Source organism: Candidatus Saccharibacteria bacterium oral taxon 488 (assembly GCA_010202115.1).
In the GTDB taxonomy this organism is placed as follows: Bacteria; Patescibacteriota; Saccharimonadia; order Saccharimonadales; family Saccharimonadaceae; genus Nanosynbacter.
Genome location: CP047917.1, coordinates 692,060 through 748,365, shown reverse-complemented (window position 1 = coordinate 748,365; position 56,306 = coordinate 692,060). Strand labels below are relative to the sequence as shown.

The window sequence follows — 56,306 nt, the reverse complement described above, 5'->3', positions numbered from 1 at the left end:
CGCTTTGGGCATATTTATCGGCTGGAGTTTTATGAGCCAGAGGACATCGCTAAAATCGTAACGCGGAGTGCGGCCATCTTGGAGTCGTCGATTCGGCATGAAGCAGCGAATTTACTATCGACGCGGGCTCGCTTGACGCCGCGCATCGCTAACCGCCTGCTCAAACGCGTACGCGACTATGCCGACGTCAACGGTGATGGCATAATTGATGTGAAAACCACAACGAGTGCCCTGGAAATGTTGGAAGTGGACGAGCTGGGGCTGGATCCGGCTGACCGTAATTTACTACAATCAATTCTGGAAAATTACGGCGATAATCCGGTGGGTCTGACCACCATTGCCGCCCTGACGGGTGACGAAGCGACGACGATTGAGGATTTTTATGAGCCGTATTTACTGCAAATTGGCTTCATCGAGCGCACGCCGCGCGGCCGTCGGGTGACGCCAAAGGCGAAAAAACACATCAATATGCTATAATAACAGATATGAAAAAGAGAGTTTTGGCGATACATACCCCTGATGACGTTGGAAAAAATATTACGGTGGCTGGCTGGGTGCACTCCCGGCGCGATCACGGCGGGCTGATTTTTATTGATTTACGCGATCATACTGGCTTGGTGCAGCTGGTGATCAATCCTGATAAGCCGGAGGCTTTTAAGTTGGCGGAGAGTCTACGCGATGAGTTTGTGATTCGGGCGCACGGCGTGGTGGCGGAACGCGGCGAAGGCTTGAAAAATCCAAATATTGCCAGCGGCAATGTCGAGATTGTTGTGGAGGAGCTGGAAGTTTTGAACCGCGCTGAAACGTTGCCGATTCAGCCGTTTGCCGAGGATAACCAGGCGAATGAGGATTTGCGTTTCAAGTACCGCTACCTCGATCTGCGCCGTCCAAAGATGCAAGAGATGCTGCAAAAACGCGCCGAGATGTATCGCCGGATTCATCAGTACATGGACGAGCGCCAATTCATCGAAATTCAAACGCCGATTTTGGCAAATTCCAGCCCAGAGGGCGCGCGCGATTTTCTGATTCCCAGCCGCTTGCAGGAAGGCAAGTTTTACGCTTTGCCGCAGGCGCCGCAGCAATTCAAGCAGCTGTTGATGGTTGGCGGCGTGCCGCGCTACTACCAGTTGGCGGCGTGTTTCCGCGATGAAGATCCACGAGCTGATCGACTGTACGGCGAGTTTTACCAGCTGGATTTGGAGATGAGTTTTGTTGAAAGCGGCGAGGAAGTTCGTCGGGAAGTTGAGCCGCTGATGCGACAGCTCGCGATCGATTTTGCGGGCAAGAAGTTGCTGGATTTGAGTGGCCTCGCGGTCGGTGACGGCAGTCCAATTCCGCGTATTTCGTACCGCGACGCCATGGAGACCTACGGCTCGGACAAGCCAGACTTGCGTTTTGGCATGGAGCTGATTGAGCTGACCGATGTGTTCGCCAGCACCGAATTTGGCGTGTTTAAAAACGCTGAGTGTATCAAGGCGATCTGCGTCAAAAATGGCACTAGCCTCAGCCGCAAGCAAATTGATCAATTCACTGACATTGCCAAAAGTGAAGGGGCGGGCGGCTTGGCCTACATCAAGTACGTGACAATCAAAAATGCAGACGAGGCGCAGGGTTATACGATCCCGGTTGTTGGTAGTAACTTTTATGGCTATGATGCGATTTCGCCAGTGGCAAAATACTTGTCGGACGAAGAACATAGATTACTTATAGAGAAGATGAATCCTGAGGATGGTGATGTTATATTCTTCGGTGCCGACACTCGCCCAGTTGTCAACGCTGTGCTTGGTCGCTTGCGAAACGAATTTGCTACTCATTTCAACCTTAAAGACCCGAGCGTGGTGGCCTTTGCCTGGATCATCGATTTTCCGTTCTATGAATGGGATGACCGCGGCAAGAAGCTTGACTTTGGCCACAATCCATTTAGTATGCCAAAAGGCGGTTTGCAAGCCTTGGAAGCTGCTGCCACTGATGCTGATAAATTGGCAATTGTCGCCGACCAATTCGACATGGTGATGAACGGTTACGAAATTTGTTCTGGCGGCGTGCGCAACCACAACCCAGCGGTGCTGTACAAAGTATTTGACTTGCTGGGCTTTAGCGAATCCTACGTCGAAGAAAAATTTGGCGCCATGCTGGGCGCCTTCAAATACGGCGCACCGCCGCACGCCGGCTGTGCCTTTGGTGTGGATCGCATCCTTATGGAATTAATCGATGAAACTAATGTTCGCGAAACCCTGGCCTTTCCAAAGAACGGCTCGGGCGTTGATGTGATGATGGACTCGCCGTCAATGGTTGATTCAGCACAATTGCGAGAATTAGGGCTGTAGAATCTACTCAAAAGTAGCTAGCAGAGTGCTCAATTACGGTAATGTAGCTGGGGGCGTAGCTGTGTTAGCGTAGCTGTGTTATCTTACTTTTTAATATCGCTTCTATTGCATCAAGTTCAGACTTTTTCTTTCGTACCATCGCAATCTTTTTGCGCAATATATCGATAGCTGTATCCGGTGTAATCTGTCCGTCATTCCATTCCTTGATGTATTGCTTAATCTCCATCAGTGTAAATCCCGCCGACTTGGCGAGGCGTATTTCCGTGAGGTATTCGAGCGCACTCTCGTCGTAGTCTGAATAACTGCGGCTTCCAGCGGGACGTTGTGTTACCGGTAAAATACCGATTTTTGTATAGTAACGAATGGTGTCGATAGAAACACCAGATTTCTCGGAAAGTTGATGAATTAGCATGGTAAAACCTCCCTCGTTATGGCCTATTGACTATGGAGTATACTCCATAGATTATACTACTATTTATGAGTAGAAAAAAGTATAATTCAAATCATAAAGTAGTGTTAATTACTGGAGCGTCCAGCGGTATCGGAAGAGCGACCGCCGAGCTGCTTTTGCAGAAAGGTTACATAGTGTACGGACTTGCTCGAAATAGTGAGGCGCTTCAAAAAATTAAAGGCCTTCGGCTAATACCGGGTGATATGAAAGATGAAAAATCACTTGAGTCTGCGGTAAAAAAGATTTGTGATGAGCAGGGAAGAATAGATGTACTTATTAATAATGCCGGCTATGGATTACTGGGGGCGGTAGAGGATATTCCAATTGAACAGGCCCGCAGGCAGTTTGAGGTGAATGTATTCGGGCTGGCTAGACTGACGCAGCTTGTGCTGCCTAGTATGAGAGAAGCGGGCTCGGGCTTGATTATTAATATGTCATCGGTTGGAGGTAGAGTGTATTTTCCGCTCGGTGCCTGGTATCATGCTTCAAAGCACGCTATTGAGGGGTTTTCCGATAGCTTGCGGCTAGAGCTGCAGGAATACAACATCAAGCTTGTGGTAATTGAGCCTGGCTTGATCGCTACAAATTTCTACAAATTAGCTGAAGAGCCGCTTACTCGTTATTCGTCAAACGGTGCCTATAGCGGCGTAGCAAAGGCAATATCGCACAACCTATCTCAGTCATACAGGACTATGTCACCGCCTAGCGTGGTCGCGCACAAAGTGGCGACAATTATCGAGAGTAAGCACCCACGACGTCGGTATCTTGTTGGTAAATTAGCGAGAGTTCTCTTCTACACACGGTACCTCTTGGGCGATGGCGTCTTTGAACAAATAGCTAAAAAACAGACGAGGCAGTCGAAGTGATTTGCTGGCTATAGCTCGTGTCTGATATGCTATAAATGGACGTTATAAACGATAATGTCCATCCAAAAAGCAATATAACGAAGGGGGCAAAGATGCTTTGGATGTGGTAATGACAGCGATGCGACTATCGGTGATTGTTGAGGTTTGAGGCTAGTTATCGGTTAATCACCAGTGGTCGTACTAAGCTTTAGGGCGGTCAATTACACGTTAGCCACGCTTTCGGTATTGACCGCATCTTGGTACGATTAAGTTTTGATATATAATGTATGATCGACACGAAGTTAGTGTAAAAGTAGCGCTGTATAGTAGTGATGGTGAGTGTGCGCTAATGATGTATTATCCACGCGATGATGGCTTTGGCTTGCCGGGCGGGCATATTGACGCTGGTGAAACGCCTGACGTGGCATTGAGGCGAGAGCTGCGCGAGGAGCTGGGTATCACAATCGATGCGACTCCAGCTGATTTTTATGTGCGCGATCCGCAGGGCAGTACCGTCAAAGACCATAAAATTATTCTTGGCTACACGGCCACGGTTGACGGTAACATTAAACTACCGGACCGAGCGTGTGATGGCGGTGAGGAACGACCAGTCTGGTTGACGCGGACAGAAGTTGAAGCTACTGACAAGCTTGCGTCGGGTTATCGGGATTTTTTGCTGAAGTGGTGGCCTCGAGGCTACAGCTGAACACCTAGCCACGCTGCCAATATATCGCCCGCAAAGTACGCCAGTCCAGCGGCGACTGCGCCGAGGAGCAGGGTGATGATTGCTTCTCGCCATGGTGACTGCTTGCCGACTTTACCCTTGGTAAAGCCAATTGCTAGGAACGTGACCGCCGTCAGTGCGGAGCTGACGTGAAATAGGGTGGTGCCTGGTGCTTTTGAGCTTGCAATGACGTCGACCAGGTAGGGCAATACCGGTACGCTACCGACTACGACGAAGGCTAAAAAGGTAACCGCACCAATAATTTTTGGAGAGGCTCGCTTTTGAGTATCGCGGGCTGATTCTTCGTGTTCAGCGCTGGCTGCCAGGTAAGCGCTGGAACCCATTGAAAATCCGTCAGCAATTAAATTTGCAATACCCAAAATGAGGATAACTGCGCTGGAAATTCCTGCTCCAGCCGATGCTGCCACGACGGCAAAGGTTGTGACTGTGCCGTCAACTGCACCGTACACAAATTCTGAAATGTATCGTCTAAAAAATATTTTCATAGCCATACCAGTGTACCATACATGGTGCGATAAACAGAATAATTATTCAATATTGCGTACCTGGACATCCTGCCAGTCGCTGTTATGGCGTAGTTCTGCGTCGGCACCAGCAAAGACCATCTTCGCCTTGGCATCATCTGCCAGTGTCCATAGGAACCAGGCGGTCATATATGCATCACCGTATTCTAGCACATCTTTATGACCAACTGACTTACGCCGTGCAATGACTCCTGGCTTGCCCCCTTGTAATGCATCAAAATTATGCTTCAAGTCATCGAGCGGACTGATGGCAATACTATCGCTAGCGCCAGTTCCTGCCATCATGAACACCGCTGTATTGAGGCGTGAGACGTCATAGGTCCATTGATTATTATTAGCAGTGCCACGACTCACGGCGCTAGCGGTGTAAAGCGAAGAATACTTATTGCTATTACTATACTTAGTAGCGGCATTGATCGCTCCTGCGCCACCTTGCGAATGTCCAGCGATCCCAATTTTATTAGTGTTGATTAGCCCGCGCACTGGACTCTCTTGGGTTGTGTTGTACTGCAGAGCGGCATCAAGCGTAGCTGCGGTCGATGCACCAGTACCAGCCCAGCCATCCTCATTGCCGATTACGACGAAGCCCCAGCTGGCGAGGTGCTCGAGAATCGGTGTATAGGTGCTAGCTGGTGTTGCTGTGCCATTTACCATTACAACTAGTGGAAAAGTTTGGTTAGACTTCTGGCGCTCAGGGTAATAGAGACGATAGGCCTTAGAACCATCGGTATTATTTTGAATGTAGTGCGCTACTTTGTAGGGTCCGGTCTTGGTGTAATGTTGTTCGAGGTTGCCACTAGGGCTAAGCTTATCAGCGTAGCCAGTCGCTACACCATCATCTCCGGTAATACTTTGATTGAGATATTGCATGACTAACAGTAGAATCCCAAGGCAGATAATAAGAATGATAGTGATAATTCCGAAAACCTTGAATATTTTTCTCACAATTGCCCTTTCGCTAGGTAAATTATTATAAACAAGGCTTATTATACATCAAGTGTATAGTCACAGCAAACTAGCTATACACTTGGTGTATGTAAGGATAGCAATTCAATCAGGCTGTCGTTCGGACCGATTATGCAATGATAACTAGTTCGAAATTAGGTATACTGGGGAGAATGAATGATAAAGACTCTCGCTTTCAGGCGCTGATCCACCAAAAAGGCCGCGAACTGTACCGGCCGATGCCGTGGCGTGATCAGCCGACCTTGTACTATGTGCTGGTGAGTGAGCTAATGCTGCAGCAAACCCAGGTCGCTCGCGTCTTGACGAAGTTCGGAGAGTTTACTGCGAAATTTCCAGATATTGAGTCACTGGCAGCGGCCGAGCTGACCGAGGTGCTCCGCGCGTGGCAGGGGCTGGGCTATAACCGCCGCGCTCAGTATCTTCACCGGGCGTCACAAGCCATTGTCGCTGGTGCCCCGGTGGCCACGCTAGATGACCTCGTTGAGTTACCAGGCATCGGCATCAATACCGCTGGCGCCATCATGAACTATGCTTATCAAGTGCCAACACCGTTCATTGAGACCAATATTCGTACCGTCTATCTCAATCATTTCTTTGCGGGCCAGACGGCAGTTGCGGATCGTGACATATTGACTGTTGTTGAGCAGACGATGGACCAGGCAAATCCGCGTCAGTGGTTTTGGGCGCTGATGGACTATGGTAGTGAGCTCAAATCTCAGGGAAAGGGCAAATTATCCGCCAGTCGTCATTACACCAAGCAATCACAATTCACCGGTAGTCTCCGCCAGATGCGGGGCGAGATTTTGCGTCGATATGTTGCCGGGCAGCCGCTCGCTGGAATTACCGCTGAGTTGCAGGACGATCCACGATTTGCGGCGGCACTGGATGGTCTGCAACGGGACGGTCTCATTGCTGTAAAGTGACAGAATAGAGCGCTAAGCTATTGACATTTCAAACTGCCTATGCTATCATAGCCACAGTCAATACGACAAACATAAACAGTAACAAAGGAAGGGTATGGAAGACATGCAAACAGTTATTATACTGATGACCGTAGTGATCATTATTCACTCGGTGACGATTATTGTCTTGTTCGGTGTAATAATTTCACTGCTGACGAAGCTCAAGCGCCTCGTCAACCAGGCTGAAGCGGCGGTGTCTAACATCGCGCAAGCAACTGAGTGGCTGTCTCCAGTAAAGTTATTTACTGAAGTCGTGCAACTCTTTCGCAAAAAATAATTATCTGTTCCATATATCAATTTAATAAAAACAAACAAGGAGATATATATGAAAAAAGTATTAACAGTTCTCGGCGCGGCAGCGGCTGGTTTCGCGGCTGGTATTTTGACCGCACCAAAAAGCGGCAAAGAAACTCGCGCTGACATCAAGAAAAAAGCTGGTGAGCTAAAAACTGCCACTGTCAAAACTGCCAAAAAAGCCCAGGCTGCCGCCAAAGATAGCGCTGAAGCAGTCAAGGTCGGCGCTCAAAAAGTTGGCGATGTCGTTACTGGAACCGCTCGTACGGTCAAGGCCGACACCGAGAAACATTTCAAGAAGTCGTAGTAGCAGTTTGACCTAAACGCAAAAACGCGAGATAATAAAAAAGATGAAACATCTTCGTAGTCTCGCGTTTTTTGTGTGCAGTATTGGCTTGGCTGGCGCAACGGTGTGGTCAAGCCTTGCCGTGGCACAGACTGCACCAAGTTCGCCGCCGCTCCATCTGATCCGCAGCCAGTGTCAGTCTATTCGTTCGACATTACAGCGGATTCAGCATAACGACGCCTTGCTGCGGGTTAACGCCGGCCAAGCATACAACACAATCTCGACTAATCTCATCGCCAAACTAAATAGCCGTTTGGCATTGGCGCAGGTTGACAGCTCGCGAATGGTGATGATCGCTCGCGACTACGAAGAGGCGCGCAAGGCGTTTGCTCAGCAATACAATGAGTATGAGTCCAATTTGACGGCGCTGGTCAGGACAGATTGTACCGACAAACCGGGCGAGTTTTATGCACAGCTGATCAAGACGCGCGACGCACGTCGACAGGTTAGTGAATCGGTGACGACGATGAGCAAACTGGCGGCGGATTACCGCGTGGCGGTGGAGCAGCTCAAGGTGAAGCTTTCGGGCGGAGGTGGTCGTGGATAAGCTCAAGCAACTTAGTTGCCGGTTGACCAAGCTGGCTATGCAACACAAATTACTGACGATGGTAATTAGCGTAATTGTGGTGTCGATTGTGCTCGTTGGTATCTCGATGCACTTATACTATTCGTCAGATGCCTTCCGAGTGGATTTAAGCCGACCGGATTATGTGCCGTATCGGGCGCAGATTGATAACTCCAACGATCATAATCGGGATATGTTTGAAGCACAGGGCGAAGTTACGGGCAAGGTATTGAATGATTTCCTGCAAAAATACAAGCAAGAAGAAAAAAAGGCCGACGGTGCGCGGGCGTTTGCTAGCAATGTGTTGAGTGATGATCAGCTGGGCGTCAATGGTAGCGGTAATGGCACGGGTGGTGCGACGACACAGGGTCAAGACGGTTCGTCAGAGTGAGTTATGATTACTTTTTATGCGTTATCGCCGTTGGGATAACAGCTAGCTCGATTTCTTGTTTTTCAAATTCTTTGAGGAGCCGGCGGCGCATCTCTGAGGTAACCGCCCATTGATCTGATGGCTGGACCTTACCAGCAACGATCAATTCGACCGAGCGGCCGGTGATATCGCCGACGGAGACAAATTTTGGCGGTTCAATAATTTTCTTGTCCCAAGACTTTTCCTTGCTCAGTTGCTGACCGGTCTCGTTGATGATATCAGCGGCATGGCTGATGTCGGTACTTGGATCGAGCTGCAAGGTAAAGCGCGACATGCTATACCCCATCGTTTTGTTGATGACATGCTGGATGGTACCATTTGGTAAGTAGTGCACATTACCGTCAGCATCGCGGAGCACGGTTGACCTGGTACCGACGCGCTCGACAGTGCCGCTCGCACCCATGACGTCAACGATGTCGCCGACGCGATATTGATTTTCAGCGATGATAAAGATGCCAGCCAGAAAATCTTTGACAAGTGACTGTGCACCGAATCCGAGTGCCACACCAATGATGCCGGCGCTGGCAAACAGTGGTGACAAGTCAAAGTAGAATAACTTGCTGGCGACCATGGCGGCGATATAGGCAATGATGGTGATACGCCAAAAACTACGAATCAGCTGCGTCAGCGTATTTTCGCGCTTTTCGATATCTTTGCGGTGCCACGAGCGGTGCTTGGCAGTGGAATGGATGGCGTAACGGATCGTCCAGGTGATAAACATGCGGCCAAAATAATAAACGATAACCGCACCGATGACGATGCTGACTGTCTCAACCATCCGCTCGCTCACCAGCCAGCCCAGTCCGTGCTCAATCATCCACTCGTCAACGCGCGACGAATTTAACAGTTGTTTGATAAGCGTATCCATCATGAGTTTAGTATAATGAAAAGTATGAGTTTTGTCGATCCAAATCAATTTGTCATTACCCGGCGACGCAAGAAGTATAAATTTGCATTATTTAACAATTCGCCGCTTTGTTTTGAGTATGATGAGTGGACGCCGCGGCCGATTGACGTACTGGAGATTGGTGCTGGAACGGGACTGTTTAGCGTCGAACTAGCGACGCGCCATCCCGAGCAGCGGTTTTTGGCGGTTGACGTCAAGGCCGATCGATTGCAAAAAGGGGCACGCGCGGCCGAGCGGTGCGGCCTCACGAACATCTGGTTTGTGCGGGCACGAGCAGATCAGCTGGGTGAGCTGTGTGAAGCTGGATCGCTTAGCCAGTTGTGGATCACCTTTCCCGATCCGTTTCCACGCCAGCGCTCCAGCGGCAGGCGCTTAACACACCCACATTTTTTAACGCAGTATGCAAAGTTGCTTGATGAGGGCGGTGAGCTACTGCTCAAGCATGATGATCACGACTTTTTCTGCTGGGGCTTGGAGCAGCTGGTGGTGGCTGGCTGGCAGCTTCGGGGGCTAACGTTTGATCTGCACGAATCGGAGCGATTTGACGAGGAGAGCGATGCCCGGATCATGACAACCTACGAACAGCGCTGGGTTGGCGAGGGGAAAGCGATTGGGTTTGTGGGAGCAGGGAAATCTATTAACCGAGCTTCATAAAACCATGTTGCTTTGAGGCAAGGGAACGGTTTTTATATCGCTTATCTTCACTGACGTCATCACCAAACCACTTTGGTGGTGTGAAGGCATTCGCACGAACCGATGCCTCCGTTTCGCGACCGCTGAATTCAATCTCTGCCGTGACTAGTCCCGATAAGTGTCCCGCATACACATCAAGCTCAATCGTGTGCTGGTTATTGTTACTGTCAGTGAAGGGTATGTAGTATCTAGTTTTTTCAACGCGATTGCCTTCGGTCTGTGGCCAGAGTGCCTTGAACATCTCGCCAGTTATCTTAATGTTTTGCTCGCCGCGGACAACTGTACCGGCAGTCTTGACAGTTAGCTCAAACCGCTCACCATCACCGAAGCTACGAATACGTGTTTCGGATCCATCACCACTAACTGCTAAATATCCTTGCTTAAGATCAGCATGAGGATAGTTTTCTAGACCATCAGGAAGATTATCTGGGTCGATGAGCCACTTTCTTTCAACTTCTTTCAGTTGGTTTGGTCGTTCCGGTATATGAGTTTCTTTTTGTCTTTGACGTTCTTGCTCATACTTATTTTCAAAAAGATAGGCAAGGACGGCGTAGAGTTGTTCAAGCTCAGGGAATTCGTTATGGAACATGTCTCGCCATTTAATGGCTAGCTTATCATGGGAGCTACGAAGCTCGTCAATACTTGCGACGCCGAAGTCTTCTTCGACAACTCGAGTACCCTGACCGGTGATGTCAACGACAGCCGGAAGAAGTTTGTCAACGAGGCGGACAAAACGAGCCTCTGGTGTATCCTGCCTCTCATATGACGCTAACGCTTCGGCTTCAAGTAGCGGTAGTTCCTTTAGTAATTTTTTCAAGGCTATCTGTTCGCGACGTTCTTTCTCGGCTTGTTCATCTGGTGACAGGTTAAATGTTGCGACATCACCGACCTCAATCTCTATCATGTCGTGAACAAGGCTGTAGTGGCGGATACGATCTATATCAAGATTAGGGTAGAGTATTCGTGCTAGATTTGGAGCTAATGTCGCCAGTAGAAAACTGTGTTCTACATCTGTTTCACGATCTCCGTTTTTTCGTCGAGGTATGCGGTCAACGCCTGAAAAGTTATCCACCAAGCAAGAGGATTCAATTGCCAGACTTGACATTTTCAGCAGCAGTGACCATCGCTCCCTATCATATAGAAGTGTGTCGAGAGCCTGACTATTTGATGACTCTATTGATGGATATTTTTCTTGGCGTAGTGCCTCTAGCAATTCCACAGGTTTGATATTATCCACCCTAGCTTGAGTTTGTATTACTTCGCTAGCCATATTTCCTCCTTGATAATAATAGGCATTATAGCACTCATTAATTGTATTTACTTGCCAAGCATAATTCTAGCAAGTATAATTTGACTCAACTATGATTGACCAATTTATCCCCAAACATCACATCCAGAAGCATATCCTTGGCGTGTTAATGCATATGAAATATGCGCGATTTCGGGATATGCGGCTGCCAAAAGTCGATACTAATCTCTATACCTACCACTTAAATCTATTGAAGAAGCGGGGATTTGTCATCAAGACGGATGATGGATACTGTCTGGGGCGGGAAGGGCTATCGTATGTCGATAGAGTTAGTATTAAATCACTCAAAATTCGTACCCAGCCGAAAATTATTACCATGATTGTCATCCAGAATGCTAATGGCGATGTGCTACTCCAGCGACGCACTAAGCAGCCACATATCGACACCTGGACGCTGCCATATGGCAAGCTACACATTGATGACGAGTCGGTCTTGGCCGCTGCTCAGCGGGAGGCACGCGAGAAATTGGCGGTGGATAAGCTACCGCTGACACACGCAGGTGATTGCTATATTCGCGTCCTGATTGAGGGGGAGATATTATCATCGACATTGGCGCACGTATTTTATGGTGAGACCGATGAAGTTGTGGCGGGCGAAGAACTCGTGTGGGCTCGTCCGCATCGATTGGCGGATTATGACTTAGCACCAGCGGTTGAACAAATCGTGGCGCGGACGTTCTTTCACGACCCGTTCTTTTTTGAGGAATTTGTGGCAGAATTAAATGAGGTAATTGAAAGGAGAAATATATGACAATTGATGAGTACGCCAAGAAAGCCATTGCGACGCTGATTGGTACGCATGAATATGGGGACGTTGACGCGCGGCTGATGGCGCAGGTGCTTGGTCTGGTCGGCGAGTCAGGCGAGGTAGCTGAAAAGTTCAAAAAGCTGGTTCGTGACAAGCGGGGAATACTGACAGACGATAACCGCACAGAAATTCTCAAAGAATTAGGTGACGTGTTGTGGTATGTCAATGCGGTGGCGCACCTGCTCGATTCTAGCCTCGAGGAAGTTGCCCAGATGAACAACCAAAAGCTTGCCAGCCGCCAAACCCGCCAGCAGCTGCACGGGCAGGGCGATAATCGCTGACATTTTTCATTGAACTCCCATACAATATGCGCTATACTCAAGCATAAGGGTAATTATGCGCATTTCTGACAGTAGTATTGAGAAGATTTTGCGCCAGGGTGAGGTAATTTCTGAGTCACAGCTGGCTGAGTTAAAGATGGAGGCGGAGCGCACGCACCATTCATTGCAGACGATTATCTTGGAGCGTAAGGTACTGAGCGAGGTACAGCTTGGGCAAAAGATTGGTGAATACATTAATGTGCCATTTGTGACCATTGAGCCAAAGGATATCCCTGACGATGTCCTCAAGCGTATCCCCGAACACATCGCTCGCCAGTACAATGTCGTATTGTTTGCGGTTGATGATAACGGCGTCTTGAGTTTGGCGATGGAAGATCCGGATGATGTGCAGGCGCTGAACTTCATCCAGAAAGAGATTGGCTACAACATCAAGGTGTTCCTGGCGACAAAAAATAACATTCTTGACTGCCTGGAGAATTATCGCGGTAATATCACTGATGAGCTGGATGAGGTGGTGTCAATCCAGAGCGGTGCTGAATCAGATTCACAAAACGTCTCTGAGGAGGAGATTTCCGAGAATTCGCCGATCGCCCAGACGGTTAACTTGCTGCTGGAATATGCTATCAAATCGGGCGCCTCGGACATCCACATTGAGCCGCGCGAGGATTTCGTCCAGGTGCGTTACCGAATTGATGGTGTGCTCAAGGAAGTGAATAAATTGCCGCGCAATGTTCAGGGTGCACTGGTTAGTCGTATTAAGATTTTGTCAAATTTGAAAATTGATGAACGCCGCGTGCCGCAAGATGGTCGCTTCAAGATCAAGGTCTCGGGTAAGCAATACGCGCTGCGTGTGTCGACGCTGCCGATCGCTGATGGCGAGAAAATCGTCATGCGTATTTTGGACGAATCCAACCAGGCGGTCGCCCTGGATAGCCTCGGCTATTGGGGGTTGTCACTGAGTACACTCAAGGACGCTATGGCACAACCAAATGGTATGATCTTGGTGACCGGGCCAACTGGTTCGGGAAAATCAACCTCCCTGTTTAGCGTGCTGTCAGAACTCAACACTCCTGATGTTAATATTTCAACCATCGAAGACCCAGTCGAATATAAAATCCCTGGTGTCAACCAAACCCAGACTAATGCCAAAGCCGGCATGACCTTTGCTTCAGGGCTGCGCGCACTACTCCGTCAAGACCCAAACATCATCATGGTTGGAGAGATCCGTGACGGCGAAACCGCCAACTTAGGCGTGCAGGCAGCGCTGACTGGACACTTAGTGTTCTCGACCCTGCACACCAACAACGCCGCAACTTGTTTGCCGCGTCTCCTTGATATGGGAATTGAGCCGTTCTTGATCGCCTCGACGGTCAAGGCAGTGATTGGTCAGCGCTTGGTGCGGCGGCTATGCATGCACTGTCGTCAGCAGTATGTGCCGGATGCCGAGGAGCTAGCCTATATCGTCCAGATGTTTAATCTCAAGCAGGGCTCGATGCAGCGATTACATGCGCTAGAGCAGCAGGCGGCGGCTGATAAGATTGGCGGTAGTACGCCACTCGGTTCAACTGACGTAACGATTCAGTACTTGTGGCGACCAAATCCTGAGGGCTGCGATGAGTGCGGCCATAATGGCTTCAAGGGGCGTGTTGGTATCTACGAAGTCCTCGGTATTTCGATTCCAATCCAAAAGATGATCACCGCTAATGCTACTAGTAATGAGATCCAGCAGCAGGCGATTACCGAAGGAATGGTGACAATGCAGACAGATGGTTTCATTAAATCGCTGCGCGGCGTGACAACGCTAGAGGAAGTTTTGAGAGCAACAAGGGAGCAATAAATGACAAAATTTAAATACATAGCAACTAAAAATAATAATCAGCCGATTAATGGCGAGCTAGAAGCTAGTAGTCGCGCCAGTGCCATCCAGCTCATTCAAGCCCAGGGTATGAAGCTCGTTGACCTCAAGGAAGCGGGTGATGAGAAGAAGGGCTTTCGCCTTGGGGGTGGTAAGAAGTCAGTACCAACTGAGGAGCTGGTTGGTTTTACCAGGCAGCTCAGTACCATGGTGTCTGCTGGTGTGCCGATCCTCAGGTCGCTCAACTCGATGGCTCAGCACGCTGAGAGTCCGCATTTTCGTGAGATTTTGAACGCAGTGTCCAAGGAAATTGAGAGCGGTACCTCGTTCGCCGATGCACTGAGCAAGCACCCTGAGGCATTCAGTGATGTGTATGTGAACATGGTGCGAGCTGGTGAAACGGGCGGTATTTTGGACGATATTTTGAAGCGTCTGGCTCTGCAGCAGGAAAAGAACTCATCAATGAAAAAGAAGATCAAGAGCGCCATGACCTATCCGACGGTGCTGATCGTCATCACTATCGGGGCGTTCTTTGGCTTGATGATTTTTGTCTTGCCGATGATTGGTAAGACGATTAAGGACCTGGCGGGCGAAGATGCGGAATTGCCAGCATTGACCCAGGTATTGATGAGCATCAGCCAATTTATGGTAAGTTTTTGGTATATTATTTTCCCATTATTATTTGGCGGTGTGTATGTGCTGCTTCGCTATATTAAGTCGCCAAAAGGCAAGATTAAGTTCCATCATTTTATCCTAAAAGCACCAATCATCAGCAAGATTATTCGCAAGGTAGCGGTAGCACGATTTACCCGTACTTTCTCGGCGCTGATTGGCGCGGGTGTGTCGGTGCTGGAGGCGTTAGAGGTGACGGCTCGGGCAGTTGGTAATACGGTGTATCAAGATTCGCTGCTTGACGCTGCCAAGCGCATTAAGAATGGCGAGGTTTTGTCGCGGATTATCAATGAGCGCGAAGACCTCTATCCACCAATCGTTGGCCAGATGCTGGCGGTGGGTGAAGAGACGGGCCAGACGGATAAGGTGCTGGTCAAGGTGGCGGATTTTTATGAGGAAGAGGTCGATGCGGCGATTAGCGGCTTGAGTTCGACGATTGAGCCGGTGATGATCGTCTTTATGGGTGGTATGGTCGGCTTGATCGCGGCGGCGGTGATGATGCCGATTACTGGATTAGCAAATCAAATTAAGGGATAGTTGGTTTTTCAAAATGCTTATGCTATACTTAACAAAAAGAAAAGATGTGGGCAAACGATAGTGGCAAATATTTTCTACAAGTCAAAGCCGATCATCGGGCTTGATATTAACAAGGCCGGCGTTCGGGTAATGTCAGTCGATATGGCACGGATGACGGTGCATGGATACGGCGCGATTGAGCTGGATCCGGCGAAGGACGAGAGCGATGACCGGGCAGAGTATCTCTGCGGCAAGATCAATCAAATGTTTGAAAAGAATATTGTCGGACGGCTTGGCAGTAACCGCGTGGTGCTGGGATTGCCAACGACCAAGACATATGCGCGCACCTTTGCGCTGCCGATCAAGCAGGAGAATAAGATTGAAGAGGCGGTGAATCTCGAGGTCGAGCAGTATGTGCCGATGCCGCTTGATTCGCTCTACGTCGATCATCAGATTATCAAGCGCGGCAAAGAGAATTTATCGGTATTGATGTGCGCAGTGCCACAAAAGATTGTTGACGAGCAGCTGGCAATTGTTGAATCGTGCGGTATTGAGGTGGCGATGATTGAGCCAAGTATCAATGCGGTGGCGCGACTGCTTGAGCGAACCAAAGAGGGGGCGCTGCCAACGGTTATTGTCGATATTGGTCCAGCAACAACTGACATTGCTATTCTTGATGCAGCAATTCGCGTGACCGGTGGTCTAAACATTGGTGGCAATACATTGACGCTTGACATCGCGAAAAAATTGAACGTACCACTTGAGACGGCGCACCAATTCAAGGTGCTTAATGGCCTTAATACCGGCCCTCGCCAGGAAAAAATTACTGAGGCATTACGGCCAAGTTTGCAGCGCATCATTGGTGAAATTCAGAAAGTTATTCGCTACTACACCGATCGCTTCCCGGATGAATCCCGCCTTGAACAGGTACTAATCGTTGGTAGCGGTAGTAGCGTGCCGGGGCTTGGTGAGTACTTTACGGGCGAGCTGACCCTGCCAGCACGAGTGGCTAGTCCGTGGCAGTCGCTGAACTTTAATAATTTAGCACCGCCGGCCAAACAGCTACGACCGCGGTTTATGACAGCAGCTGGCTTATCACTGGTGCGAGCGGAGGAGATTTGGCATGATTAATCTATTACCGCCGAAAGTTAAACGTGAGATTGTCGCCGGCCGGTCAAATGTAATATTGTGGCGCTACTGCGTGGTGTCGTTAATCCTCGGCTTCTTACTCATCGTGGCGACAGTAGGTATTTATTTGATCATGGAGCATGCAAAAACGACTGCTCAACAGACGATTGAGACGGGTAACCGTCGGGCGCTGCAGTATCAAAAAGTCCAGCAGGATTATGACTCGTTTAGTGCAAACCTCAAGATTGCTAAAGCAATCCTTGATAAAGACGTGCGGTACTCAAAGGTAGCACTCAAGATCGCTCAGGCGATGCCATCGGGAACAATTTTGCAAACGTTAACACTGGATAGCAAGAAGCTCGGCACGCCGATGACTATCAACGCACGCGGTAAAACGTATGGCGATGCACTGCGGCTCAAGGACAGTTTTCAGCAGTCAAACCTCTTTAAGGATGTTAATCTCGCCTCGGCGGTGGCCGAAAAAGAAAACAAGGACGGTTACCCGATCAATATTACAATTAATGTGACGATGGTGCCGGAGGTCGCGAAGCAATGAGTGAGAGAAAACGAGAAAAAATGACACCGGCGGTGACCATGCGGATCGTCTTTGCGCTGTCGCTGGTACTGATCTTGGTCGGCATGGGAGGGATCGTTTATTTCGGCTACACCATGCTGCAGGGTACCGCTGGGGAAGTCTCTAAGATTCAGACTGAGGCAAAAGCGGTTGACGCTAAGGTGCAGAATCTAGCGCGGCTGGAAAAGGAGATGGAGAAATATAAGGATAGTGTTGCCAAGGCTCGGCAGCTAGTAGCAGAAACTCAGCAATATCAATATCAGAATCAGATCATCAATGACCTCACTACTTACGCCAATCAATCAGGCGTTGGCATTGCTGGGTTCACCTTCACATCAGGCTCGGCTGGAGCCAAGTCAAACTCGGGTTCATCAGGAACCTCGGGTACGAATAATAGCTCTGGTTCAAACAGCGCTGCCGGGCCAAAAAGCATGAAAGTGTCGGTCCGCCTCAACGAAAAAACAGATTACATGGCGCTGCTTCGATTTATGCATTTGATTGAGCAGAACTTGACGCGGATGCAGATCGCTAGTGTCAGTATGTCCAAGGCTGAGGGGGTAGGCCAAGTGAGTACGCAAACTCTGGACGTGGAGGTATATGTTCGATGAAAAATTCACCTGATATTTCACAAATTGGTACGCTGGTGTCGCGGTTTTTCCATCGCTACCACGTTATCCTCTATACATTGACGGTGGTGGTTGGTGTGTCGGTGGCAATTTTCCTGCTCTACAGTCTACTCGCCTCGTCGAATCCAAAAGAAGATACCATCCAACAACAGACGACGCGATTTGACCAGAAGACGATTGACCAGATCAACAGTTTCCGCACGCGCGATACCGCCAACGCCAATTTTAGTCTGCCGGCGGGGCGGACGAATCTGTTTGCCGAATAGCGTGGATATCGCTATAATGTGAGAAGTATGCTAATTTCTGCTGAACGATTTGATAACGCACCGGTGATGAGCCTGCAGACTGGCTCGGAACTGGCACGGACATCGCGGGCGGTGATCGACCCGCGCAATTTATCGATCGTGGCGTATGAGCTAGAAGGGCCGACGCTTGATCAATCGCCGAGTTTACTGCGGATCGCCGATGTGCGGGAAATTGGGCCGCTGGGTCTGATCATTGATTCGGCGGACGAGCTGATTATGCCGAGCGACGTCCTGAAGATCAAGGAAGTGTATGAGTTTCAGTTCGCACTAGTTGGCAAGCGGGTCATTGATGAAAAAAATCATAAGGTTGGCAAGGTCATCGGCTACACGTTGGAGGCCGGTAATTTTGTCATTCAGCAGCTCCGAGTGCGGCGACCGCTACTCAAGAGTTTTGGCGATACTGAACTGCTGATTCATCGTTCGCAGATCGTTCGTGTGACTGACGAACATATCGTTGTCAAGACGCCAGAGATCCGCCACCAGGAGCCGGTTGTGCAGCCACAGGCAACGTTCGAAAATCCATTCCGAAAGGCGCATCCCGCGGCCGAAGCTGACGGCAGCGATAGCAAATGAACCAAATTATCGCCAGTACCGCAGCGATGCAGCGGCTGGGTCAAGTGATTGGGTGCAGCCTGAAGGGTGGTGAGGTGATTGAGCTGGTCGGGGACATCGGTGCTGGCAAGACGACGCTAACGAAAGGTATTGCCGAGGGGCTCGACATTACTGAACCGGTGCAAAGCCCAACATTTACTATTTCCCGTGTGTACCAGTCGCCGGGCGGCTTGACGCTGGCTCACTATGATTTTTATCGATTGGGTGAGGCGGGTATCATGGCGGAAGAAATTCATGAGGTAACCATGCAACCACAGACCGTAACAGTGGTTGAGTGGGCGGATGCCGTCGAGCAGGTGCTGCCGGCCGATCGACTGACAGTGAGGATTCTAGCAATTGACGAACAGTCGCGGCGTGTCACGTTGAGTGCTGGCGGGCCGACGAGCCAGGCACTCCTCGCGGCAATTAGTGCGGCGGACGAGGAGTCGGCATGATTATTCTGCTCGATACATCAACGATGACGTGCCGTTTAACGATTATTCAGGGTGATACCTGGCGAGAGGTGGCTTGGGAAGCGGGTCGTGGTTTGGCCCGAGGGCTGCTACGATTTTTGGATGAGCAGACCGGCGGCATTCACCACATCAGTGGTATCGGCATCATGCGTGGGCCGGGTAGCTTTACGGGACTGAGGATTGGCTGTGCGGTGGCAAACACGTTGGCGGAGGAACTCGGCATTCCGATCGTTGGCAGTAGTGGCGATCACTGGCGAGATGACTGCCTGGAGCGGCTGAAGCGCGCCGAAAACGACACGATTATTCTCCCCGAATATGGCGGCGAGGCTCACGTCACGGCTCCGCGCAAATAGTGGTATTTTCATTCGCAATATCGTACAATAAAAGTAAGGCGGCTTTAGATTAGTGGCTCGGGCCGTTTTATTGCATCAGTTGAATATGGTCGGTCGTTGATACATTTCTCGGGGTGTATACCCGGGGCGACTGGTCAGAAAAGAAAGGAAATCATATGGTAGGAATAGTTATTGGCGGCTTGGTTGGCGCGGCACTTGGCGTGGGCGGTTTTTACGCCTATCAGCGAACACGGCAAGCTAATGGCAAGTCGCAAATTGAGCGTGACATCGCCGAGGCAAAAAGTAAGGCGAGCGACATTGTCCTGAAAGCTAAGGACGAAGCCTTAAAAATCGAAAATGAGCGCCGCCGCGAGTGGCAAAAGACCGAGAATCGGTTGGCGGATCGCGAGCAGACGCTGGATCGGAAATTGGACGAACTAGACAAGCGGGCGGAGAAGCTGCGCGCACACGAAGATGAGGTTGACAATCTCAAGGAAGAGATTCGCACTATTCGCATGCGTCAGCAGGAGAAGCTCGAGAAGATTGCGGGCCTAAAGAAAAAGGATGCTGCCGACAAGCTCATGCAAATGACCGAGCGCGATATCAAGAATGACCTGGTTGGATTAGTAGCGAAGTTACAACATGAGGCTATGGACGATGCTGAAGAACGGGCGCAGATGATCTTGCTCACGGCGATGGAGCGGATGAGTAGCGAGGTGACGGCTGAGCGGACAGTCACGGCTGTCAAACTGACCGATGATGAGATGAAAGGCCGAATCATCGGTAAAGAGGGTCGCAACATTCAGGCGTTGCAGCGCGAGACCGGCGTTGATATTTTGGTGGATGACACGCCGGGCATGATCGTGTTGTCGAGTTTTGATCCAATTCGCCGGCAAGTGGCTCGCTTGAGCCTTGAGATGTTGATGAAAGATGGCCGCATCCATCCAGCGCGCATTGAAGAAGTCGTCGCCAAGGCGAAAAAACAGATCGATAAAGAAGTCAAGCAGGCTGGCGAGGATGCCATGCGCGAGACGGGCGTCGTCGGCATCCCGAAGGAAATGCAGCGACTGCTCGGTGAGCTGAAATTCCGAACGAGTTACGGGCAGAACGTCCTGAAGCATTCCACCGAGATGGCCCAGATGGCGGGGATGATCGCTGAGGAAATTGGCGCTGATGTGCGCATCACGAAAATCGCGACACTGCTGCATGACGTCGGCAAGGCGGTGACGCACAAGATCGAGGGCAAGCATCACCACATCGGCGCTGAGCTAGCACGTAAATATGGCATGGATGAACGGATCGTCCACGCCATCGAAGCGCACCACGATGATATTGAGGCAACAACTCCTGAGGCGCTGGTTGTGCGGGTGTGCGATGCCGCCAGTGCTGCTCGGCCAGGAGCACGCAATGTCTCGGCCGAGAACTTTGCGGAGCGAATGCGTGATCTGGAAAATGTGGCAACCAGCTTTGCCGGTGTTGATAAAGCCTACGCAATTTCTGCAGGGCGCGAAGTGCGGGTGATTGTCCGGTCAGAGGACATTGATGACCTGAGCGCATTCAAACTGTCGCGCGATATCGCTACTAAAATTGAATCAACCATGCAGTACCCAGGCACCATCAAGGTTAACGTTATCCGCGAAACACGAGCGATCGAGTACGCAAAATGATAAAAAGTGGTTGGTTGCCGCATGAGGAGTGGCTAAAGACGCAGGACACTCGGATCGCCAGTGCTGCACTGCTGATCGAAAATCCCGCGGGTGAGCTGCTCGTGGTCAAGGCGTACTACAAGACACACTGGAGTCTGCCTGGTGGTATGGTTGATGCTGACGAAACGCCGCTACAGGCAGCGCTTCGCGAAACTCAAGAAGAGGTCGGGTTGGTCGTCACCGATGATGAAGTCTCATTTTTTGCGGTAGCCTCACGCTCGAGCGACAAAGGATTGGCACATCAATATATCTTTCGGGCCGTGCTGGATGATGAGCGACTTGGGCAGATCGTCTTGCAACAGTCAGAAATTGACGCCTATCAGTTCCTGGGCCGCGACGCAGTGCTGGCAAGCGATGAAGGATTTGCGTGGTCAATACCGCATTGGGCTCATCGTCGGCCAGGCGGCTATGTCGAGACGCGAATCGTTGACAGCAATGACGAACGTCAAGAGGCGGTTACGCAATTCGTGGGATTTGGTTCGTAGGAAAAACAAACGAAGGAGGAATATGGGAACATTAGTTATCAGTCGACACGGTGAAAGTGAATGGAATCTGCTCGGCAAGTGGACGGGCTGGACTGACGTGGGTCTTACGGAAAAGGGGCGAGCTGACACGGTGCGACTGGGTGCGCTACTCAAAGACATCAGGTTTGATGAGGCGTATACGTCGGCACTACAGCGGACGCACCAAACGCTGGACGCACTGCTTGAAGGGCGTGGTAGGGGTAGCTTACCGACAACACAAGCGGCCGAGCTGAACGAGCGTGACTATGGTGATCTGACCGGTAAAAATAAGTGGGAAGTCAAGGCTGATATCGGCGAGGAAGCGTTCAATGGTATCCGACGCGGCTGGGACTATCCGGTGCCAGGCGGTGAAACGCTCAAGGATGTTCATGCACGGGTTGTACCGTATTTTGAACGAGAGATTCTACCGAAACTACAGGCAGGTGAGAACATTCTATTGGTGGCGCACGGTAATTCTATCCGCGCACTAATGAAATACCTCGACCACGTGCCAGAAGCGGACATGGCGCATGTGGAAATGCCGTTTGGCCAGTTACTGGTTTACACCTTTGAGCCGACGTCTGATCTACCGACGAATAAAGACGTATTGTCGGTGGAGATTGAGGCGGTGAACGCGTAATTTATGTTTAAGGCTTGGCAAAAGGAAACGATTGAAGTTAAGTCACTCGCCCGGCCTTATTTGGTTAAGCGGGGCGTTTGCCAGTTTCTGTTAAGGCTGTCATCTCCCTTAACGGTCAGATTCCGCTCTTGCGAAATGAGCGTAACGAATGGGAGCTGCCGGGAGGAAAATTAGATCTCGGGGAAAGTCCAACAGTGTGCGTACAACGTGAAGTTCATGAAGAACTGAACATTGATATATCAGTTGGGATGAATGTTCACAATTGGGTGTACACAATTTTCCGTATCATCACGTTTTTGTGGTCACATATTTTGCGAAAGCGGTCGAGAGCGCAACGCCGCACTTTAGTCATGAACATAAAGAGTTGGCGCTTGTTTCTCCGGATAGGGTCAATGGCCTCAACATGCCCGAGGGATATAAGGTTGCCATTGGTCGGGCTTTGGAGCTTGGTTTGTTCAAGCAAAAATAGTGTCTGCGCTCCAACGTGCATGAGGGACGTATCGGTCTGTGTGGATGAGTTCGTCGACGCGATCTCGCTCTTCGAGGACGAAGGTGCAGACTTTTAGCAAATCTTGATACTTTTCTTCTAGTAGATCATACTCGCTTTTTGACATTCTCTTGGTAGTGCGCTCCTCGTATGCCAAAGTCATCGCTTTGATGGTTCCAAGCTGCTCGATTAAATGAAAATACAAATCATTCCAAGCATCTCTCCGTTCTTCCATCTCTTTGCGAGTTGTTTCCGATTGCTTTAGCCCTGGAAGCAATTCCGCCGGGAAAGGGTACCGATAGAGCGAGTCATCGAGATTGATATACGGGTATTGAATATCCTCTTCTGGCGAATTTGAATCTTGCCCAACCGCATTATCAGCTGGATTTTTGACCCTCCCGAGTAGGGCACACTTCACCGCTTCGGGGGAAAACTCGGATATCTGCCTGCGCTTTTCCCTCCTGCACCCAAGCAGGCTACCCATTGCTCGTGCCGCCCATCGTGCTAGTCCCGGTGCTTGATCTTGCTGCGCTTCGCAATCTGGCTGTGGTTCTTTTGTTTCTGGTTTTGATCCTTGTTCCATCCCTCTCATCTTGTTTACCATTCAACAAAATGGGATGAGGGTTGTCAATGTTAATCGATAATCCCCAGAGCAATCGTCATCACCCCGAGTACCACATGACTTATCGTTACGCCGATGATATTCGATGACCGCTGATACGCCCGATACCAGAAAAGGCCGACGACGCTCATGATAACAACGGTGAGCATATCGCCGTAGATGATATGTACATAACCGAAAAGGGTGGCTGCTACGCCAAGCTCCAGTACCCGGTGTAGCCGTAGTTCTTGCAGCATACGGCTGAGGATACCGCGAAATAACAGTTCTTGCGCCGGGCACGAGATGAGAATATAACATACATAAAATTCTATTCCTTCAGTTGGTGAGAATCGAGGTTTTTCGAGGAGTAGAAACAACCCGGCCGCGACAATGAGAGCTATAGTTATCGGTAGCACGGTTTTGAGTGAATAGATGGTGCGTTGCCGCGTAATACCGATGTCACTATGCGTATTGCCGAGTATTCGCATCACTATGTACATCGCTACTACGCCGACGACGAGTACCGTGAACTTCATATTCCAAGGAATAATGCCGATGCAAATGAGAATGGGCAACATGAGACACACACAGACAATGGCACAGAGATATATCATTTGTCGGCGGTGAGCTGTGAGGGCAGTGTGCTTAATGCGGGGCATAATTATTCAGAAAATACACTTTATTACCGAGACTTTAACCGTGGTTGGATCTCATGTACACCGTTCCACGAACAACCGCTCTAGTGATTTGCGGATACGAATTTCGTCGCCATTGATCTCGTAGGCTATGTGTGTTCTGTCAAAACATTTCCGCAGGCTCTCGGCGTTGTCTTGTGGATTGCTAAAGCGGCCAACGGTAATATAGTCGCCCATTGGTATACGGGGAATTATTTCAAACACGGTGATAAAGCCAAGTGCGAGGACGCCAATGACGCTGAGTGTGATGACGAAACAGTGTTTCGTGCGAGGTTTATGTGAGGGTGAGGTTGGAGCTTTTGTCATATGTATATTATAGCATGAGCAGCGAGGTGACATTAAAATGTTGCCTGATTTATTGCCCTATACTTACCGCGTAATATGTGATAGAATGGAGCGGAGTGAGTATCGAGATTAGCTTCTCGGGGTGTGGCGCAGTTGGCTAGCGCGCGCGGTTTGGGACCGTGAGGTCGAAGGTTCGAGTCCTTTCACCCCGACCACACTCATCTTGTTCGAACACGCGCCCTCGGAGTTCCGCTCCGGGGGCGTTTTCAGTCTGTCGTGGCTATGATACACGCGTTCCTGTAATCTTACGCTATTAATCAGCCTCTGATATAATCAAATAGTGACTATAATGAAAGGAGCGTAAGGATGAACGGAGGTCATGAGCAAATTTTTGGAAACCTCAATGTCCCGACAGGCGAATCACGCGCCAAACTCATTGAGTTGGACATTTCTGAAGAAGAGCAAGGTCAGCGGCTGAGCCGTGAGGCGGCAGAGAAAGCTTTAGGCAAGGTTGCAGTTGGGGATCAGAAAATAACTGTATGTGAGCATAGAGAGCGCCAAGCGACTGTTCGAGAAATATTACAGGCTAACGGTGGAAGCATGTATTGGTCAGATCTTATAGGCGTAATGACTGAGCCTCCCTACAGCTTTTTTGAAGGAGAAGCTATTATGGCGCTCATCGATAGTTCTAAAGGTTTTGAGGTTGATCATTTTAACCTCATCGTCTCCACTAGCGACCGCTAGGCCGCACTGAGCTTACCGCCCTCGCTCCATCGCCACCCGCTGCGCATGCTCTGCGGTGCGGTCGATGGGCAGTGTGCTGAGCTTATCGGTATAGCCTTTTCGCGTGAGTGCCGCGGTGATCAAAAAATCAGCAAGTCGTGGATTCTTTGGCAAGATCGGCCCGTGCAGGTACGTCGCCACGATATTGTGCAGCCTCGCGCCCTCGATTTGGCCAGTCTCGTCATTACCAGCGCCCCGCACCACGCGCCCGAGCGGCAACACTTCGTCGTCGAGCAGTGTCTGGCCGCTATGATTTTCATAACCGACAATCTGTCCGAATTCCTCGCTCTCGAGCGTGATGTTGCCGATCAGTCGCTCTGTCTTGGCGTATGTCTCTAGCGGTAAAATCCCCGCACCACGAATCACGTGCCCATCATGTGTGGTGAACGCCCGGCCAAATAATTGATACATACCACAGATCATCAACATCGGCACGCCGCTCTCCGCTAAGCGCCGTAGCTCATCCGCTCGCGCCAGCAAATCGTCCTGGATAATTTCTTGCCCGGCATCCTGGCCACCACCGCCGATAAATATATCTCCCGCCATAAAATCAGTCGTATCGCCCGGATTATGATCAATAATACGGACCGTAAAACCGCGCCACTCCAGCCGCTTTTTCAGCGCCAGCGTATTGCCCCAGTCGCCATAGAGATTCATATCGCGCGGATACAATTGAATAATCGTGATCGTCATCGGATGGCCTCCACATCGGTTTTGATTGCTAATAATTTGCGCAGTCGCAGCATCGCCGTGTAGGTGCAGTAAATGTGTTTTGGTCTGCGTGGATGATGGGCCAGTAATTTTTCCAGCGCCGCCGCCAAATCTGGCTCAATTATTTCTGGCGTAATATCGTCGTACTCCAGCCGCAGTGCCATATCATGAGCGCGCACACCACTGACCACCGCCACCTGCTCGAGGCGCGAAACGTTCACGTCCCACAGCCAACTAACGTCGCGCCCGTCGGCATAGTTGTCGTTGATAGCAATCATCGTATCGGCTGTCCCGTCGGCAAATGACAGCAGGCTGAGCCGAAAGCCGCTCGGATTTTTCACGAGAATCAGTTCAATCGGCGTGCCGTCAATCACGATGGTCTCGCCTCGGCCAAATGCTGGCGCTACGTCTGACAGGGCGCCTAGTAGTGTCGTTAACTCGGCTTTCTCTCCCATAATTTGTCGTACCAAACTCAGCGCCGCCGCCGCGTTCAACAGATTATACACGCCATTCAGCCGCATTCGCACCGCGTGCTTGGCATTGTCAATGTGAAAGGTTGCCAGTTGCTTATCAATGTCCGTGAGTAGCACGTCAGCCGGGGCTGTCTGGTTGGCCTGAGCCTGGCCGGTCTTGAGCGCATCGTCAGTCGGCATCAGCTTCAACAGCTGGTCGGTCGTGCCAAAAAACGCTACGTTTGCCGCCGTATTTTGGTGCAGGCGGTAGATGCGTGGGTCGTCGCGGTTGAGCACCACGGTATCGGTGGTTGCCTGCGCGATTTTTGCCAAGAAACCAGCTGCCGTGTCGATCTCGCCAAACCGATCCAGCTGATCGCGCATGACGTTGAGTAGCAGGCTGTAGCGCGGCGGCACTAATTGAACAAACTTGACTGCCCAGGCCTCGTCAAGCTCCAGCACCGCGATGTCGGCATCCAGCCGCCCGCGCATGTCCACCTCGCCGAGCAGTGCTGCCGCCACGCCGCGCGAGAAATTACTGCCTGTGCGATTGGTGAAAACCTTGAGGCCGGCCGCCTCGAGTAGTTCAACGACAATCTTAGTAGTGGTGGTTTTGCCGTTGGTGCCGCTGATAACTACCACGCCGTGCGGTATTTGCGCCAGGGTACGAGCGATAAAGCTCGGGTCGATCTTTTCGATGACCAGCCCCGGGAGCGCCGAGCCGCCACCGCGCAGCCGAGCAGCTTGTTTGACGGTTTTGCCGATGAGTGTGCTGAGAATCTGTCGTGACATATTTCGTATTATACCGCGCCCAAGCAGTGTGCTACAATAGAACTATGTTTTTGGTGGGTATTTTCCAGTGGTGGTATGGTGCAGGCTGGCGGCGGCATATGCAGCGCGTTGGTCTCGGTGTGTTGCGGACAGCTGATTTTTTCTCAATCGGTTTGTTGGTGCGGACGCTGTTCGATCCATTTCGCCAAATTTCTGCAGGACAAGTTCGTGCTCAGGCGCCGCTCGCGGTCAAGATGCAGGCTTTTTTTGACCGGCTGTTCTCACGGGCAGTTGGTGCGGTGGTGCGGCTTTTGGTGCTGTTTGCGGGGCTGGTGGTTATCAGCCTGCGGGCGGTGTGGGCGGTCGGCAGCATCGTGGTGTGGGCACTGCTACCCGTAACACCGGTGATAGGAATTATCTTGTGGCAGATGAGGGTATTGGCATGAACGAGGTGCGGCCGGAGTTTCGCTATCACAGCCTGCGGGCGCAAAAGGCGCGGTTCACGGCGCGGTTTGGTGCGGTCTGGCATGTCTTGGTGGTGCTCGTTGCTGTTGCATTGGGTCTGGGCGGCGTTTGGCTATTGATCAAGCACGGGCCGATTGGCTGGTTGATGATTGGTCTGGTGGGGCCATTGGTGATGCTCAGTGTGTGGTGGCAGGGCGATCTCAAGACGATGGCGGTGAGTGTGCGAGCGGAGACGATTGATGATGTGATGGCAGCGGATGTGCTGGGCCGCCTGAGTCAGCGACCGACGCCAAAAGAGATCGCGCTGGCGGTTGGTCAGTCGCGGGCCGGGCAATTCCTCGGGGTGCGGTTGGGCCTCACACCGAACTTTTTAGCGAATATCGCCTCGGATGATCCCAATAATACGCCGGCCCTGTGGCAATCGGCGCTGCGGATTTGGCGTGACACCAACAGCCCAAAGGTAACGGGTGCGGTGCTGGCGGCGGCGATTGTTGAGCAATTTCCGAACCATGATGCCTTGCTCGCGAATTTGAAAATTGATTTTCGTGATGTATTGGGTGGTATTATGTGGTATGAGCGCCTCAAGTCATTGATCGAGCAGTTCAAGCAAAAGCCGCTTCACACCGGTGGTATCGCTCGCGACTGGTCGTTTGGTTATACGCCGCTATTGAGCCGGTTCGCCCAGAACCTCAGCCTGCAGGTATCGGGCGGGACGATGATTTCGCAGCTGGACGCTCATCAGGCGGCGCTGGATCAATTGATGACAATTTTTGGCTCGAACGGCCGGCAAAATGCAGCGCTGGTCGGGCTTGATGGAGCTGGCAAAAGTACGGTCGTGGCGGCGTTCGCCGAGATGCTCATTGATGGACATAAAACCGTGCCGTCGTCGCTGCTCTATCGGCAGATTTTCCTACTGGACGCCTCATCGCTGATTTCGGCGGCAGCCGGTCGGGGCGAGCTAGAAGGACTGGTGACGCAGATTCTCAACGAAGCATTTTTATCAAAGAATGTGATTCTGTGCCTCGATAATGCCCAGCTGTTTTTTGAAGAAGGCGTCGGTTCGGTTGATCTGAGTAATTTGCTACTGCCAATTTTGGAGGCGGGTAGGCTGCGGATTATCCTCACCATGGATAGCCAGCGCTACTTGCAAATTTCTCAGCGTAATGCCCAGCTGGCGACGGCGCTCAATACCATTGTCATCGAGCCATCGTCACCCGAGGAGACGGTGCGAATTATGCGTGATCAGCTGATCAGCCTCGAACATCGCCACAAAGTGACCTACATGTATCAAGCCATCGCTGAAGCCTACCGCGTCGGCGAGCGGTACGTCCAAGACGTGGCGATGCCGGGTCGGGCGCTCAAGGTGCTGGAGGCGGCAGCTCATTATGCGTCGTCCGGTCTCGTGACGGCCCAGTCGGTTGATAATGCAGTCGAAAAAACCATGGGTATCAAGATTGCGATCGCCTCGACTGACGACGAACGGGAAAAACTCTTGAACCTCGAAGACCTGATTCATCAGCGCATGATCAACCAAACGCGCGCCGTCAGCGTCATCTCTGATGCGATCCGGCGAGCGCGTGCCGGCGTGCGCAATCCTGATCGGCCGATTGGTACGTTTCTGTTCCTTGGCCCAACTGGTGTCGGTAAAACTGAGCTGTCCAAAGCGCTGGCGGATATCTACTTTGGTGGCGAGGGCAACCTAATCCGGCTGGATCTCAACGAGTTTGTGCGGGCCGAGGACGTGGCGCGCTTGATCGCTGATGGGGCGAATGATCCGATGAGCTTGACTGCCCAGGTGCAAAAGCGACCATTCTCGGTGGTGTTGCTCGATGAAATTGAAAAGGCCCACCCGCAGGTACTCACGACGCTTTTGCAGCTACTAGACGAGGGAATTTTACGCGACGAGAAAAACCGCGACATTAGTTTTCGTGATTGCCTAGTCATTGCGACGTCGAATGCTGGCGCTGAGCGGATTCGCGAATACATCGAGCGTGGCTACCAGCTGGAGCAGTTTGAGCAAACATTTATCAACGAGCTGATTAATGCCAATCTGTTTCGTCCGGAGTTTCTCAACCGGTTTGATGAGATTGTGCTATTTCGTCCCTTGGGCAAAGAAGAGCTGCTGCAGGTCGTTGATCTCATTTTGGCTGGTATCAATCGAACGCTGGCGCCACAAAAAATCCAAGTCGCTGTCGAAGAGGCGGGCAAAAAAATATTGGTTGACGCTGGCTATGACCCGCGCCTTGGCGCTCGTCCGATGCGCCGCGTGGTGCAGCGAGCTGTCGAGAATACCGTCGCCAAGCAGCTGCTCGCTGGCTCTGTCGCTCCGGGCTCAACGACGATTATCACGGCGGAGCAGATACGAGCGGTGGTCGGCGAGGCGGCCGACGGCAGTAGTATGGTGCCCCCAGGTCCGGGCGTGCCGCCGATATCACTCGGACAGTAGAGTTGCAAATATATTTATAATGTGGTATAATGAGGGCGTGGTTCAGAGTAATATAGAATTTTCCAGCTACGGAAATGAGGTTAAAGAGCGATCACTCAACCCCAACTCAATTGAAGAGCTCGTGGCGAGTGGTTTTATTGATGAAAGTGGACAACTAACCGAGCGGACACGTCGTGCCATACCGCGAGGGGGCGTCAAGGTATTGGCACCTGTTCAGACACAAAAGGGTGAGGAGCCGACTAATCTAGACCTAGACCTCTTAAATAAGATACAAAAACCCTATCGTGTCGTCGCAGACGGAGTACTTCTGGGAGGGTGCTTGAACTCCATCTGGTATATGCAGACTGATGGTTGCAAGGATCGTATATTTCGAAACTACATTATTATATGTCAAGATCCGACTCTCGTGGATATCGCGGGGCAACTTAATGATGTAACCCAGAAGGATCAACATACTAAATTGACACTGCGAGATATAGGCGCTCTCGGTCTCGGTAGTTTTGTTGCTGGCGGTGGCGCATCGCTGCTCAGTTCCGGTGAGCCACTGCTAACGACGGCTGGGGCTGTTGTGGGTGGTGCAATGGGTGCGGTCGGCGCTCAACTTACAGAGAAAAAATGGTTTGAAGAGCAGGTGACGCGCTTCAGCCAGGCAATATACAACTGTCCTGACAATATTATTATTGACCTTGATCGTATTAATGAGGAGCTGGAAAGGAGAACATTATGGTGGGCTGCCGGTTCGGATTGGTCTTCTCTTATAAGAAAAATCAATCCGAACCACACTGATCTAGATTATTGGGATCTTGACCTACGAAAGATAAATGTCAGAGATATTTGGTTTATGTTTAGTACGCCGCAATATAGTCCTGCTGCGCTTACGTTTGCTGACAAGTACCAAGAATATCAAAAGACATGTGATGCGATACAGTACGAACGGGTGGCGCGAGGAGTGCGCCGTGATATGGGCATGACAACTGACTTCAGCGAGCTAGAAACGCAGCAGGCTCATGCTGATAGATTTTTGTCAACGGCTCTATTGCAGCTCTTTGATGACGTGCGGGAATTAGGACAAAAAGAGCAATCGCGGCGCGAGTTCGATGCCACGATAGAGCGCCTCACGACCGTTACCGAAGAAGAAATTAAGTATCAACCAGCGAAAGTATTTCATGATGAGTTGATGTGGTCTCTGAGCGGAGAAACGCTGATAGGTTTTAGTGGAGGTGAACAAGACGTCTATACACCAGCAATAATATGGGCAATGGACTTCATCCATAAATTACCGCGGATGATAACCCCCAGCCTGTCGGTATATGAGGCATATGATCATTTTCAAGGTGAAATCAAAGTCATGACAGACGGCAAGTTGACATTGCCAACAACTGAGGAATTCCAACAAAAATACCCCGTCATCGACCAGGGTATCGTCTAGTATAGTGGTACCCCGCACAGGAATCGAACCTGCAACCTTTGGTACCGGAAACCAACGCTCTATCCAGTTGAGCTAACGGGGCACACTAACGCGCTGACGGGAAAAGGTCCGGTGGGAAAGCGCGAAATTCAATGGTACACCCGGCAAGATTCGAACTTGCGACCCCTTGGTTCGAAGCCAAGTACTCTAATCCGCTGAGCTACGGGTGCACACGAGGGTATTATACCACGCGCCGCGCCGAAATAGAAATGATATAATGTATCATATGGAGATACGAACAGAGATTCCGTTGCAACAATATACGACGATGTGCCTCGGCGGCACAGCACGCTTTATGGCATCGGCGACGTCGGTGAATGAGGTTAGGGAGCTATATAACAGTGCCAAGGTGCAGGGTATACCGATCTTTGTCCTCGGCGGCGGCAGTAATGTCATCGCTCGCGACGAAGGGTTTGAGGGGGCGGTGTTGCTCAATCGAATCAAGGGGTTTGAAGTACTGACTGACGATGGTCAGACGGCAACGATCAAGATTGGTGCGGGTGAAATATGGGACGATGTAGTCAAGCGTACGGTCGCCATGGATCTGAGCGGCATTGAAGCGATGTCGGCTATCCCCGGTACAGCCGGCGCTGCGCCGGTGCAAAATGTCGGTGCGTATGGTCAGGAAGTTGCTGATGTGCTCACTGAGCTAGAGGCGTACGACTCACTGACTGACCGGGTGGTAACCTTGAGCGCGGCAGAGTGTGGGTTTTCGTATCGGCATAGTATTTTTCGCGGTGAGGCGAGCGGTCGCTACTGCATTCTCTCAATTACCATCAAGCTCCATCACGCAGCGCCAAAACCGCCGTTCTATGCCGGCTTGCAGCGGTATTTGACCAACATGAACATCACGACCTTTACGCCGCAGGTGATTCGTGACGCGGTGATGGCGATTCGGTTTGATAAGCTGCCTGATCCGACCGAGCGACCCAACGCTGGTTCATTCTTCAAGAACGCGCTGATCGAATCATGGCAGCTGAATGAACTTCGTGAACAGTATCCAGATGTCCCGTGCTATGACATGCCGGACGGCCGACACAAGGTACCGACGGGTTGGTTGATCGAGCAGGCTGGGCTCAAGGGGGCGTTGCTTCACGGCATGCGGGTGCACGACAAGAACGCGCTGGTATTGATCAACGAGTCGGCGACCAGCTACCACGATCTGGCGGCGGCACGTGACGCCATTATCCAGGCGGTGTACGATAAGTTCCACATCCAGATCCAGCAAGAACCGTTGGAAATTTGAGCGCCAAAACGCTTGCGCTTATGCATATTTCCGAGTATGATGGGGGTATGAAGGGACGGGGGTTTACGCTAGTCGAGCTGATCATTGCTATTGCTGTCATGGCAATTCTACTGGTGCTCGCAACATTGAGTTTTCGTAATTATCAGGCGGCGGCACGCGATAAGGAGCGTGAGGCCGATGTGCTAGCCTTGCAGAACTATCTCGAGAGCGTCTATCCACGGGAAATTCGTGACAGTGCCGGTAACGTCATCAAGCCCGCTGGCGGCTATCCGGCGTACGTTTCTGGTGCTAGTGGCGCTGGCAAGATGACTGCGGCGCAGTTTGCAGCGGCGTTTGACGAACTGGGTGGTGCCGCCAAGACCGGCCCACTGGATCGAGAACGCCTCATTTCGGCGATTAACGGTACATTCGGTGTCAATCCAATAACTAACATTAGTCAACTGCTTGCCAAAAAAGACGATTACGAAAACACCAAGATCACTAACTATCCAAATGGTGCGTACGTCTACGTTGCCAGCGCTAAGGATGGTGTATGTGATGAGGCGGGCGCGGCCTGTCGACGCTATACGATTTTTTATCATTTAGAAACAAAGGAGCCGGGTAAATGGCAAGTACTCAACAGCAAACGTCTCTAAAGCATGCGGGCGGTTTCACCGTTGTCGAACTGATGATCACCTTGATTATCGCTGGGATCTTTTTGATGAGCGGCTACCAGCTGTACGGGGCGGTATTGGCACGTAATACCGAGGCTCGCCGCACCTCAGAAGCTGCCAATCTCGGCTACGGCATCCTACGTGAACGTGGCTTGTATAAAACAGTATCTGAGGTTTGTGGCAGCGGTGCGGTCAAGACTGAACACGTGACACCACCGACCACGCCAACATTGCCGGATCCAGTACGTGCTCGAGTCGAATATTGTAAAGTGCCAAATAGCATCGCGGTCATTCGTGTTGCGGTAATTATTACTTATGGAACGCCAGCGCAGGAGGTGGTGCATGCGACGTACATTTCGGGCTAATTCTAACCGGCAGTACAGCCAGGGCTTTACGCTGATCGAGATCTTGGCGATTGCGCCAGTCATTATTTTGGTACTGGCGGGTATTATTGGCCTAATCATTAATCTCACTGGTTCGTCAATGGTCACCAGCGCCAAGTCACAATTACAGAGTGATGTGCTAACGGCACTTGATCGAATTGAGGCAGATGTACGGCTCAGTACCACGCTTGAGGGAACAACATCCTCGTATGTGCGCATACATAGTCTCGCTACCAGCGAAAACCCCTATAGTTCGACGCGGCGCCTGATCCAAAAAAGTGATTGCGGCGTGGCGTGGGGAGCGGTTGCTATCGCTGATGCCAAGACCTATACCACTGAGTATTTCCAGAGTGGCTCGGAACTCAAGCGCAAGACGATGTACGATGGCTCATGTCCGAGCGCCACCGACCGTATCTGGCAGTTGGACGGGGCAGTCGAAACGATCATCGATACCAGTACGGTGCTTAATTTCAATGTTTGCAAGATCAATGACGGTACGCTCAAAGTCAGCCTCGGGGTAACCAAGACGGTTGCGGGTCAGAATATCGAATATTCCAGTCAGCGCTTCGTCAAGTCAATCAATGTTCCTGTAAACGGCACTGCCGGCGCCTCGTGTCCATAGCGGGTTCGGGTGGGTCGTGTGGATAACGCCTGTTCCGAGCAGGAAGTGCTTTGAGGTACTACCTCTGTTTTTATGGCCAACGTGAGTCGAATCAGGGAATTATTCATAAAATGCTTGCGCTTTTATAATCGCTTTGCTACAATCAAGTTACAATAATAACTAACTAAAAATAGGGGGCAAATCAGAAATGATTTCTTCAAACAAAACTAAAGGTTTCACATTGGTTGAGCTCTTGATCGTTATCGTGGTCATCGCTATCTTGGCTGCTATTTCGATTGTGGCGTACAATGGTGTGACAAATAAGGCTCGGGATGATGAGCGTGCAACCGATGCGCGTAACATTATTAACGCAGCAGCTGCATATAATTCTGAAAAGGATAAGTGGCCAACGGATACCGAAATCAAGGGATTTGATACGATTAAGCTATCAAAGAATGCGAAGGATAATATAGGCAACACTGCCCCAGGTCCAAACGATAAGGGCAAGTACAAATACGAACTTTGTCAGGACTCAAACAATAACAACACCGGTGCTAAAGTTACCTACTGGAAAGATATTATCGAAGGAAGTGCTCAGCACGAGCAGGTGATTACTACTGGTAGCAACTGCTAGTAAGCTTACTGTAGTATTATTACACTAAAGCCCCGGAATTACCGGGGCTTTTTATACGAGCAGCATAACAGTTTGTTTGTCTCTTTGTTTTAACAACCGCTACCGCTACTGACTATCTTCTCGTGAGCTTCGTGTCCATCAATAGCTTCTTTCCAGTAGGTAACTTTTGCTCCGGTAACGTTTGGAGCAGTTCCGCACAACTCGTATAGATACTTGCTTTTATCGGTTGGACTTGGTGCGGTAGTTCCGAGGCGACTTTTTACCTGGTCAGGTAACCTAATCGTATTAAACGACCCCAGCTCTGCTATCGTCGGCCAGTGGCCTTTTTCCGAGTTGTACACAGCGGCAGCGTTGATGATGTCGCGCGCGCTGGCTAACCTCTCGCTATCCCGAGCCTTATTTGTCACACCATTGTACGCCACAATCGAAATAGCAGCCAAGATAGCGATGACCACGATAACGATCAAGAGCTCAACCAATGTGAAACCTTTAGTTTTGTTTGAAGAAATCATTTCTGATTTGCCCCCCAATTATGTAGTATTAGTTATATGGTAACGGAAAACGCGCCGCAAGGCTAGTGGTTTGTCGCGTAATATTTGCGTATTCTGCTGGGTCTTCTGTGGTGATTGCCGTAATGATCCACTTGGCAATTTGTTTAATTTCTGCCTCGGTCATGCCACGAGTGGTTACCGCTGGCGTACCGAGGCGCAGGCCGCTTGGACGAAATGGCGGCAGGGTGTCGTTGGGTATGGCATTGGCGTTGGCGGTGATGCCGCTGGCCTCCAGTCGCTCCTGAGCGGTTTTACCGTCAATACCAAAGCTGCCATAAACATCTGCTAGCACTAAGTGATTACTGGTGCCGCCTGTTACTAACTTGAGACCGCCGCGTTTCAGCTCATCTGCCAGCACGGTCGCATTCTTTACAATTTGCCTGGCGTATTCTGTGAACTCTGGGCGGAGTGCCTCGCCAAAGGCCACTGCCTTGGCGGCAATGGTGTGCATGTGCGGGCCGCCTTGAGTACCAGGGAAGACTGCCCGGTCGATTAGTGTCGGTAAGTTCTCTAAGGTTTTTTCTGGCCGCTTCAAAGGGTTGCCGACCACGCCTTTTGACAAAATCAAGCCGCCGCGCGGGCCGCGTAAGGTTTTGTGTGTGGTAGTGGTGATAACGTGAAAGCCATAGTCAAATGGGTTGTTGGCTTGATCGCCGACGATCAGTCCGGCGATATGGCTCATGTCTGCCATTAGCATGGCGCCAACCTCGCGCCCGATCTCGGCAAACCTGGCGTAATCCAGCTCTCTCGGATAAGCTGAAAATCCCGCCAAGATAATCTTTGGCCGATGTTTCAGCGCCAAACGGCGAATTTCTTCATAGTCAATTTCACCAGTCTCGACATCCTTGATACCGTAGCGGACGAAGGTATACTCACGGGCTGAGCGGGTGACTGGCGCGCCATGCGTCAGGTGGCCGCCATGCGCCAAATCCATCGCTAGGATAGTATCGCCAGGCTCGCACCATGCATAATACACCGCCTCATTAGCCTGGGCGCCGGAGTGCGGCTGGACATTGGCGTGGTCGGCTCTAAATAGCGTTTTAGCGCGGTCAATCGCCAGCTGCTCAATTTGGTCGGTGTTTTCTTGTCCGCCGTAATAGCGTCGTCCGGGGTAACCCTCAGAATATTTGTTGGTAAAGACGCTGCCCAGCGCCTTGAGTACACTAGTTGAAACGTAATTTTCGCTTGGGATCATTTCGATCCCCAGCTGCTGCCGTTCTATTTCTGCCGCAATTAAATCGGCGACCTGCGTATCTTGCATAACACTCCCTCCTTTTCCTCTATTATAGCACTTTACATTATATATCATGTGTGATATATTGTACGCTATGAGCATGAATAATTATCTCCAAAAAATCGGCGTTATTATCACCGAAAATCGTAATCGTAAAGGCCTCACCCAGACACAGCTAGCTGAGGCCATTGGTACATCACAAAGTGCCATCAACCGTATCGAGAACGGTGGTCAGAATATTAGCGTCGAGATGCTAATGAGGATTAGCGATGTACTCAATTGTGATATCGTGACGCTTAACCACTCAGGCAAGATGAACTTTCGGGTGCATGGTGGCAAAAAACTTTCTGGTGATATATCGGTCAAAACGAGCAAGAATGCAGCCGTGGGGCTGCTCTGCGCTAGCCTGCTCAACAAGGGAAAAACGACGCTGCGTCATGTGGCACGTATCGAGGAGGTTAACCGGATCATTGAGGTGCTCAACTCGATTGGCGTTAAAACCCGTTGGCTGCGAAAGAACGACCTGGAGATTATACCACCGGCGCGGCTGAGGCTGGAGGATATGGATATCACTGCTGCCAAGCGTACGCGCACAGTACTAATGTTTCTTGGCCCACTTCTCCATCAATATGATGATTTTCGGCTACCATTTGCTGGTGGCTGTAACCTTGGCAAGCGTACGGTCGAGCCACACCTGTCGGGGCTAAAGCATTTTGGGATGCAGGTGGACGCTGAGAGCGAATATTATCATGCGCGCGTCGAGCCAACAACGGGCGATCGGACAATTTTATTGACTGAACGCGGTGATACGGTGACAGAAAATGTTATCATGGCGGCGGCACTGTCTCCGGACACCACCATTATTCGCAATGCGAGCCCAAACTATATGGTGCAGGATGTGTGTTTCTTTTTGCAGAAATTGGGCGTGAGCGTTGAGGGTATCGGCACAACGACACTGAAAATCACGGGCCGGTCGCATATCAATACGGTAGTCGATTATTACCCATCTGAAGACCCGATCGAGGCGATGAGCTTTATCGCGGCGGCCGTGGTGACTGATTCAGAAATCACGGTGCGCCGGGCGCCGATTGAGTTTTTGGAAATTGAGCTGGCGACATTGGCTGAAATGAGTTTGCAATATGAGTTAAGTGAGGAATATGCAGCCGATAATGGCCGAACTCGTTTAGTGGACATTACACTGAAACATTCCGAGCTGGTTGCGCCAAAAGACAAGATTCACGCGCTGCCGTTTCCGGGAATTAATATGGATAACCTGCCGTTCTTGGGGCTGATTGCGACCGTCGCTAAAGGCCGGACATTGGTGCACGATTGGAGCTATGAGAATCGAGCGATTTATTTCACCGAGCTGAGTAAATTGAATGCGCAGATTGAACTGGTTGATCCGCATCGGGTGTATATCACTGGCCCGACCAGGTGGAAGCCCGCTGATGTTGTGGCACCGCCAGCGCTGCGGCCGTCGGTTGTGGTACTGCTCGCTATGTTAGCGGCGCCGGGCGTATCAATCCTGCGCGATGTGTATTCAATCAATCGCGGCTACGAAGAACTAGCACAGCGGCTCAATTCACTGGGTGCAGAGATTGAAGTTATCACCGAGTAGCTATGGAGTGTTCTGCCATCGGCTCTATTTGGTTGTGTGGCGGGCGGGAAACAGAAACTTGAGATAATCCTTGAGCATTCGTGCACCTGATATGATCGGTAGATAGGCCGTGAGCTGGCGATGAATGTGCTGCATCAGTAGCTCATCGCTGGCGATAATTTGTGCCGCCCGCCGCATATTAGCGTAGAGCGAGGTGGTTTCGTCCTCTGGACTTACACCGCTCACCTCGAGACAGGCAATTGGTTTAATGTCAGCAACACCACCGTCACTGGTAGAGATGAGCAGCTTGAGATTGGCAATGTCTTTTTCCCATGATGTGCCGCAGGCCTCGAGGCCAATGATCGGCACGTTGATAGCAATGTCTGAGCCAATCGCCAGTGCTCGTCCCAGGGTCTCGTCGTAATCTTGAATGTAGTGGACGCGCTCACGTAGGACAGGGTCGCTATCGACGAGCTTGAGGATGGTCAGGAGCTGCTGATACATATCATGATCGCCCTGATGAACCTTACCGGCGAGGATGTAGTGAGCGTTGCTATCGAGCAAAATCTGCCTGAGTGTCTCTGGGCGCTCAAATGGTAGATGCGGTCGCTTGTAATTGGCGAACCGCCGTTTGAAGTCAAATACCAGCGCGTCTTCGGGCAGGTGAACTGGGTTGTTGTATTGATCCTTGCGCCCCATAAGGACTCGGTTTAGCTCCAGCCGGCCCACGCGTTTGAGCGAGCGAATGGTGCTAGCGGGTAGCGTGGCGATTGCCTCTTGATACTGCTCTGTTGGCAAGCCAAATTTATCAATAATAGTATGCTCACGATAAGTCTGCAGGATCTCCGGCAGCACCCATGTTTCCAGGTCAATGCCGTTGGTGATGGCGTGGAATTTGACTTTGTCGTTGTTGCGGTCGCGGAAATTTGCCACGCGGGCGTGCAGTTTACTGACGCCATTTTTGGCTTCGGTCAACTCAATTGCCAGCAAATTAGGTCGCAAACGGTCGTTACGAAATTGCTCCATCAGCCAGCAGCGCACGGCGTTGCTTTTGAGGTTTGGCAGTACTAATTTTTCAAATTGCGAGCGGTGAAACTCTGGTTCAGCGGCCTGGAGTAGGGTGTGGTTGGTGTAGAGTGTGTGTTTGCGGACGTAAACGATTGCTTCGTACAAGTTCATACCGTTGGCGCATAGCTCGTCCAGCCGAGCCAGTGCCGCAAAAATTGTTGCGGTTTCATTGAGCTGAATGACGGCTGGTTTGATGCCGAGTAGTTTCAGGGCCTTATAGCCGCCAAACCCAAGGGCTACCTCCTGGTACAGCCGGTGATCACCCGAGCCTTCGCCTTCGTACAATTGCCCAAAGTTTGGCTCTGAAATGGTGACAAATTGCGTTGAGCCGAGCGTCTTGCGAAAGACGCTGAGGCTAGCATCGGGAAAGCCGGCGGAGCTGACTGAAACTTCATCAATATAATGAAAGCCATACTCCTGGGGCGAGACTTTTTCGACGTATTCAGTTTGTGCGAGGTCGGTAATTTTTTGATGTGATTCGCTGCGGTAAAATGGCGTCACCACCACAAATGGCACTTCCAGCTTTTCGGCTACCCGCCGCGTGTCTGCTGCCAATACGCCCAGGCCGCCACCACCTTTGATGCCGTTGGCCTTGTCATAAATTTCCATTGTCCAGTAGATGTACGGCCGTGACTTAGACAGTTGATGCGTCAGGCTGCTACGCTCAATTACGTCATAAAATTCGGAGGCGTCTTCGATGTCCTGTGGCTGATATGGTGACGTGTTTGTGTATGAATATGAATCCATGATGCCCTTTTCGCGGATTGAAATTATCTGACATTGGTGCGGGTGGGGAGAATCGAACTCCCATCTCAAGTTTGGAAAACTTGCATACTAGCCGCTGTACTACACCCGCGAGCTTGCACTATTGTACCAGAAAGATGCTATAATGTGAACATGCCCTGATAGCTCAGCTGGATAGAGCAGAGGACTTCTAAGCCTAAGGTCGTAGGTTCGAATCCTACTCGGGGCGCCAGGAATGATCGAAGGAGGGTCGCGTGGATGCTAGTGGTAAACCTCGAATGTCGCGTCGGTTAGTTCAGCGGTTAATGGCGCATCGGCCACGGACGCAGCCGGCGTTTGGTAATACCGGTCGAAGTCGTCGAGTGAGCGACCGCAACTGCGATCGCCAGCGGATCGGGAATTATCAGTCATCAGCGCTGGGTGCGCGTGGTTATATGCCGCCAACGAGCGCTGACGATACACTGGAAGACCATGACACGACTAGTGATGTTCCGCTCTCTAATCGTACCTTTGCGGGTAATTCGCTGCGCCAAGCGGAACCGTCGTTATCATCACAAAATATCCCAGGCAGTGTGCCACCGGGCGGTCCTGCTGATAATATTACTCGTCCGTCGCCATCATCGCCTCGATTTCAAGAGCCGCCTTCACGTGGCCACGATCCATTTTCGTAAGCAGTACGATTTATTATGCATACTAAAACCCCAGAAAACTGGGGTTTAATAATTCCTTGGAGGGCCAGGAGGGGCTCGAACCCTCGACACCCTGCTTAAGAGGCAGGTGCTCTAACCAGCTGAGCTACTGGCCCAATCAGTCCAGATTATAGCATAATGAGTGGTGAAGGTAAACATAGCGTCGCACCTTTTGCTACGGACAATGCTTGGGGCGAATGATGGGGCTCGAACCCACGGCCTCCGGAGCCACAATCCAGCGCTCTAACCAACTGAGCTACATCCGCCAAGCTTCCCGATTATACCACAGGCGGCTACCAACCTCAAGGCGCTCGACGTGCTCATGCTGATTTGCTACAATCAAACAATGAAATCTCTCAATGGTGCAGAACTCGCGTCGTTTATTAAAGAGCGTCAGGCCAAGCAAGTCCGCATGCTCCGTCAAGCGCACCACATCCAGCCACGCCTCGCCATCGTCACCGATTCGGACAATCCGGTCATCACTACCTACATGCGCCTCAAGCAGCGCTACGGTGCAGACATTTTAATTGAGGTAGAAATTTGTCGGGTGGCGACTCGTCACCTACCGGAGACAATCACGGCACTGAACCAACGCGATGACATCCAGGGAATTATCGTCCAGCTACCACTGGCCGAGCCGGAGCAGACCGATCAAATTGTGCGGTTGGTGGCACCGGAAAAAGACGTCGATGGTCTCAATTCTGAGCAAACGCTGTTTGACCCGGCGACACCGATGGCCATCAATTGGCTGTTAGCGGGCTATAGTGTGGAGCTGGCTGGTAAAAGGTTGGCTATTGTTGGGCGTGGGCGGCTGGTCGGTGCGCCGCTCGAGCGGATGTGGCGAGCGTCGGGGCTGGACGTAACGGTATTTAGTCGGGGTGATGATTTATCGCGACTACACGAATATGATGTCATCGTCACGGCAACTGGTGTGGCGGGATTGATTCAGCCGAACATGATCCGACCTGGTGCTGTGGTAGTCGATGCAGGCACCGCCTCGGAGGATGGTAAGATTGTTGGTGACGTGGCACCAGCAAACCGGACGCGTACTGATATCCACCTGACACCAGAAAAAGGCGGCGTCGGCCCGCTGACGGTGAGCGCATTGTTTGATAATGTGATTACCGCGTGCCTACACCGGGTCAATATCCGGTAGAAACTCACGGCTTTGTAATGACTGATTTGACCTGGGCGACGACTTGGCGTGGGGTGAGGTTGGCCTTGACAATGTAGCCTTGGATGCCGAGTGAGCGCATCTCGCGCGGAGCTTCTTCTTCGCCGAGGTTGGTCAGTACGATAACCGGTATGGTCTTGCCCCACGCGTGTGAGCGAATACGTCGCAAGGCCTCGGCTCCATCCATCTCTGGCATCTGGATATCAAGTAAAATGACATCTGGACGAAACGATTCGACGAGTGCCACGCCAATTGTACCATTACTCGCTAGTCGCACGTCAAACCCGTCCGCCTCGAACTTCATTCGGTACATCTGACTGATCGTCGCATCATCTTCAATGATAGCAATTTTAACCATAATTGTATTATAGCAGGCAGTGGTGTATTGTAAAACTAGCACAAAAGAGGTGGGCAAAGTGACAATAAAGCAGCGTAAAAGCATAACTATTCAGCCAGATCGTTATGGCTGGGTTGAGTTGTCAGAGCGCAGGGCGGAACTTGAGCTGAATCAGTGGCGGATTCATCCAGTGCCGATGCGTGACCGATATCAGACGCAATCCCACGAGAAGGTAGTGGTGGAGCTAGAAGAGCTGACTGGTATGGGCTTTCATGGTGATTGTGATCTTAACGCAGCGATTGGGCGCCAGCGAACGAGGATTGATGATACCAATCCAGCGACACACGAGTTGATCGCTCGGGTTCCTGGCGTCGAGAATTGGTTGGAACTGATACCGACGGCGGCGGCACTAGACTTGTTATATGATCCGAGTATTGAGCAATTAGCGAATGGCAAGCCGGTCTCGCCAGTGGTGCGCGACTGGGCCTGTAATATTTTGGATGCGCACGGTATTCGCAGTCGCGGTGAAATTGTTCAGGATATTCTTGCCAGGCACATTATTGATCAAGCGTCTCTGGGCGCCGCAGAGCAGCAGTGGGTCAGTCTGGCTTGCGGCGCTGCTCAGCCGGTTTGTCATGCGCTCCGGCATATCAAAGAGAGCGGCAACCCTACGCCGCGCGTCACACTGGTTGATCTTGATCGGTCGGCGCTCAGGGCCGCGCAAACGTATGCCCAGACAATGGAAGTCGGGCAGTTTACCAACGTTCGCTGTATGAATATTCTGCGCCCTCAGGGTGTAGTCTCGCCTGAGGTAGACATGCAAACCAACGTGGCAGCTCGAGCACTGCGGCGACGGGTTGACCTTGAGGCGGCTGCATATGATGCAGTCGATGCTGTTGGAATTTTGGAGTATGTGCCCGAGGTACTTTCAGATGAAGGTCCGACGGCGCTGCAGGTTGATGCCGCAACCTTCTTGGCTCATGCTGCTCAACTGGTGAAACCTGGCGGGCTGCTGTTAGTTGGCAATATGCGTGATACGCATCCGCAGCTGGGCTTTACGCTCAATGTCGTGCAGTGGCCGCATATCCAGCCTCGGTCAATCGAAACAATGCAGCGGATCGCGGGGGCAGCGGGTCTGGGTGATTGGCGGGTCGATGTATATTGTCCTGATGATGGCGTCTATGCACTGTATGCTATGCGTAGACCAAAGGTTGGTGGTACACTAGAAATATGACGAGGGAGTGGGCATGGAGATAGCGGGGCTGATCATTGCCGGGGTAATGTCGCTGGTGTTTGGCCTCATGGTCGTGGCTCATCAACCACGCCAGCTGGCAACCCGGTTCTTTTTTGTGCTGACGGTTGGCATTGCGCTGTGGGCATTGGGTATCGCGGCGTTTTTAGCGACTAATGTGCTGGCGGCGGCACTGATATACCTGAGGATATATTACATCGGAGCAGCACTGATCGCGGCAGCCATGATCTCAGTGGCAACTCACATTGGTGCACGACGAACAACAAAATACGTGCCAGCCACTGCCTGGGTGTTATTTGGCATTATTGCTTCGATGATTATCGTGCGAGTTGATTGGCTGATAGCGCAGGTGGCGCTGAATGATCATACGGTCGTGATTCATCCGATCGGCTATTTCGTCTATATGGTGTATTTCATACTGCTGTTTTTGGCGGCACTTATCATCCTCGCGCATCAGGCTCGTCGCCGCAGTGCGCTCTTGGTGCGCTCTCAGCTACGACTCATTTCCTATGCCTATGGCATTGCTGGCAGCGTAGGTATGATATTTAATTTACTGCTGCCGGCTGTTGGTCGCTATGACCTCATCTGGATTGGGCCGCTGAGCACCTTTATTTTTATACCGCTGGCATATCTGACGATTGTCAAGCACCGTCTCTTCGGTTTGAAAGATGCGGCGGTGCGAACAATCGCGTACGCCATGCTGCTAAGCTTATTAACAATCGTATACTACACGGCGACCTATAGTATTTCGGCGATCGTCAGTGCGTTCAGCGGTTATGATAGCGGCGGGATGCCAGGATTCTGGGGTGTGCTAGCGGCATTATTGTTAGGGTTTTTGTTTCAACCGACCAAGCAGTTTTTTGATCGCCTGACTGACAAGCTATTTTATCGACAGGGCTATACCATTGAAAGCTTTATCAACGAGATTGGGCAAATTTTGCTACATACGATGGGGCTGCGACTACTGACGACTCGGTTAGCGGTGTGCCTAACACGGCTTATCAAGGCGCGTCAGGTTATTTTTGCCGTGTATGATAATGGTCGCTTTCGGATATTTGGCTCACGTGGACACACTCGTCCGCCGCAGGTAGATCTAGCGGAGCTGGTAATGCAACACCAGCTTGAGCAGCTCGATGACGTGGCGGTTGTCGAATCGCTGCCAGAGCAGTTACGGCGGACGATGAAACTACAAAAGCTGGCTATCGTCATGACATTGTCGCTACAGGAGGATATCGTTGGTTTTGTGCTGATCGGCGAAAGTCAGAAAAATAACTATGTCGAGCGCGATCTCTCGATGCTTCGGGCGGTGCGCGGTGAGCTGGCGATTGCCATTAAAAATGCTCAGTCGATGGAGGAGGTGAATGAGCTGAATGCCGAGCTGCAGCAGCGTGTCGAGGCGGCGACGCAGGAACTGCGGATGAGTAACCAGCAGCTACAGCGACTAGACGAGGCGAAGAATGAGTTTATTTCTATGGCGTCGCATCAGCTGCGGACGCCGCTAACCAGTATCAAGGGCTATCTCGATATGTTGCTCCAGGGTGATCTCGGTCCGGTTTGTCCGACCCAGAAAGCTGTTCTGCGCGAGGCCTTTTCCTCGAGTGAGCGCATGGTACAACTGATCAATGACTTTCTCAGCATCTCTCGTCTGCAGACTGGGACATTCACGATGAATCGTCAACCGGCTAGACTCAGTGATATTGTACGAAGTGAAATGGCTCTGCTGAAGATTGTGGCCAAGCAGCATAACATCACTCTTTCGGTGCATATTGACGACGATGTTCCGACGTTGGCCATTGATGCCGAAAAGCTCCGCCAAGTCATCATGAACATGATTGATAACGCAATCTTTTATTCTAAAGAACAAACGACGGTTAAGGTGTCGCTCTGTTGCGATACGCGGGAAGTGGTGTTTACGGTCGAAGACCAAGGCATCGGTGTGCCAAAAGCTGAGCAGTCTGGCGTGTTTGGTAAATTCTTTCGCGCTTCAAATGCTCGCAAGCGTCGTCCTGACGGTACGGGCGTTGGCTTGTTTTTGGCGCGTAAAGTTGTGTTAGAGCACGGCGGATCAATGATCTTTACGTCAAAAGAAGACAAGGGCAGTACGTTTGGTTTTCGTCTGCCGCTTGATAGGCCGGCCGTGAACAAGAAAAAGGTGACAAGTCGCTAAGAAATATTGATTATCGGAACAGACTAATAATACCCGTGATAATCACAATAACGATGATGACTATTACTACGCCAATGCCGACACCACGCAGTAATTTTTTGCGTTCATATAGCCACTGACCGGCCGACGAGCGACTGACCGCCTGGATGCGCGTGACACTGGGCCGAGTTGTTGCGGCGTCAACGCCAGAGTATTTCTTAGAGCGCTTTTTCTTCTGTTTTGCCATAATACTATTGTACCATGAAATACCCCTCGGGGTGCGAGGGGTATCCACGTCAACCAGAGTTGTGATTATACGTGACGTCGACTGATGAGGTAGGCGACCCCAGCAGTGAGCAGGGCACCAAGACCCAGCCCACCAACGAGCGTGTCGGTGGCATTACCGGTCCGTGGCAGTTCGCCAACGGTCGTCGGTGCGGCAGGTGGGTTAGTGGTTTGTGTGCCGCCCGATGCTGAAGGTGACTGCTGATTATCGTTGGTCGATGGCTGTTTCGGTTGGTCTGGTGTTTTTGGTTCAGGCACCGGTGTAGCCGGCCGAGTCGGATTTACTGGTTGGGTCGGTGTCGGCTGTTTCGGATCGGTCGGCGCTGGTTTTGGTTGCGGCGTTGGCTGTGGTTTTGGCTGCGGAGCTGGGGCCTGCGGCTTGGCCACCTCTATAGTAGCACCACTGCAGTTGTTATGGCCCTCGAGCGAAATTTGATCACTCTTGATGCAGGTTGTACTAGTCAGTGTGCCCGCGACATATTGCTTGACAATAGCGTCGACAGTAAATGTTTTCGATTCATTTGGCTTGAGCTCACCAATCAGCGTCTGCCAGGTATTATTTTGAATTGTACCAGCGGATGCCTTTAGGTAGGCTACCCCTTGTGGTGCGGTATTGGTAACATACGTGTCATGTATAGTGGCGGTCCCTGTGTTGGTAACAGTTACTCGGTAGGTAAAGGTCTTGTTGACGGTGACTTTTTTGTGTTGTGCGCCATCAACAGTAGTTTTGACGGCAAACCCCAGTGTAATTTTTGGTGGTTTATCTGGGATTGGTTCAGGTTTCGGATCAACTGGTTTCGGAATTGGCGTTGGCTTTGGTTTTGGATCCGGTGTTTCGCCAGGGACTGTGGCCTGCTTAGCGCAGGCATCGCTGGTCACCATTTCTTCTTTACCATTCACATCAACGACAATAAAGGCTTTGACCGTGTATGTGCCCGGTGTGAAGCCCTTGAATTCGTTACCAGTTTGATACACCTCTTTACCCTTAGCATCGTAGACCTTGTAGATCGTCGTTTTATATGTCGCACCATCACGGGCAGCGTACTTGACTGAAAACTTGAAATTAGTAGCTGAAAACTGATCAATACTGAGCGCATTACAACGATAAACTGGCGTAGGTTTCGTATTCGTCGGTGTTTGCGTATTGGTATTAGTCGAATGATTGGAATCTAGTGCCCATAATGTGGTTGGCACTACTGTCGCTACCGCAACCATCGCTAGAACTGCATAGTGGCGCAGTGACAATGAGCGGAATAGTGATGACAAATTTCGCATAACTTCCTCCTTTATCCTCGTAACTCTACGTAGAATACACCAAAATGATGAAAAAGTCAATTTTCGCATGACTGGATAGCTAGACATAATATTATCAATCTGCTACAATACGATCTGTTTAATGGCCTCATCGTCTAACGGTTAGGACACCAGGTTTTCATCCTGGCAATCGGAGTTCGATTCTCCGTGAGGTCACCAATACTTATAAGGATAGTTATCCCGTTTGAATTTGCAGTAGCTCGCTCAGTTTTGATAGCGAGCTATTTTTGTTGACGTCAAAACGAAAAATACTCTGGTATAATAGACAGTAGGATACTTCAAAAAGAAAGGGGAAAATCCTCGAATGACAAAGACGACGGCCATAAAGAATGAACCCAAGAAACAAGCTGCATCTTCACCAGAGCGTAACATTCGATGTGAGGCGGTCATTATTATCGAGGCGGCAATACTTGTTTGTTCAGCAGGGGTGTTCATAGGTCAGCTGCCGCTATTCTTTCGAAACCTTCAGGATATGCCGTTAGTACTGACTGTCATTGGCGTAGCTATCGCATCACTCCTCGTTCAAGGTCTCATTGTCTTGAAGCAGTCCCGTCGAACTGACCAGTACCGACAACGAATCGCTGCGCTCGCTATGACTGTGGTGTATCCGGTGGTGCAATTTATTGTGTTAGCACAATTTTATGTCTTTCAGGTTGGCCCATTTAGCTCAGCGCTTCGAGAAGTTACCCGTGCGATATTTAGTGCTACACTGGCCTTTAATAACTCGCTCCCGGCTATCTTGTTTATGGTGGCGTGTACGACTATTGGTTCACTGTGGCTATGGAAGATTATCATAACACCTGAGGGGGTATCATATTGGCAGCCACGTCCAGCCGACCAGCTATCTGAGGCGGAGAAAATTAAGCAGGAGCGGGGCCTGCGTTATCGCAAGATTGGCGTGACCTTGATGGTGCGAGTGCCGTTCGCACTCATATGTGCGTTCATGTTTGTCATAACACTTTTGTATATTGTTCGTGCTACCATTCTCTTTGCTGTAATGATGGCGATGTCTGCGGTGCTGCCATATGCAGTCATTTTGAGCTTTGTTGTTGGGCTGGTGTATATGCTAAAGGGTGAGGTGTATTACAGGGTAAAGCATTGACAAATTATGAGAGGATCGCGTATAATGGAAATAAGCTTGCGTTCATACAGGGTATACGCCGTGTAAGCGCGCGGGCCTACCAGAACGGTCGCACGGATGCGGAAAACTAATCGTTTAGCAATATCAACTAATTATTAGGTCGACAATGCATCCTGTTCTTGTGCGAGAAGAAAGACTCAGTACGGTAGTCAGCGTTGATGGAGACATTGACACGGGAGAAGCGTTATTCGTAACCAAGCATCTGCCCATCGGGGCAAAAAACTCAAGCTAAGCGCAATATCGGCGTATGGCGGAATCTTTCTATTAGTTATTTCATTTCTGGCACTAAGTTATCAGACAGGTGGCGTCGCTAGTCAGCAGGGCTCAGTCTCGGCCTCTCAGCCAGTCGCACCGTCTACTGGTGTGACACATGAGACAAATAAGGTTTCAGTAGATCAACTGGCGGCTGCTAATGCGGTAACCGATCTGGCTGAGACGGTCAATCTGCCAACTGCCGGTGATTTACGTGAAGCGACGGCAACGCTGTCAATCAAAAAAGAGTTGGCTCAGGGTGATACGGAGGTTATTTCTAAGCCACAGATTATCCAGCCTGAGAAATCAGCTCAGCGCGGCATCAAGACTTATGTCACTAAGCAGGGCGATACAATTGACTCGATTGCTAAGAAGTTTAATGTGACGGCCCAGACGGTGCGCTGGGCGAACAATACGACATCTGATGCGGTTGAAGCTGGCAAAACATTGATTATCCCGATGGTTGACGGCGTGGTCTACACTGTTAAGGACGGCGACACCGTCGAAAAATTGGCAGAAAAGTATAAAGCAAATCCTGAACGAGTGGCATTGTATAACGACTTGGCAAATGGGGCGGCACTAGCCAAAGATACACGAATTGTTCTGCCGGGTGGCGTATTGCCAGAAAATGAGCAGCCAGGTTACGTGGCGTCCCGCTCTGGCCGTCGGGGCTATGCAGGGCGGACAACGGGCGGCGCAGTCAGTGGTATCAGCTATGGTTACGCTCGAGCATCAGTTGGCAACCGATACGCTCTTGGCAACTGTACATGGTACGTGTACGAGCGGCGGGCAGCACTTGGTCGACCAATTGGTAGCTTCTGGGGCAACGCGACGTCGTGGGCAGCAAGTGCTCGGGCGGCAGGCTTTGTCGTTAATCATACACCGGCACCAGGGGCAATCTTCCAGACAACATGGGGCGGCGGCGGTCTTGGCCACGTTGGTATGGTCGAGCGGGTTGAAGGTGGCACGATCTACGTTAGTGATATGAATTATGCGGGGTATAACGTCGTGACGCATCGAACGATCCCGATGTCTGAAGTTGGTCGGTACAACTTTATTCACTAGGATGCTCTAAGGCAATAAAGCGCCTCCGCTATCTCTCGGGGGCGCTTTTTGATATACTAAAATTATGTTTGTAGATACAGCGAAAGTGTTAGTGCGAGCTGGCAAGGGCGGCAACGGCGCAGTCAGTTTTCGGCATGAGAAGTATGTTGATAAGGGTGGTCCTGATGGTGGCGACGGCGGACGTGGTGGTGATGTTGTGTTTTTGGCAACCAAAGACCTGAATACACTGCTGAATTTTCGCTACAGGCCAGAACTAAAAGCAGAGAATGGCGGTGACGGCAGTAAGCGTAATAAGCGTGGCAAAAGTGGCTCGCCGCTGGTTATCAAAGTACCAATGGGTACATTGGTCAAGCGCGACGGCGAGGTAGTTGCAGATTTGACGGCAGACCAGCAACAAGCGGTTGTTGCCCGTGGCGGTGACGGTGGCTTTGGTAACGCGCACTTTACGTCCAGTACGCGCCAAGCACCAAAGATGGCTGAGCTTGGCGAGGCGGGTGAAGAATTTGAGGCTGAGCTGGAATTGAAATTATTGGCCGACGTTGGCTTGGTTGGTTTCCCTAATGCTGGTAAATCGACATTCTTGAGCGTGGTTTCTAATGCTCGGCCGGAAATTGCCAATTATGAATTTACGACCTTGACGCCAAATTTGGGCGTAGCGGATGTTGATGATGGTTCAGTGTTGATTGCTGACATCCCGGGGTTGATTGAAGGCGCTTCGGAAGGTAAGGGTTTGGGCGATCAGTTCCTGCGCCACGTTGAGCGGACAGCCGTGTTGCTCCACATGATTGATGCGTATAGTGACGACCCAGCGGAAAAATACCAGACTATTCGCCGTGAGCTGGAAAAATATTCCGAGGAATTGGCGACGCGCCCAGAGATTATCGCTTTGACGAAATGTGAAGGATTGGATGAAGAAATCATTGCCATGCAGTCGACAGCGTTACACAATGTAGCCAATGGTTCGCCAGTGGTGGTGATCTCCTCTCAGACGCATGCCGGCGTGACTGAGCTGCTACGCCTACTGCGTCGTGAGGTCACGAATTATCGAGTACGGGAAGCTGAGCGGACTGAAGAAGAGGGAGACGATTTGCCGGTAATCGCGCTGGACGCACAAGCAGCATCTGATGCCTGGACGGTAGAGCGGGTGGTCGGTGCGGAGCCTGAAAATGTAGACGATGAAGAGATGATTAGTTTTATTATCCACGGTGCTAAAATTGAAAAGTTTGCTCGCCGTACTAACTTTGATCAATTTGAATCGGTCAATCGCCTGCGCGACATCATGCGAAAAATGGGTATCACTCACGAGCTAATCCGTCAGGGTGCAGTCGGCGAGACCGTGGTGCAGATTGGCGAATCGAAGCCGTTTACGTTGGTTGAGTAGTAGGTTTGGGTGTCATCTCGTAGCTTTGCTATACTATAGGTATGGCACAGACATTCTTCTTCTACGACCTAGAAACCAGCGGACTGAATCCGCGGCAAGACCGCATCATGCAGTTTGCTGGGCAGCGGACGGACATGAATCTCGAGCCGATTGGTGAGCCGTATAATCTATTGGTGACGCTGAATGATGATACGTTGCCGAGTCCTGATGCACTAATGGTGACGGGTATCACGCCGCAAAAAACGGTTGAAGAAGGTTACACCGAGGCGCAGTTTGCCCGGATGTTGAGCGAGGAGATTTTTACGCCGGACACCATCGCGGTTGGCTTTAATAATATTCGGTTTGACGACGAATTTATTCGTCATTTGTTGTGGCGCAATTTCCATGATCCGTACGAATGGAGCTGGAAGGATGGTCGCTCGCGTTGGGATTTGCTGGATGTGGTGCGATTGACGCGGGCACTGAGGCCGGAAGGAATAAATTGGCCGCTTGATGCTAAGGGTGAGCCCAGCAATCGTTTGGAATTAATCACTAGTGCCAATGGTATTGCTCATGAAAATGCTCATGATGCCTTGGCGGACGTGACAGCGCTGATTGCCGTGACGAAATTGATTAAGCAAAAGCAGCCACAGCTGTATGATTACTTGCTAAAAATGCGTGACAAAAAAGCAGTCCAACAGCTGGTCAACGTGGATGACAAAAAACCGTTTGTTTACGCCAGCGGGCGTTACGACAAAGAGTTCGCCAAAACCACGGTGGCCTTTCCACTGACGACCAGTCGAAACGGCGGTGTGGTCGTCTATGACTTGCGGTATGATCCGATACCGTTTGTTGGGCTGAGTGCGGAGGAATTAACAAAGAAAATCTTTGCGTCGTGGGAGGAGCGGCAGGCTGAGGATTTTGTCAAATTGCCAGTCAAAGAGTTGCAGTACAATCGCTGTCCGGCGGTGGCACCGCTGGGTGTGCTGGAGCAGGGCGATGGCTGGCAGAAAATTTCGCTTAGCACAGAAATTGTCCAACAGCATCAAAATATTTTGCTGAATCACCCAGATTTTGCCGAAAAATTGCGCAGTATTTTTGAAAATAAACCAGCCTTCAAAAAGATGCCCGATCCAGAAGCGCAATTATACGACGGCTTTTTGCATGACCGCGATCGTATCCGTGTCGAAGCGGTGCGCAATGCTGATGAGCGTGAACTAGCTGATTTTCATCCAGAATTCCAGGACGAGCGGCTGGCGTCACTACTGCTGCACTACAAAGCGCGCAACTTTCCGCGCTCGCTCAGCGAAGATGATTTAGTGCAATGGGAAGCATGGCGGGCTCAGCATCTGCAGGCGCAGCTACCGCAGTTTATGGCGTCTCTACAGCGGTTGGCGCCGACAGCGACTGACGAGCAGCAGTTTATCTTGCAGGAATTACAGCTATGGGCGGAGGCGATACTGCCCACTGAGGACTAAGATGCGGTACTTAATTTATGGTGCGGGAACAATCGGTCTGACGTATGCACATTTATTAGCGGTACACCATGATGTGGATGTGCTCGTATCGCCTGAGCGGTATGAAGAGGTGTCGCAAGGCGTGCCACTTGCTATAAAGGATTTGCGTCAGCGTGACAATACGTATCAGTCGACGGTATTTTACCCACAGTGTGTCACATCGCCAGTAGGTTATTACGACGTTATATTAGTAACGGTTAATCGCTGTCAACTTCAATCGGTACTGCCGATACTAGCAAAGTATCAGCCGAAGGCTAGGTGGATTGGATTTATGCAAAATAATTGGAATCTGGCCAGTGAGGTTGATCAATATATATCGCCTGATGATTATTTTATTGCCTTCCCTTCCAGTATTGGCGGTGGGCGAGATAATAATGGCGTGAAGGTTATTATATTTCCAACACCGACGCGGGTTGGTGGTGCAAGGGCGGGAGCAAAGTTATTCATGCAGCACTTAAAAGAAGCTGGGGTAGCGAGCAGCTATGATGCTCGTCTGCTTGATTGGATGAAAGTTCATTATCTCCAGCAATCAGCAACTGCTGGCGCCATAGCTAGTAGTGGCAGTTTTTCGGCATTAACGCATGATCCAGGGGCGATTCGTCAGCTAATTATGGCACTTCGTGACGGTATGTCTCTATGTCGTCACCAAGGTGTTGCGGTGTGGCGAGTTTTCCCTTTCAATGTACTATCAATGATGCCGCTAGGGGTAGCTACTGCAATAATGCGGCATGCACTTCAACAGCCCGATGTAGTCGATATGGTAACGGGTCATATGAAGCACGGATTTAACGAATGGCTAGCTGGGTATGATGAAGTATTGGCTGACGGCAGGCGGTTAGGGGTTTTGATGCCGGCATGGCAGGCATATAATCCGGCTGTTCAGCGCTATAAGACAACTATACACTAAGTTTATAATAACTCTTGCGATAGCTAGTCACGTGGTGTATAGTAAGAGTATGAATGCACAGTACACACTTCTTGGGTTTTTAGCGTAAGGATCAAACTATGGATATGAGTTAAAGAAGAAGTACGATGACTACTTTGGTAAAGATAAGCCAATTCTAGCCGGGTAGGTATATTCAATATTGGCGCGGTTAAAACGTGATGGCAAGGTTAAAGAAATTGTCGATACTGGCACCTCAGGTGGTCCAGATAGAGTTCGTTATGCTATCACTAAAAAAGGACATTATGAGCTACAAGAATGGTTGGAGACTCCCGAAGCGCCATCACCCCAACTACAGGCAACGATGTATATTAAGTCGGTACTCGCCATTCTCAAGGAGGGAGACGCCGCACCATACCTTGATAATCAGCGCACCGCACATATCCAACGCATGCGTGAGTTAACCACTCAGCGGCGTGATAGCGACTTGTCAAATATGCTACTGATTGATCATGCGTTGTTTCATTTGGAGGCAGATTTACGATGGATTGAACTAACTATCTCACGCTTAACAAAGTTAAAGGAGGAATTATTACATGGGCAAGCCAATTATTAGTGCGAGGAATATCAAGAAATCATTTGGACAGGCGCAAGCGCTGCGTGGTGTATCGCTTGATGTTATGGCCGGCGAGGTGCTAGCAATTATGGGGCCAAGTGGCTCGGGCAAATCAACATTATTGCACAGTCTAGCAGCGGTTATCGGTGTTGATAGTGGCGAGATTCATTTTGATGGTCACCGTATTGATGCAATGAATGATGATAAACGTAGTATCTTGCGGCGGACTCGCTTTGGTTTCGTTTTTCAGTTTGGACAGCTCGTGCCAGAATTGACCAGTCTCGATAATGTAGCCCTGCCTCTGCTGCTCAATGGTGCTAAGCGACAGGAGGCTTACAAGCAAGCTGAGCACTGGCTCAAAGCGGTCGGACTCAGCGACAAGGCTGGCAGCATGCTTGGTGAATTATCGGGTGGTCAGATGCAACGTGTAGCGATTGCTCGTGCTATGGTGACCAATCCAACCGTACTGTTTGCCGACGAGCCAACCGGATCGTTGGATAGCCTTAACTCGGAGAAGATTACGGAGTTATTTATTGCAACCGCTAAAGAGCATGGAACAACGGTTATCATGGTGACCCATGAACCGACGATTGCTGCGTATGCAGACCGTGAGATCATTGTTCGTGATGGTCAAATTGCAAGCGCTGGACATGTACAATCAGTGAGCTCTGATGCTCATAGCAGGAGGGTTATATAATGAGCATTAGTTGGATGCTTCTTCGTAAATCTGGTCGCCAATCAATGGCCCGCCTCGTGCTGACATCGGCAGCTATCGCACTTGGTATAGTGTTGGTTTGTTATTTTGTAGCCGGTGTAAACGGTCTACTGAAACGGACCGACCGTGCGATTATTAATACGGCTATACTTCAAGCAAAGAATGCTGCACCGCAGCAGCGACAACGAGACACCACCGTCAAGCCGCTAAAGGCGTCAAACGTACAGCTAGGTAATTTGACGAAATGGCGCGATAAAAAAATTAATGTACTGTCACTCTATGGCGTAGAAGGGTCGGTCCAGTTTGCTCAATTACCAACACCAGCATCTGGTGAATATTATATGTCAAAAGCTCTGGCCGAGAAGGTCGCCCAGCATCCCGAGGATAAGATTATTGATAGATTTGGCAAGCATACAAAGTATCTTGGTACGATCCCTGATGCGTACCTACAAAGTCCAGACGCACTGATGCTTATTCGAGAGGTGAGTACTGAGGAAGTTGCCGCCACGGATAAGGCCGCTCAGTCTCGTGGGCAATCATCATACTTTACCGATATATACCAAACTGATGCAACGGCTGGTCATCGCCAAACAATTGGTCTTGATCCAATATCGGTTATTGTGCTTGGGGTTGGTGGAACAATTCTACTATTTCCAATTGTTATGTTTGTCGCGGTTGCGACCCAGCTAGGTGGCGTACAGCGTGAGAAACGCTATGCGGCATTGCGGTTGATTGGCGCCACAAAAAAGCAAGTGACACGAGTGATTCTCCTCGAGTCACTTATAGCTTCAATTATCGGAGTTGTTATTGGTCTCGTAGCGTTTTGGCTGTTTCAGGCACCGCTACAGAATTTTGAGATGGGTGATGCACGATTCTGGCCGGCTGATTTGCAGCTAAACTGGCTACAGTATCTGTTAATCATTGCATTGACACTGGCGTTAACTATTGGTGTGAGCTGGCGGCGGATGTGGCGAGCACAGATTTCACCACTTGGCGTAGCCCGGACGCAAGAAAAAGTAAAGAAGTTGCGTATTTGGCGAGTACTACCACTAGCAATAGGTCTTGGTATCTTTGCCTGGGCCTCGACTCCTGCGGGACATCAGTGGCTTCATGGGCAAGCAGATAGTTCATTAGGAGCAATGATGGTGCTCGCGGCGGGAGTGATGCTTGTTATGTTTGGCCTGGTATTGGCCGGTGGCTGGCTGACGAATTGTATCGCACGATGGTGCGCTCGGTGGGCGCGTAGCGGTCTGGTGCTGATCGCAAGTAAGCGTATCGCGGTACATTCGCGAGCTGTATTCCGCAGTGTCA

At 50.7% G+C, this 56,306-nt stretch carries 61 protein-coding genes, 8 tRNA genes and 1 pseudogene (2 of these 70 running past the window's edge); 50 read left to right on the top strand and 20 right to left on the bottom strand.

What is annotated here, in order from left to right; all coding sequences use genetic code 11:
• On the top strand, positions 1-477 hold the 3' portion of the coding sequence (gene ruvB / locus GWK74_04065) for a Holliday junction branch migration DNA helicase RuvB (GenBank protein QHU90664.1). Its footprint begins 525 nt before the window's first position; 477 of the gene's 1,002 nt are visible here — the last part of the coding sequence; the start codon falls outside the window, past its left edge; the stop codon is at positions 475-477.
• Between the two features lie 8 nt (positions 478-485).
• Positions 486-2,327, top strand: coding sequence for an aspartate--tRNA ligase (gene aspS, locus GWK74_04060; GenBank protein ID QHU90663.1), 1,842 nt, complete (start codon positions 486-488; stop codon positions 2,325-2,327).
• Between the two features lie 64 nt (positions 2,328-2,391).
• Here the strand turns inward: aspS and GWK74_04055 are convergent, their stop codons facing one another.
• On the bottom strand, positions 2,392-2,739 hold the full coding sequence (locus GWK74_04055) for a MerR family transcriptional regulator (GenBank protein ID QHU90662.1): 348 nt from the start codon (positions 2,737-2,739) through the stop codon (positions 2,392-2,394).
• A 65-nt stretch (positions 2,740-2,804) separates the two neighbouring features.
• Here GWK74_04055 and GWK74_04050 point away from each other — a divergent pair, with 65 nt between their 5' ends.
• Together GWK74_04050 and GWK74_04045 are read left to right on the top strand one after the other, a co-directional pair.
• A complete protein-coding gene (locus tag GWK74_04050; protein QHU90661.1) occupies positions 2,805-3,644 on the top strand; it encodes an SDR family NAD(P)-dependent oxidoreductase in 840 nt (279 codons plus the stop codon).
• Positions 3,645-3,906: 262 nt separating this feature from the next.
• Positions 3,907-4,329, top strand: coding sequence for an NUDIX domain-containing protein (locus GWK74_04045; protein QHU90660.1), 423 nt, complete (start codon positions 3,907-3,909; stop codon positions 4,327-4,329).
• Here GWK74_04045 and GWK74_04040 read toward each other — a convergent pair.
• Together GWK74_04040 and GWK74_04035 are read right to left on the bottom strand one after the other, a co-directional pair.
• Positions 4,320-4,859: a hypothetical protein gene (locus tag GWK74_04040; GenBank protein QHU90659.1), complete on the bottom strand. Its 540-nt coding sequence runs from the start codon at positions 4,857-4,859 to the stop codon at positions 4,320-4,322. The two genes, GWK74_04045 and GWK74_04040, sit on opposite strands and share 10 nt — an antisense overlap.
• A gap of 36 nt (positions 4,860-4,895) precedes the next feature.
• Entirely contained in the window at positions 4,896-5,762 is an 867-nt protein-coding gene (locus GWK74_04035; protein ID QHU90658.1) for an alpha/beta hydrolase, read from the bottom strand.
• Between the two features lie 248 nt (positions 5,763-6,010).
• Here GWK74_04035 and GWK74_04030 point away from each other — a divergent pair, with 248 nt between their 5' ends.
• From GWK74_04030 to GWK74_04010, 5 genes are all read left to right on the top strand, one after another.
• Entirely contained in the window at positions 6,011-6,781 is a 771-nt protein-coding gene (locus tag GWK74_04030; protein ID QHU90657.1) for an A/G-specific adenine glycosylase, read from the top strand.
• A gap of 94 nt (positions 6,782-6,875) precedes the next feature.
• On the top strand, positions 6,876-7,097 hold the full coding sequence (locus tag GWK74_04025) for a hypothetical protein (protein QHU90656.1): 222 nt from the start codon (positions 6,876-6,878) through the stop codon (positions 7,095-7,097).
• Between the two features lie 48 nt (positions 7,098-7,145).
• Positions 7,146-7,421, top strand: coding sequence for a hypothetical protein (locus GWK74_04020; protein QHU90655.1), 276 nt, complete (start codon positions 7,146-7,148; stop codon positions 7,419-7,421).
• A 43-nt stretch (positions 7,422-7,464) separates the two neighbouring features.
• Positions 7,465-8,007, top strand: a complete 543-nt coding sequence (locus GWK74_04015) for a hypothetical protein (protein ID QHU90654.1) — start codon at positions 7,465-7,467, stop codon at positions 8,005-8,007.
• Positions 8,000-8,416, top strand: a complete 417-nt coding sequence (locus GWK74_04010; protein ID QHU90653.1) for a hypothetical protein — start codon at positions 8,000-8,002, stop codon at positions 8,414-8,416. Before GWK74_04015 ends, GWK74_04010 begins: the two co-directional genes overlap by 8 nt.
• 7 nt (positions 8,417-8,423) lie before the next feature.
• On the opposite strand, the gene GWK74_04005 is transcribed toward GWK74_04010, so the two are convergent.
• A complete protein-coding gene (locus tag GWK74_04005) occupies positions 8,424-9,326 on the bottom strand; it encodes a mechanosensitive ion channel (protein QHU90652.1) in 903 nt (300 codons plus the stop codon).
• Between the two features lie 21 nt (positions 9,327-9,347).
• Here GWK74_04005 and trmB point away from each other — a divergent pair, with 21 nt between their 5' ends.
• On the top strand, positions 9,348-10,016 hold the full coding sequence (gene trmB, locus GWK74_04000; protein QHU90651.1) for a tRNA (guanosine(46)-N7)-methyltransferase TrmB: 669 nt from the start codon (positions 9,348-9,350) through the stop codon (positions 10,014-10,016).
• Here trmB and GWK74_03995 read toward each other — a convergent pair.
• Positions 10,000-11,325 carry an HD domain-containing protein gene (locus GWK74_03995; GenBank protein ID QHU90650.1) on the bottom strand — a complete coding sequence of 442 codons (1,326 nt, stop codon included), beginning with the start codon at positions 11,323-11,325 and terminating at the stop codon, positions 10,000-10,002. The two genes, trmB and GWK74_03995, sit on opposite strands and share 17 nt — an antisense overlap.
• A 91-nt stretch (positions 11,326-11,416) precedes the next feature.
• Between GWK74_03995 and GWK74_03990 the strand changes: the two genes are divergently transcribed.
• The 15 genes from GWK74_03990 to GWK74_03920 all read left to right on the top strand — a co-directional run bounded on the left by GWK74_03990 (position 11,417) and on the right by GWK74_03920 (position 22,940).
• Positions 11,417-12,115 (top strand): NUDIX domain-containing protein, encoded by a 699-nt coding sequence (locus GWK74_03990; protein ID QHU90649.1) that lies wholly within the window; start codon positions 11,417-11,419, stop codon positions 12,113-12,115.
• Entirely contained in the window at positions 12,112-12,453 is a 342-nt protein-coding gene (locus GWK74_03985) for a hypothetical protein (protein ID QHU90648.1), read from the top strand. Before GWK74_03990 ends, GWK74_03985 begins: the two co-directional genes overlap by 4 nt.
• 55 nt (positions 12,454-12,508) lie before the next feature.
• A complete protein-coding gene (locus tag GWK74_03980) occupies positions 12,509-14,290 on the top strand; it encodes a type II/IV secretion system protein (GenBank protein QHU90647.1) in 1,782 nt (593 codons plus the stop codon).
• Positions 14,291-15,517, top strand: a complete 1,227-nt coding sequence (locus tag GWK74_03975; GenBank protein QHU90646.1) for a type II secretion system F family protein — start codon at positions 14,291-14,293, stop codon at positions 15,515-15,517.
• Positions 15,518-15,577: 60 nt separating this feature from the next.
• Positions 15,578-16,627, top strand: a complete 1,050-nt coding sequence (locus GWK74_03970; protein QHU90645.1) for a pilus assembly protein PilM — start codon at positions 15,578-15,580, stop codon at positions 16,625-16,627.
• Positions 16,620-17,180, top strand: coding sequence for a hypothetical protein (locus GWK74_03965; GenBank protein QHU90644.1), 561 nt, complete (start codon positions 16,620-16,622; stop codon positions 17,178-17,180). The genes GWK74_03970 and GWK74_03965 overlap by 8 nt, the downstream gene beginning before the upstream one ends.
• A complete protein-coding gene (locus GWK74_03960) occupies positions 17,177-17,806 on the top strand; it encodes a hypothetical protein (protein QHU90643.1) in 630 nt (209 codons plus the stop codon). The genes GWK74_03965 and GWK74_03960 overlap by 4 nt, the downstream gene beginning before the upstream one ends.
• Positions 17,803-18,090, top strand: a complete 288-nt coding sequence (locus tag GWK74_03955) for a hypothetical protein (protein ID QHU90642.1) — start codon at positions 17,803-17,805, stop codon at positions 18,088-18,090. Before GWK74_03960 ends, GWK74_03955 begins: the two co-directional genes overlap by 4 nt.
• A 27-nt stretch (positions 18,091-18,117) precedes the next feature.
• The gene (locus GWK74_03950) at positions 18,118-18,702 is read left to right on the top strand and encodes a hypothetical protein (protein ID QHU90641.1); all 585 of its coding nucleotides are present in this window, start codon (positions 18,118-18,120) and stop codon (positions 18,700-18,702) included.
• Positions 18,699-19,175, top strand: a complete 477-nt coding sequence (gene tsaE, locus GWK74_03945) for a tRNA (adenosine(37)-N6)-threonylcarbamoyltransferase complex ATPase subunit type 1 TsaE (GenBank protein QHU90640.1) — start codon at positions 18,699-18,701, stop codon at positions 19,173-19,175. Before GWK74_03950 ends, tsaE begins: the two co-directional genes overlap by 4 nt.
• Positions 19,172-19,546 (top strand): hypothetical protein, encoded by a 375-nt coding sequence (locus GWK74_03940; protein ID QHU90639.1) that lies wholly within the window; start codon positions 19,172-19,174, stop codon positions 19,544-19,546. The genes tsaE and GWK74_03940 overlap by 4 nt, the downstream gene beginning before the upstream one ends.
• A gap of 155 nt (positions 19,547-19,701) precedes the next feature.
• Positions 19,702-21,192 carry a ribonuclease Y gene (gene rny / locus GWK74_03935; protein ID QHU90638.1) on the top strand — a complete coding sequence of 497 codons (1,491 nt, stop codon included), beginning with the start codon at positions 19,702-19,704 and terminating at the stop codon, positions 21,190-21,192.
• Positions 21,189-21,716: an NUDIX domain-containing protein gene (locus tag GWK74_03930; GenBank protein QHU90637.1), complete on the top strand. Its 528-nt coding sequence runs from the start codon at positions 21,189-21,191 to the stop codon at positions 21,714-21,716. The genes rny and GWK74_03930 overlap by 4 nt, the downstream gene beginning before the upstream one ends.
• 22 nt (positions 21,717-21,738) lie before the next feature.
• Positions 21,739-22,374 (top strand): 2,3-bisphosphoglycerate-dependent phosphoglycerate mutase, encoded by a 636-nt coding sequence (locus GWK74_03925; protein ID QHU90636.1) that lies wholly within the window; start codon positions 21,739-21,741, stop codon positions 22,372-22,374.
• 77 nt (positions 22,375-22,451) lie between these two features.
• Positions 22,452-22,940, top strand: a complete 489-nt coding sequence (locus tag GWK74_03920) for an NUDIX domain-containing protein (protein QHU90635.1) — start codon at positions 22,452-22,454, stop codon at positions 22,938-22,940.
• Between the two features lie 554 nt (positions 22,941-23,494).
• On the opposite strand, the gene GWK74_03915 is transcribed toward GWK74_03920, so the two are convergent.
• The gene (locus GWK74_03915; protein QHU90634.1) at positions 23,495-23,998 is read right to left on the bottom strand and encodes a CPBP family intramembrane metalloprotease; all 504 of its coding nucleotides are present in this window, start codon (positions 23,996-23,998) and stop codon (positions 23,495-23,497) included.
• 174 nt (positions 23,999-24,172) lie between these two features.
• On the bottom strand, positions 24,173-24,463 hold the full coding sequence (locus tag GWK74_03910; GenBank protein ID QHU90633.1) for a hypothetical protein: 291 nt from the start codon (positions 24,461-24,463) through the stop codon (positions 24,173-24,175).
• A 117-nt stretch (positions 24,464-24,580) separates the two neighbouring features.
• On the opposite strand from GWK74_03910, the gene GWK74_03905 reads away from it, so the two are divergent.
• Both GWK74_03905 and GWK74_03900 read left to right on the top strand, forming a co-directional pair.
• Positions 24,581-24,657, top strand: a tRNA-Pro gene (locus GWK74_03905).
• Between the two features lie 151 nt (positions 24,658-24,808).
• Positions 24,809-25,186 carry a hypothetical protein gene (locus GWK74_03900; GenBank protein ID QHU90632.1) on the top strand — a complete coding sequence of 126 codons (378 nt, stop codon included), beginning with the start codon at positions 24,809-24,811 and terminating at the stop codon, positions 25,184-25,186.
• A gap of 12 nt (positions 25,187-25,198) precedes the next feature.
• On the opposite strand, the gene GWK74_03895 is transcribed toward GWK74_03900, so the two are convergent.
• Complete coding sequence (locus tag GWK74_03895) at positions 25,199-25,918, bottom strand: glutamine amidotransferase (GenBank protein QHU90631.1); 720 nt, start codon at positions 25,916-25,918, stop codon at positions 25,199-25,201.
• Positions 25,915-27,180: a DUF1727 domain-containing protein gene (locus tag GWK74_03890; protein ID QHU90630.1), complete on the bottom strand. Its 1,266-nt coding sequence runs from the start codon at positions 27,178-27,180 to the stop codon at positions 25,915-25,917. Before GWK74_03890 ends, GWK74_03895 begins: the two co-directional genes overlap by 4 nt.
• 44 nt (positions 27,181-27,224) lie before the next feature.
• Here GWK74_03890 and GWK74_03885 point away from each other — a divergent pair, with 44 nt between their 5' ends.
• From GWK74_03885 to GWK74_03875, 3 genes are read left to right on the top strand one after another with little or no spacing between them, the layout of a single operon-like run.
• Positions 27,225-27,605, top strand: coding sequence for a hypothetical protein (locus GWK74_03885; GenBank protein ID QHU90629.1), 381 nt, complete (start codon positions 27,225-27,227; stop codon positions 27,603-27,605).
• Entirely contained in the window at positions 27,581-30,070 is a 2,490-nt protein-coding gene (locus GWK74_03880) for an AAA domain-containing protein (protein QHU90628.1), read from the top strand. The genes GWK74_03885 and GWK74_03880 overlap by 25 nt, the downstream gene beginning before the upstream one ends.
• A 37-nt stretch (positions 30,071-30,107) precedes the next feature.
• Complete coding sequence (locus tag GWK74_03875) at positions 30,108-31,499, top strand: hypothetical protein (GenBank protein QHU90627.1); 1,392 nt, start codon at positions 30,108-30,110, stop codon at positions 31,497-31,499.
• Between the two features lie 5 nt (positions 31,500-31,504).
• Here the strand turns inward: GWK74_03875 and GWK74_03870 are convergent.
• Positions 31,505-31,581: transfer RNA gene (locus GWK74_03870), tRNA-Arg, on the bottom strand.
• A 50-nt stretch (positions 31,582-31,631) separates the two neighbouring features.
• Positions 31,632-31,708, bottom strand: a tRNA-Arg gene (locus tag GWK74_03865).
• Between the two features lie 47 nt (positions 31,709-31,755).
• Between GWK74_03865 and murB the strand changes: the two genes are divergently transcribed.
• From murB to GWK74_03840, 5 genes are all read left to right on the top strand, one after another.
• On the top strand, positions 31,756-32,784 hold the full coding sequence (murB, locus tag GWK74_03860) for a UDP-N-acetylmuramate dehydrogenase (protein ID QHU90626.1): 1,029 nt from the start codon (positions 31,756-31,758) through the stop codon (positions 32,782-32,784).
• A gap of 47 nt (positions 32,785-32,831) precedes the next feature.
• Positions 32,832-33,419 (top strand): prepilin-type N-terminal cleavage/methylation domain-containing protein, encoded by a 588-nt coding sequence (locus GWK74_03855; protein QHU90625.1) that lies wholly within the window; start codon positions 32,832-32,834, stop codon positions 33,417-33,419.
• Entirely contained in the window at positions 33,389-33,802 is a 414-nt protein-coding gene (locus tag GWK74_03850; protein ID QHU90624.1) for a prepilin-type N-terminal cleavage/methylation domain-containing protein, read from the top strand. Before GWK74_03855 ends, GWK74_03850 begins: the two co-directional genes overlap by 31 nt.
• Positions 33,780-34,442 (top strand): hypothetical protein, encoded by a 663-nt coding sequence (locus GWK74_03845; protein ID QHU90623.1) that lies wholly within the window; start codon positions 33,780-33,782, stop codon positions 34,440-34,442. The genes GWK74_03850 and GWK74_03845 overlap by 23 nt, the downstream gene beginning before the upstream one ends.
• A 187-nt stretch (positions 34,443-34,629) precedes the next feature.
• A complete protein-coding gene (locus tag GWK74_03840) occupies positions 34,630-35,055 on the top strand; it encodes a prepilin-type N-terminal cleavage/methylation domain-containing protein (protein ID QHU90622.1) in 426 nt (141 codons plus the stop codon).
• A gap of 89 nt (positions 35,056-35,144) precedes the next feature.
• On the opposite strand, the gene GWK74_03835 is transcribed toward GWK74_03840, so the two are convergent.
• A complete protein-coding gene (locus GWK74_03835; GenBank protein QHU90621.1) occupies positions 35,145-35,567 on the bottom strand; it encodes a prepilin-type N-terminal cleavage/methylation domain-containing protein in 423 nt (140 codons plus the stop codon).
• A gap of 28 nt (positions 35,568-35,595) precedes the next feature.
• Positions 35,596-36,867 carry a serine hydroxymethyltransferase gene (locus GWK74_03830; GenBank protein QHU90620.1) on the bottom strand — a complete coding sequence of 424 codons (1,272 nt, stop codon included), beginning with the start codon at positions 36,865-36,867 and terminating at the stop codon, positions 35,596-35,598.
• Positions 36,868-36,934: 67 nt separating this feature from the next.
• Between GWK74_03830 and GWK74_03825 the strand changes: the two genes are divergently transcribed.
• Positions 36,935-38,458, top strand: a complete 1,524-nt coding sequence (locus GWK74_03825) for a UDP-N-acetylglucosamine 1-carboxyvinyltransferase (GenBank protein QHU90619.1) — start codon at positions 36,935-36,937, stop codon at positions 38,456-38,458.
• Positions 38,459-38,482: 24 nt separating this feature from the next.
• On the opposite strand, the gene glgP is transcribed toward GWK74_03825, so the two are convergent.
• Both glgP and GWK74_03815 read right to left on the bottom strand, forming a co-directional pair.
• The gene (glgP, locus tag GWK74_03820; GenBank protein ID QHU90618.1) at positions 38,483-40,252 is read right to left on the bottom strand and encodes an alpha-glucan family phosphorylase; all 1,770 of its coding nucleotides are present in this window, start codon (positions 40,250-40,252) and stop codon (positions 38,483-38,485) included.
• A gap of 34 nt (positions 40,253-40,286) precedes the next feature.
• Positions 40,287-40,361, bottom strand: a tRNA-Gly gene (locus tag GWK74_03815).
• A gap of 43 nt (positions 40,362-40,404) precedes the next feature.
• Here GWK74_03815 and GWK74_03810 point away from each other — a divergent pair.
• Together GWK74_03810 and GWK74_03805 are read left to right on the top strand one after the other, a co-directional pair.
• Positions 40,405-40,481: transfer RNA gene (locus GWK74_03810), tRNA-Arg, on the top strand.
• A gap of 22 nt (positions 40,482-40,503) precedes the next feature.
• Complete coding sequence (locus GWK74_03805; GenBank protein ID QHU90617.1) at positions 40,504-40,920, top strand: hypothetical protein; 417 nt, start codon at positions 40,504-40,506, stop codon at positions 40,918-40,920.
• Between the two features lie 57 nt (positions 40,921-40,977).
• Here GWK74_03805 and GWK74_03800 read toward each other — a convergent pair.
• Positions 40,978-41,054 (bottom strand) — tRNA-Lys (locus GWK74_03800).
• Positions 41,055-41,127: 73 nt separating this feature from the next.
• A tRNA-His gene (locus GWK74_03795) sits at positions 41,128-41,204 on the bottom strand.
• Positions 41,205-41,284: 80 nt separating this feature from the next.
• Between GWK74_03795 and GWK74_03790 the strand changes: the two genes are divergently transcribed.
• Positions 41,285-42,094, top strand: coding sequence for a hypothetical protein (locus tag GWK74_03790; protein ID QHU90616.1), 810 nt, complete (start codon positions 41,285-41,287; stop codon positions 42,092-42,094).
• Between the two features lie 4 nt (positions 42,095-42,098).
• On the opposite strand, the gene GWK74_03785 is transcribed toward GWK74_03790, so the two are convergent.
• Positions 42,099-42,470, bottom strand: coding sequence for a response regulator (locus GWK74_03785; GenBank protein ID QHU90615.1), 372 nt, complete (start codon positions 42,468-42,470; stop codon positions 42,099-42,101).
• A gap of 58 nt (positions 42,471-42,528) precedes the next feature.
• Between GWK74_03785 and GWK74_03780 the strand changes: the two genes are divergently transcribed.
• Positions 42,529-43,683, top strand: coding sequence for a hypothetical protein (locus tag GWK74_03780; GenBank protein QHU90614.1), 1,155 nt, complete (start codon positions 42,529-42,531; stop codon positions 43,681-43,683).
• Positions 43,684-43,696: 13 nt separating this feature from the next.
• Positions 43,697-45,868, top strand: coding sequence for a hypothetical protein (locus GWK74_03775; GenBank protein ID QHU90613.1), 2,172 nt, complete (start codon positions 43,697-43,699; stop codon positions 45,866-45,868).
• 10 nt (positions 45,869-45,878) lie between these two features.
• Here the strand turns inward: GWK74_03775 and GWK74_03770 are convergent, their stop codons facing one another.
• Both GWK74_03770 and GWK74_03765 read right to left on the bottom strand, forming a co-directional pair.
• A complete protein-coding gene (locus GWK74_03770) occupies positions 45,879-46,094 on the bottom strand; it encodes a hypothetical protein (protein ID QHU90612.1) in 216 nt (71 codons plus the stop codon).
• A gap of 65 nt (positions 46,095-46,159) precedes the next feature.
• Positions 46,160-47,407 carry a DUF11 domain-containing protein gene (locus GWK74_03765; GenBank protein QHU90611.1) on the bottom strand — a complete coding sequence of 416 codons (1,248 nt, stop codon included), beginning with the start codon at positions 47,405-47,407 and terminating at the stop codon, positions 46,160-46,162.
• A gap of 123 nt (positions 47,408-47,530) precedes the next feature.
• Between GWK74_03765 and GWK74_03760 the strand changes: the two genes are divergently transcribed.
• The 9 genes and pseudogenes from GWK74_03760 to GWK74_03720 form a co-directional block, all read left to right on the top strand.
• Positions 47,531-47,605, top strand: a tRNA-Glu gene (locus GWK74_03760).
• A gap of 145 nt (positions 47,606-47,750) precedes the next feature.
• Positions 47,751-48,548: a hypothetical protein gene (locus GWK74_03755; protein ID QHU90610.1), complete on the top strand. Its 798-nt coding sequence runs from the start codon at positions 47,751-47,753 to the stop codon at positions 48,546-48,548.
• 402 nt (positions 48,549-48,950) lie between these two features.
• Positions 48,951-49,904: a LysM peptidoglycan-binding domain-containing protein gene (locus GWK74_03750; GenBank protein QHU90609.1), complete on the top strand. Its 954-nt coding sequence runs from the start codon at positions 48,951-48,953 to the stop codon at positions 49,902-49,904.
• 64 nt (positions 49,905-49,968) lie between these two features.
• On the top strand, positions 49,969-51,285 hold the full coding sequence (obgE, locus tag GWK74_03745) for a GTPase ObgE (protein ID QHU90608.1): 1,317 nt from the start codon (positions 49,969-49,971) through the stop codon (positions 51,283-51,285).
• Between the two features lie 41 nt (positions 51,286-51,326).
• The gene (gene sbcB, locus GWK74_03740) at positions 51,327-52,742 is read left to right on the top strand and encodes an exodeoxyribonuclease I (protein ID QHU90607.1); all 1,416 of its coding nucleotides are present in this window, start codon (positions 51,327-51,329) and stop codon (positions 52,740-52,742) included.
• Between the two features lies 1 nt (position 52,743).
• Positions 52,744-53,688: a ketopantoate reductase gene (locus GWK74_03735; protein QHU90606.1), complete on the top strand. Its 945-nt coding sequence runs from the start codon at positions 52,744-52,746 to the stop codon at positions 53,686-53,688.
• 49 nt (positions 53,689-53,737) lie between these two features.
• A pseudogene (locus GWK74_03730) lies at positions 53,738-54,280 on the top strand (PadR family transcriptional regulator).
• Entirely contained in the window at positions 54,261-54,977 is a 717-nt protein-coding gene (locus tag GWK74_03725; GenBank protein QHU90605.1) for an ATP-binding cassette domain-containing protein, read from the top strand. The pseudogene GWK74_03730 and the gene GWK74_03725 overlap by 20 nt, the downstream one beginning before the upstream one ends.
• On the top strand, positions 54,977-56,306 hold the 5' portion of the coding sequence (locus tag GWK74_03720; protein ID QHU90604.1) for an FtsX-like permease family protein. 902 nt of this gene lie beyond the right edge of the window; only the first 1,330 of its 2,232 coding nucleotides appear in the window; its start codon is at positions 54,977-54,979; its stop codon lies off the right edge, out of view. Before GWK74_03725 ends, GWK74_03720 begins: the two co-directional genes overlap by 1 nt.

Bases quoted from the DNA above. Each gene is read 5' to 3' on its own strand.
- GWK74_03855 (QHU90625.1), top strand. From the start codon at position 32,832: ATGAAGGGACGGGGGTTTACGCTAGTCGAGCTGATCATTGCTATTGCT.
- GWK74_04030 (QHU90657.1), top strand. From the start codon at position 6,011: ATGAATGATAAAGACTCTCGCTTTCAGGCGCTGATCCACCAAAAAGGC.
- GWK74_03735 (QHU90606.1), top strand. From the start codon at position 52,744: ATGCGGTACTTAATTTATGGTGCGGGAACAATCGGTCTGACGTATGCA.
- GWK74_03830 (QHU90620.1), bottom strand. From the start codon at position 36,867: ATGCAAGATACGCAGGTCGCCGATTTAATTGCGGCAGAAATAGAACGG.
- GWK74_03835 (QHU90621.1), bottom strand. From the start codon at position 35,567: ATGATTTCTTCAAACAAAACTAAAGGTTTCACATTGGTTGAGCTCTTG.
- GWK74_03845 (QHU90623.1), top strand. From the start codon at position 33,780: ATGCGACGTACATTTCGGGCTAATTCTAACCGGCAGTACAGCCAGGGC.
- GWK74_03840 (QHU90622.1), top strand. From the start codon at position 34,630: ATGATTTCTTCAAACAAAACTAAAGGTTTCACATTGGTTGAGCTCTTG.
- GWK74_03990 (QHU90649.1), top strand. From the start codon at position 11,417: ATGATTGACCAATTTATCCCCAAACATCACATCCAGAAGCATATCCTT.
- GWK74_03770 (QHU90612.1), bottom strand. From the start codon at position 46,094: ATGGCAAAACAGAAGAAAAAGCGCTCTAAGAAATACTCTGGCGTTGAC.
- GWK74_03965 (QHU90644.1), top strand. From the start codon at position 16,620: ATGATTAATCTATTACCGCCGAAAGTTAAACGTGAGATTGTCGCCGGC.
- GWK74_03995 (QHU90650.1), bottom strand. From the start codon at position 11,325: ATGGCTAGCGAAGTAATACAAACTCAAGCTAGGGTGGATAATATCAAA.
- GWK74_03980 (QHU90647.1), top strand. From the start codon at position 12,509: ATGCGCATTTCTGACAGTAGTATTGAGAAGATTTTGCGCCAGGGTGAG.
- rny (QHU90638.1), top strand. From the start codon at position 19,702: ATGGTAGGAATAGTTATTGGCGGCTTGGTTGGCGCGGCACTTGGCGTG.
- GWK74_03825 (QHU90619.1), top strand. From the start codon at position 36,935: ATGAGCATGAATAATTATCTCCAAAAAATCGGCGTTATTATCACCGAA.
- GWK74_03915 (QHU90634.1), bottom strand. From the start codon at position 23,998: ATGAAGTTCACGGTACTCGTCGTCGGCGTAGTAGCGATGTACATAGTG.
- GWK74_04050 (QHU90661.1), top strand. From the start codon at position 2,805: ATGAGTAGAAAAAAGTATAATTCAAATCATAAAGTAGTGTTAATTACT.
- GWK74_03885 (QHU90629.1), top strand. From the start codon at position 27,225: ATGTTTTTGGTGGGTATTTTCCAGTGGTGGTATGGTGCAGGCTGGCGG.
- GWK74_03765 (QHU90611.1), bottom strand. From the start codon at position 47,407: ATGCGAAATTTGTCATCACTATTCCGCTCATTGTCACTGCGCCACTAT.
- tsaE (QHU90640.1), top strand. From the start codon at position 18,699: ATGAACCAAATTATCGCCAGTACCGCAGCGATGCAGCGGCTGGGTCAA.
- GWK74_03895 (QHU90631.1), bottom strand. From the start codon at position 25,918: ATGACGATCACGATTATTCAATTGTATCCGCGCGATATGAATCTCTAT.
- trmB (QHU90651.1), top strand. From the start codon at position 9,348: ATGAGTTTTGTCGATCCAAATCAATTTGTCATTACCCGGCGACGCAAG.
- GWK74_03950 (QHU90641.1), top strand. From the start codon at position 18,118: ATGCTAATTTCTGCTGAACGATTTGATAACGCACCGGTGATGAGCCTG.
- GWK74_03985 (QHU90648.1), top strand. From the start codon at position 12,112: ATGACAATTGATGAGTACGCCAAGAAAGCCATTGCGACGCTGATTGGT.
- GWK74_03975 (QHU90646.1), top strand. From the start codon at position 14,291: ATGACAAAATTTAAATACATAGCAACTAAAAATAATAATCAGCCGATT.
- GWK74_03925 (QHU90636.1), top strand. From the start codon at position 21,739: ATGGGAACATTAGTTATCAGTCGACACGGTGAAAGTGAATGGAATCTG.
- glgP (QHU90618.1), bottom strand. From the start codon at position 40,252: ATGGATTCATATTCATACACAAACACGTCACCATATCAGCCACAGGAC.
- GWK74_04035 (QHU90658.1), bottom strand. From the start codon at position 5,762: ATGCAATATCTCAATCAAAGTATTACCGGAGATGATGGTGTAGCGACT.
- murB (QHU90626.1), top strand. From the start codon at position 31,756: ATGTATCATATGGAGATACGAACAGAGATTCCGTTGCAACAATATACG.
- GWK74_03940 (QHU90639.1), top strand. From the start codon at position 19,172: ATGATTATTCTGCTCGATACATCAACGATGACGTGCCGTTTAACGATT.
- GWK74_04045 (QHU90660.1), top strand. From the start codon at position 3,907: ATGTATGATCGACACGAAGTTAGTGTAAAAGTAGCGCTGTATAGTAGT.
- GWK74_04020 (QHU90655.1), top strand. From the start codon at position 7,146: ATGAAAAAAGTATTAACAGTTCTCGGCGCGGCAGCGGCTGGTTTCGCG.
- GWK74_03890 (QHU90630.1), bottom strand. From the start codon at position 27,180: ATGTCACGACAGATTCTCAGCACACTCATCGGCAAAACCGTCAAACAA.
- sbcB (QHU90607.1), top strand. From the start codon at position 51,327: ATGGCACAGACATTCTTCTTCTACGACCTAGAAACCAGCGGACTGAAT.
- GWK74_03850 (QHU90624.1), top strand. From the start codon at position 33,389: ATGGCAAGTACTCAACAGCAAACGTCTCTAAAGCATGCGGGCGGTTTC.
- GWK74_03900 (QHU90632.1), top strand. From the start codon at position 24,809: ATGAACGGAGGTCATGAGCAAATTTTTGGAAACCTCAATGTCCCGACA.
- obgE (QHU90608.1), top strand. From the start codon at position 49,969: ATGTTTGTAGATACAGCGAAAGTGTTAGTGCGAGCTGGCAAGGGCGGC.
- GWK74_03755 (QHU90610.1), top strand. From the start codon at position 47,751: ATGACAAAGACGACGGCCATAAAGAATGAACCCAAGAAACAAGCTGCA.
- GWK74_04040 (QHU90659.1), bottom strand. From the start codon at position 4,859: ATGGCTATGAAAATATTTTTTAGACGATACATTTCAGAATTTGTGTAC.
- GWK74_04015 (QHU90654.1), top strand. From the start codon at position 7,465: ATGAAACATCTTCGTAGTCTCGCGTTTTTTGTGTGCAGTATTGGCTTG.
- GWK74_04005 (QHU90652.1), bottom strand. From the start codon at position 9,326: ATGATGGATACGCTTATCAAACAACTGTTAAATTCGTCGCGCGTTGAC.
- GWK74_03790 (QHU90616.1), top strand. From the start codon at position 41,285: ATGAAATCTCTCAATGGTGCAGAACTCGCGTCGTTTATTAAAGAGCGT.
- GWK74_04025 (QHU90656.1), top strand. From the start codon at position 6,876: ATGGAAGACATGCAAACAGTTATTATACTGATGACCGTAGTGATCATT.
- GWK74_03960 (QHU90643.1), top strand. From the start codon at position 17,177: ATGAGTGAGAGAAAACGAGAAAAAATGACACCGGCGGTGACCATGCGG.
- GWK74_03910 (QHU90633.1), bottom strand. From the start codon at position 24,463: ATGACAAAAGCTCCAACCTCACCCTCACATAAACCTCGCACGAAACAC.
- aspS (QHU90663.1), top strand. From the start codon at position 486: ATGAAAAAGAGAGTTTTGGCGATACATACCCCTGATGACGTTGGAAAA.
- GWK74_03785 (QHU90615.1), bottom strand. From the start codon at position 42,470: ATGGTTAAAATTGCTATCATTGAAGATGATGCGACGATCAGTCAGATG.
- GWK74_03725 (QHU90605.1), top strand. From the start codon at position 54,261: ATGGGCAAGCCAATTATTAGTGCGAGGAATATCAAGAAATCATTTGGA.
- GWK74_03955 (QHU90642.1), top strand. From the start codon at position 17,803: ATGAAAAATTCACCTGATATTTCACAAATTGGTACGCTGGTGTCGCGG.
- GWK74_04055 (QHU90662.1), bottom strand. From the start codon at position 2,739: ATGCTAATTCATCAACTTTCCGAGAAATCTGGTGTTTCTATCGACACC.
- GWK74_03775 (QHU90613.1), top strand. From the start codon at position 43,697: ATGGAGATAGCGGGGCTGATCATTGCCGGGGTAATGTCGCTGGTGTTT.
- GWK74_03930 (QHU90637.1), top strand. From the start codon at position 21,189: ATGATAAAAAGTGGTTGGTTGCCGCATGAGGAGTGGCTAAAGACGCAG.